This is a genomic window from Streptomyces sp. NBC_01089 (assembly GCF_045162975.1).
GTDB lineage: Bacteria > Actinomycetota > Actinomycetes > Streptomycetales > Streptomycetaceae > Streptomyces.
In genome coordinates this window covers 6,386,977-6,444,349 of record NZ_CP108660.1, presented here as the reverse complement: position 1 = coordinate 6,444,349, position 57,373 = coordinate 6,386,977, and the positions used below count along the sequence as shown (strand labels likewise).

Here is a 57,373-nt window from a genome sequence, read left to right as displayed (position 1 = left end):
GTCGACCAGCATCAGGTGCTCGGCGCGCTCCTTCGGGTCGGCGAGCAGCTCGTCGGCGAGCTCCTGGTCCTCGCGCGGGGTGGCGCCGCGGTGCCGGGTCCCGGCGATGGGGTGCACCAGGGCACGCCCGTCCTCGACCTTGACCAGCGCCTCGGGGCTGGAGCCGACGACGTCGAAGCCGTCGAAGCGGAAGAGGTACATGTACGGCGAGGGGTTGGTGGCGCGCAGCACCCGGTAGACGTCCAGGGCGCTCGCCGTGCAGGCCGTCTCGAAGCGCTGGGAGGGGACGACCTGGAAAGCCTCACCGGCCCTGATGCGTTCCTTGATGTCCTCGACCACGGCCTGGTACTCCGGGCCGCCCCAGAGCGCGGTGTACGCGGGCAGCTCGGACGCGGGCAGTACGGCGGGCGCGGTGCCCGAAGGGCGCGCGAGGTCGGCCTCCATGGCGTCGAGCCTGGCCACGGCGTCGGCGTACGCCTCGTCGACGCCGGTGTCGAGGTCGTTGTGGTTGATCGCGTTGGCGATCAGCATGACCGTGCCCGCCCAGTGGTCGAGCACGGCGAGGTCCGAGGTGAGCAGCATGGTCAGCTCGGGCAGCTTCAGGTCGTCGCGCTCGCCGGGGCCGACCTTCTCCAGGCGGCGCACGATGTCGTAGCCGAGGTAGCCGACCATGCCACCGGTGAAGGGCGGCAGACCGCCCGCCAGGTCGCGCGGGGTGTGCAGCGCCTCGACCGTGGCGCGCAGGGCCTGCAGCGGGTCGCCGTCGACCGGGACGCCGACCGGCGGTGCGCCCTCCCAGTGGGTGGCGCCGTCGCGTTCGGTGAGGGTGGCGGCGGACCGTACGCCGATGAAGGAGTAGCGGGACCAGGTGCGGCCGTTCTCGGCGGACTCCAGGAGAAAGGTGCCGGGGCGCTCGGCGGCGAGCTTGCGGTAGAGACCCACCGGGGTGTCTCCGTCGGCGAGCAGGGTGCGGCTCACGGGGATGACGCGTCGGTCGGCGGCGAGCTTGCGGAAGGTCTCCAGGTCCATGGCGGAAGTCTAGGGTCTTCCGTTTGGATCAGGCCGGGCTGTCTCGGCCCAGCAGGACGTCGGCGTCGAAGCAGGTCCGCTCGCCCGTGTGGCAGGCCGCGCCGACCTGGTCCACCTTCACCAGGACCGTGTCGGCGTCGCAGTCGAGGGCGACCGACTTGACGTGCTGCGCGTGCCCGGACGTGTCGCCCTTGACCCAGTACTCGCGGCGGCTGCGCGACCAGTAGGTGCAGCGGCCTGTGGTGAGGGTGCGGTGCAGGGCCTCGTCGTCCATCCAGCCGAGCATCAGTACCTCGCCCGTGTCGTACTGCTGGGCGATGGCCGGCACCAGGCCGTCCGCGGAGCGCTTGAGGCGGGCGGCGATCGCCGGGTCGAGACGGCTGGGCTGCGGCGTGCTGGACGTACTGGTCATGGGGTCCATTGTGCCGCTCCCCCGTGCGCCTGCGGGCCGCCGTCCACTGGGCGGAACGGCGCGGGCGGCCGTACGCTGGCGGACATGTCGACCCATGCCAAACGCGAACGACTTCTCCTCGCCGACCTGTTGGAGGCCGCGGGACCCGGCGCCCCGACCCTCTGCGAGGGCTGGAAGACCCGCGATCTCGCCGCCCATGTGGTGGTACGCGAGCGGCGGCTCGACGCGGCGGGCGGGATCATGATCGGCGCGCTCAAGGGGCGCCTCGACCGGGTGCAGGGCGAGTTCACCGCGAAGCCGTACGAGGAGCTGATCCAGCTGATCCGTACGGGGCCGCCGAAGTTCTCCCCCTACTCGCTCAAGCAGGTGGACGAGGGCGCCAACGCGGTCGAGTTCTTCGTGCACGCCGAGGACGTCCGGCGGGCGCAGCCCGACTGGTCGCCCCGTGAGGTGGACCCGGTCTTCGCCGAGTCGCTGTGGCGGCGGCTGGAGAAGGCGGCCAGGCTGATGGGGCGCAAGGCGCCGGTGGGGCTCGTGCTGCGGCGGCCGGACGGCCAGACGGTGGTGGCGCACCGCGGCACGCCGGTGGTGACGGTCACCGGGGAGCCGGGCGAGCTGACGATGTTCGCGTCGGGCCGGCAGGACGCGGCGAAGGTGGAGGTCGACGGGGACGCGGAGGCGTCGGCCAAGGCGATCGAGGCCAAGCTCGGCATGTGAGAGACACCTTCGGCCGCCCCCTGGGAGGAGGCGGCCGATCGGGTCGGGCGATGCTATCTGACCGGGTGGCCGGCCTGCCGGAGTTCGTCCTTGACCTGGGAGATCCGCAGGTCACCGAAGTGGAAGACCGACGCGGCGAGCACCGCGTCCGCGCCCGCGCCCACGGCCGGGGGGAAGTGCTCCAGGGCGCCCGCGCCCCCGCTCGCGATGACCGGCACGGTGACGTGTGCGCGTACCGCGGCGATCATCTCGGTGTCGTAGCCGTCCTTGGTGCCGTCGGCGTCCATGGAGTTGAGCAGGATCTCGCCCGCCCCCAGCTCGGCCGCCCGGTGCGCCCACTCGACGGCGTCGATGCCGGTGCCCCGGCGGCCGCCGTGCGTGGTGACCTCGAAGGTGCCCTGCTCGGTGCGGCGCGCGTCGACCGAGAGGACGAGCACCTGGCGCCCGAAGCGTTCGGCGATCTCGCTGATGAGTTCCGGGCGCGCGATGGCCGCGGTGTTGACGCCGACCTTGTCCGCGCCCGCGCGCAGCAGCTTGTCGACGTCCTCGGTGGTGCGGACGCCGCCGCCGACCGTGAGCGGGATGAAGACCTGCTCGGCGGTGCGGCGCACCACGTCGTAGGTCGTCTCGCGGTCGCCGGACGAGGCGGTGATGTCGAGGAAGGTCAGCTCGTCGGCGCCCTCGGCGTCGTACAGCCTGGCCATCTCGACGGGGTCGCCCGCGTCCCGGAGGTTCTGGAAGTTGACGCCCTTGACGACGCGGCCGTTGTCCACGTCGAGGCAGGGGATGACCCGTACGGCGAGTGTCATGCACGCTCCCTGCGGTACGCCTCCACCTCGACCTCGACGACCAGGCTGGGGTCGACGAAACCGGAGACGATGATCATCGATGCGGCGGGGCGTACCGCGCCGAACCGTTCCTTGTGGGCCCGGCCGACCTCGTCCACGTCGCGGGCGTGGGTGACGTACATCCGGGTGCGGACCACGTCCTCGGCTCCCAGGCCGAGCTCCTTGAGCGCGTCGACGGCGACGCCGAAGGCGGTGACGGCCTGTTCGTACGGGCCGCCCTCCGCGATCCGGCCGCCGGCCACCGAGGTGCAGCCGGAGACCAGGACGAGGCCGTTGGGCAGTTCCACCGCGCGGGAGTAGCCGAACGACTCCTCCCACGGGCCGCCGGACGCGATACGGCGTACGCCGTCGTCCGTGGCGTCTTCGCTCATGCCGCCACCGCTACCGCTTCGAGGGCCTCTTCCAGGGTGAACGCCTCGGCGTACAGCGCCTTGCCGACGATCGCGCCCTCCACGCCCGAGGGGACGAGCGAGGAGATGGCCCGCAGGTCGTCCAGCGACGAGACACCGCCGGATGCGACGACGGGCTTGTCGGTGGCCGCGCAGACGTTCTTCAGGAGTTCCAGGTTGGGGCCCTGGAGGGTGCCGTCCTTGGCGATGTCGGTGACCACGTACCGCCCGCAGCCCTCGGAGTCGAGACGGGCGAGCGTCTCGTAGAGGTCACCGCCGTCCCGGGTCCAGCCACGGCCGCGCAGGGTCGTTCCGCGTACGTCGAGGCCGACCGCGATCTTGTCGCCGTGCTCGGCGATGATCTTCGCGACCCACTCGGGGGTCTCCAGCGCGGCGGTGCCGAGGTTGACCCGGGTGCAGCCGGTGGCGAGGGCCGCGGCCAGCGAGGCGTCGTCGCGGATACCGCCGGAGAGTTCGACCTTGATGTCCATCGCCGACGCGACCTCGGAGATCAGCTTCCGGTTGTCGCCGGTGCCGAAGGCGGCGTCGAGGTCGACCAGATGCAGCCACTCGGCGCCCGACCGCTGCCAGGCCAGCGCGGCTTCCAGGGGGGAGCCGTAGGAGGTCTCGGAGCCGGACTCGCCGTGGACCAGGCGGACCGCCCGGCCGTCCCTGACGTCGACGGCGGGGAGGAGTTCGAGCTTCTTCTGCAAGGCGGACATCAGAGGGTTCCGATCCAGTTGGTCAGCAGCTGGGCGCCGGCGTCGCCGGACTTCTCGGGGTGGAACTGGGTGGCCGACAGGGCGCCGTTCTCGACGGCGGCGACGAAGCGTTCGCCGTGGGTGGCCCAGGTGACGCGCGGGGCGCGGATGTTGGCGTTGGTGACTTCGAGCGACCAGTCGTGCGCCGCGTAGGAGTGCACGAAGTAGAAGCGCGCCTCCGCGTCGAGCCCGGCGAACAGCTCGGTGTCCGCCGGGGCTTCGACGGTGTTCCACCCCATGTGCGGTACGACGTCGGCCTTGAGCGGGCCCACCGTGCCGGGCCATTCGTCGAGGCCCTCGGTCTCCACGCCGTGCTCGATGCCGCGCTCGAAGAGGATCTGCATCCCGACGCAGATCCCCATGACGGGGCGGCCGCCGGCCAGCCTGCGGCCGACGATCCAGTCGCCGCGTGCCTCCTTGAGCCCCCGCATACAGGCGGAGAAGGCGCCGACGCCGGGGACGAGCAGCCCGTCGGCGTTCATGGCGCGGTCGAAGTCACGGGTGATCTCGACGTCGGCGCCGGCGTGCGCGAGGGCGCGCTCGGCCGAACGGACGTTGCCGAAGCCGTAGTCGAAGACGACGACCTTCTTGCCTTCGGTCATGTCCAGATTCCCTGGATGCGCATGACACCCGCGGCCAGGCACATCACGGCTCCGATGGAGAGCAGCACGATGAGGCTCGCGGGCATCTTCTGCTTGGCGAAGGAGTAGACGCCGCCGGCCAGGAAGAGGCCGACGACGATGAGGATGGTGTTGAGGCCAGTCATGCTTACAGGGCGCCCTTGGTCGAAGGAAGAATGCCCGCTGCCCGCGGGTCGTGCTCGGACGCGTAACGCAGCGCGCGCGCCAGGGCCTTGAACTGGCACTCCACGATGTGGTGGGCGTTGCGCCCGTACGGCACGTGGACGTGCAGCGCGATCTGGGCCTGCGCGACGAAGGACTCCAGAATGTGCCGGGTCATCGTCGTGTCGTACTCGCCGATCATCGGCGCCATGTTCTCCGGCTCGGTGTGCACCAGGTAGGGGCGGCCCGAGAGGTCGACGGTGACCTGGGCGAGCGACTCGTCCAGCGGCACCGTGCAGTTGCCGAACCGGTAGATGCCGACCTTGTCACCGAGCGCCTGCTTGAAGGCGGCGCCGATCGCCAGGGCGGTGTCCTCGATGGTGTGGTGCGAGTCGATGTGCAGGTCGCCGTCCGTCTTGACCGTGAGGTCGAAGAGGCCGTGGCGGCCCAGCTGGTCGAGCATGTGGTCGTAGAAGCCGACGCCTGTCGACACGTCGACCTTGCCGGTGCCGTCGAGATCGATCTCGACCACGACCGAGGTCTCCTTGGTGGTGCGTTCCACCCGTCCGATGCGGCCCACGCGAGTCATGCGGTGATCTCCTTGTACAGTGCGCGCGCCGCTTCGAGGAACGCGTCGTTCTCGGCCGGAGTGCCCACGGAGACCCGCAGCCATCCGGGGACCCCGTTGTCCCTGATCAGGACACCGTGGTCGAGGATCGCCCGCCAGGCAGCCGGTGCGTCCTGGAAGCGGCCGAACTGGATGAAGTTGGCATCGGATTCCGTCACGTCGTATCCGATGGAGCGCAGCTCGCCGACGAGCCTGTCGCGCTCGGCCTTCAGCTGCTCGACGTACCGCAACAGCGTATCCGTGTGCTCCAGGGCGGCGAGCGCGGTGGCCTGGGTGACGGACGACAGGTGGTACGGCAGCCGTACGAGCTGGACGGCGTCGACCACCGCCGGGTCGGCCGCGAGGTAGCCGAGCCGGAGCCCGGCGGCGCCGAACGCCTTGGACATGGTCCGGGAGAGGACCAGGTGGGGGCGGCCCTCGATCAGTGGGAGCAGCGAGGGCGCGTGGCTGAACTCGCCGTACGCCTCGTCCACCACGACCATCGAGGGGCCCGCCGCCTGCGCCGCCTCGTACAGCGCGAGGACCGTCGCGGTGTCGACCGCGGTGCCCGTGGGGTTGTTGGGCGAGGTGATGAAGACGACGTCCGGCCGGTTCTCGGCGATGGAGCGCTCGGCCGCCGCGACGTCGATGGTGAAGTCCTCGTTGCGCGGTCCGGAGATCCAGCCGGTGCCGGTGCCGCGTGAGATGAGGGCGTGCATCGAGTACGAGGGCTCGAAGCCGATGGCGGTGCGGCCGGGGCCGCCGAAGGTCTGGAGCAGCTGCTGGATGACCTCGTTGGAGCCGTTCGCCGCCCAGACGTTGGCCGTGGTGACCGGGTGGCCCGCGGTCCTGGTGAGGTAGCGGGCCAGCTCGGTGCGGAGCTCGACGGCCTCCCGGTCGGGGTAGCGGTTGAGCGTGCGGGCCGCCTCGCGGACCCGCTCGGCGATCCGGTCGACCAGCGCCTCGGGCAGCGGGTAGGGGTTCTCGTTGGTGTTCAGCCGTACGGGGACGTCGAGTTGGGGCGCGCCGTAGGGGGACTGGCCGCGCAGTTCGTCCCGTACGGGCAGGTCGTCGATGCCGGTCATGCGGTGGGCACCTGCCATCCGAACCTCGCCCTGAGGGCGGCGCCGTGCGCGGGCAGGTCCTCGGCGTCGGCGAGCGCCACCACGTGGTGGGTGACCTCGGCGAGCGCGTCCCTGGTGTAGTCGACGATGTGGATGCCGCGCAGGAACGACTGGACCGAGAGGCCCGACGAGTGGCAGGCGCAGCCGCCGGTGGGCAGGACGTGGTTGGACCCGGCGCAGTAGTCGCCGAGGGAGACGGGGGCCCAGGGGCCGACGAAGACGGCTCCGGCGTTGCGGACCCGGGCGGCGACGGCCGCGGCGTCGGCGGTCTGGATCTCCAGGTGCTCGGCGCCGTACGCGTCGACGACCTTCAGGCCGTCGTCGACCGAGTCGACCAGGACGATCGCGGACTGCTCGCCCTCCAGGGCGGGGACGATCCGTTCGGTGATGTGCTTGGTGGCCGCGACCTGCGGCGCCAGCTCCTTCTCCACCGCGTCGGCAAGATCGGCCGAGTCGGTGACGAGGACGGCGGCGGCCATCGGGTCGTGCTCGGCCTGGCTGATCAGGTCGGCCGCGACGTGCACGGGGTCGGCCGTGGCGTCGGCGAGGACGGCGATCTCGGTCGGGCCGGCCTCCGCGTCGATGCCGATCCGGCCGGTGAAGTACCGCTTGGCGGCCGCGACCCAGATGTTGCCGGGGCCCGTGACCATGTTCGCCGGGGGGCAGGACTCGGTGCCGTGGGCGAACATCGCGACGGCGGTGGCGCCGCCCGCCGCGTACACCTCGTCGATGCCGAGCAGCGCGCAGGCCGCCAGGATCGTCGGGTGCGGCAGTCCGCCGAACTCCTTCTGCGCCGGGGACGCGAGGGCGATCGACTCGACGCCGGCCTCCTGCGCGGGCACCACGTTCATGATCACGGAGGAGGGGTAGACGGAGCGTCCGCCCGGCGCGTACAGCCCGACACGCTCGACCGGTACCCACTTCTCGGTCACCTTGCCGCCGGGGACGACCTGGGTGGTGTGCTCGCCGCGCCGCTGGGCGCGGTGGACCAGCCTGGCCCGCCTGACCGACTCCTCAAGGGCCGCACGGACCGCCGGGTCGAGCCCGGTCAGGGCGTCGGCCAGCGCCTGCGCGGGGACCCGCACCTGATCGAGCCGTACACCGTCGAACTTCTCCGCGTACTCGATCAGCGCCGCGTCGCCCCGATGGTGCACGTCCTCGCAGATCGGCCGCACCTTTTCCAGGGCGGCCTGTACGTCGAACTCGGCACGGGGCAGCAGGTCGCGCAGGGCGCCGCCCTCGGGGAGGGCTTCGCCGCGCAGATCGATTCGGGAGATCATGTCCCCAATTCTCGCAGACCGGCCGCGGCCACCGGACGCCCGTATCAGTGGCTGATACACAACCGGCCCCCCGGAGGTGACCGCTAGCGTTCACTTCATCACTCGTGGGCAGGGAGGGGCGGCAGTGACAGAGGCGCAGCACGACGAGCATGCGCCCGACTGGCTGACCGGCGCCGAGCTGGGCATGTGGGAGGCGTTCCGCAACGGCAGTACGTACGATCTGCGCACCCGCAATCCCGTCATGGACAATCCGCTCTCGGCCAGGACCTGGGGCCCGGAGCGCACGGTCCGCGCGCGTGTCGTGGCCCTGCTGCTGCTCAGCGGGCCGCCCGCGCTGGCCGGGCGGGTCTCCTCGCTGAAGCTGACCGGGGTGCAGATCACCGGCGCGCTGGATCTGGCGGGCGGTACGGTCACGCCGTACGTGGAGCTGACCGGCTGCCGGTTCGAGGACGAGGTGCTGCTGCCCGAGTGCCGGGTCACCACGGTCCGGATGGTGGGCTGCGCGATGCCGCGCCTGGAGGCGGCCCGGCTGCACACCGAGGGCGATCTGCATCTGCCGCGCTGCCAGGTGGCGGGCGGTATCCGGCTGACCGACGCGCAGATCGGCACGGACCTGCTGATCAACATGATGGTGGTGCATCCGGACCGCAAGGGGCGCTCGATCGCGGCCGACGGACTGTATGTGGCGCAGGATCTGCAGGCCGAGATGATCGAGTCGCACGGCGAGGTGAGTCTGCGCTCGGCGCGGATCGGGGTCTCGCTGAGCTTCAACGGCAGCCGGCTGCTGAATCCGGACGGGCGGCGGGCGCTGAACGCCCCGCAGCTCTCGGTGGAGCGCACGCTCTATCTGTCGGCGGCCGGGGTGGCGCCGGACGGCGGCGGCACCACTCCCCCGTACGGCACCGGGCCGACCCCGCCGTACGGGACGCGGCTCCAGCCTTTCGAGTGCGTCGGCGGGATACGGCTGGACGACGGGCGGTTCGGGGACGCGCTCGATCTGCGGAGCGCCAAGTTCCGTATGCATAGCGACCAGGAGCTCTCGCTGCGCCGCATCCAGACCCCCGAACTGCGCTTCCTCGGGGACCGCCCGGAGCAGGGGCGGGTGGTGCTCTCGGGGGCCAAGGTCGTCAACCTGGTCGATATGTCGACCAGTTGGCCGGGGCCCGGCGGTCTGGCGATGGGCGGCTTCAGCTACGAGAACCTCATCCCGGTCGGCCACTTCCCGCTGGAGCAGCGGCTGGAGTGGGTGACGGCGGCGACTCCGGAGTACGCGCCGGAGCCGTACGAACGGCTGGCGTCGGTGCTGCGCAACAGCGGCGAGGACGCGGACGCCCGCGAGGTGCTGCTGGCGAAGCAGCGCCGACGCCGCGAGACGCTGCCGCTGGCCGCCAAGGTGTGGGGCTATCTGCAGGACTGGACGGTGGCGTACGGCTACCGGCCGGGGCGGGCGGCGCTCTGGATGGCGGTGCTCTGGGCCGCCGGCACGGTCGCGTTCTCGCGCTACCACCCGGAGCCGATCAGCGCGGACGGACATCCGCAGTGGAACGCGGCGCTCTATGCGCTGGATCTGCTGATCCCGGTGATCAATCTCGGCCAGGACGGCTACTGGAAGCTGTACGGCGGCTGGCAGTGGGCGGCGGCGGCGCTGATCGTGCTGGGCTGGATCCTGGCCACGACGGTCGCGACGGGCGCCACCCGGCTGCTGCGCAGGAGCTGAGCCCGTGGGTCTCGGCCGGTGCCCGGGGGCCCGTAGTCCCAAGCCCTCCAGCCCGGCCCGGCGGCCCTCAGCCCGGCTCCGCGTCCGGGAAGTCCGGTCCGCGTCCGGGAAGTCCGGTCCGCCCCCGTTACCTCTTTGCCTCTCCTTGACCACCCTCCGTACAACCATCAGCCCGATACGAAAGCTTCACTTCCTGCCTCTGGCGCCGCCCTCACCTGCGGTTTTCAATGGTCCGCACCATGTCCCTCATCACTGCCCTGCCTTCCCTCCGCGCCGTCCCCCGCTCCCTGCGGTCCCTGACCGGAACGGCGCGCCGCCTGCCGCGCCGTTCCGCCGCCGCGTCGGCCGCCGACCGTGACGACGAGGTGCTGCTCGACGTCCCCGACGCCCGGCTGGCGCCCGTCCTGGTCGCGGCCGCCGACGGGGACCACGGACCGGCGGCGCGGCTGCTGGCCGCCACCCGGGCCACGGCCGCCTGGGAGGACCGCGACCGCCACCTCACCCGGCTCGCCGCCTTCGCCCTCAGCAGGGACGAGTGGCTCTCCGGCTGGCTCACGGCCGCGCCGGGCGACCCGGACGCGCTGCTCGTCGCCGCAGGCCGCGCGGTCCTCAGGGCCTGGGACTCCCCCGCCCGTGCCGAACTGCTGCACGAGGTCGGCCCGCTGGTCGACGCGGCGGCCGCCGGTGACCCCCGGGACCCGGTGCCGTGGCGCATCGCCCTGGACCACGCCCGCGGTGTGCACGCCACGCACACCGGCTTCGAGGCCCTCTGGGAGCAGGCGCTGCGCCGCTCCCGGTGGCACTACGGCTGCCATGTGGCCGCGCTGCGCTATCTGTCGGCGCAGTGGCACGGCTCGCACCGTGAGTGCTTCGACTTCGCGGAGCAGGCCGCCGACGACGCACCACCCGGATCGCTGGTGCGGGCGCTGCCGGTCCGCGCGGCCTTCGCCTGTCTCGCCGGAGGCGGGCAGCCCGCCGCCGTCCGTGCGCGGATCGATGGCGCGGCGGACCGCGCCATCGCCCTGTCGGCCGGTTACGGACCCGGTGAAGCGCTGCTCGCCGAGGTCCGGAACCTGCTGGTGTACGTGCTGATCAGCCGGGAGCGATGGGCCGAGGCGCTGGAGCAGTTCCGGCTGATCGGGCCGGATGTGACCTCGTTCCCGTGGGCCCGGCTGAGTGACGATCCACTGGGCCTGTTCCTCGAACTGCGCGGCACGGCACGCCTGCTGACCGCCCCCGGAGGTGCGCGACGCGACAGGGCGGGGCGCACCGGTGCCCGCGGCCATTACGCTTGACCGCTGTGACCACCGCGCGCCTCCCTCTCTTCCCGCTGAACTCGGTGCTGTTCCCGGGCCTCGTGCTGCCGCTGAACATCTTCGAGGAGCGTTATCGCGCCATGATGCGCGACCTGCTCAAGGTGGACGAAGAGGCCGAACCACGGCGCTTCGCCGTCGTCGCCATCCGGGACGGCTCCGAAGTGGCGCCGACGCTGCCCGGACTGCCCGGCGGCGCCGCGCTGCCCGAGCCGGGCCCGGCCGCCGGGTTCGGCGACGACCCGGCCACCGCCCTGCACGGCATCGGCTGTATCGCGGACGCCGCGACGATCCGGGAGCGCGACGACGGCAGCTTCGAGGTGCTCGCCACCGGCACGGCGCGGGTGCGGATCAGCGCGCTGGACACCACGGGCCCGTATCTGACCGCCGAGGTCGAGGAGCTGCCCGAGGACGCCGGGGACGACGCGGGCGCCCTGGCCGAGGGCGTGCTGCGCGCCTTCCGCGCCTATCAGAAGCGGCTGGCCGGTGCGCGGGAGCGCTCGCTCACCACCGGGGCCGAGCTTCCGGACGAGCCGTCGGTGGTCTCGTACCTGGTCGCCGCAGCGGCCGTGCTGGACGTACCGGCCAAGCAGAAGCTGCTCGAAGCGCCGGACATCGCGACCCGGCTGCGCGATGAGCTGAAGCTGCTGCGGTCGGAGACCGCGGTGATCCGGCATCTGCCGTCGCTGCCCGCCACGGAGCTGACCCGGGCCCCGACCCACCTCAACTGACCCCGGGCCGGCAGCCGGCCAGGACCGACCGGATCCAGGAGCGCCACGTGGCGAAGAAGGCGAAGAAGCAGCAGTCGGGCGGCACGCCCGCCACGGCGGCCCTGGCCGCGGCGGGGACGGCGTACACGCTGCACACGTACGAGCACGACCCGGCGGCCGCCTCCTACGGCGGGGAGGCCGCCGAGGCGCTCGGGGTCACCCCCGACCGGGTCTTCAAGACGCTGGTGGCGGATGTGGACGGCGAACTGACCGTGGCCGTCGTCCCGGTGGCGGGGAGCCTGGACCTCAAGGCCCTGGCCTCGGCGGTGGGCGGCAAGCGCGCCACGATGGCGGACCCGGCCGCGGCGGAGCGCACCACGGGGTACGTCCTGGGCGGCATCTCCCCGCTGGGCCAGCGCAAGCGCCTGCGCACGGTGCTCGACGCGTCGGCGTCGGCGCACGGCACGATCTGCGTGTCGGCGGGGCGCAGGGGGCTTGAGGTCGAACTGTCACCGGCGGACCTGGCCGGTCTCACCGGGGCCCTGCTCGCGCCGGTGGGGCGGGCCGCCTAGCCCGCCGCCGGCGGCGGGCTAGCGCCCCTCGCCGCCCGGCTGCTGCTGCTGCTGCTGCTGCTGCTGCTGCGAAGCGTCCCCGCCGTACGAGGGCTGGGACTGCGGCTCGGACGGGGACTGCGGAGCCCACGCCGGCTCCGGGTCCCGCGGCCCGAACACCGCGGTCGCCCCCAGGTGCACGATCATCGCCGCCACCGGCCACGCGAGCAGCGCGCCCTTCGCGGCCAGCTTGAGCGGTGCGTCGAAGGCGACGCCCTTGCCCGCGTGCTTCGCGGCCGCGACCACGTCCTGCGAAGGGCCGAGCCAGATCCCGACACGCCAGGCGAGCAGCGAGCCGAGCAGGCCGCCGACCGCGAGGGCGAGGACCAGCGGCACCCCGCCGCGCTTGCGGAAGAGGAAGACAGCGGCCGCGCTCACCACGCCGAAGGCCAGCCCGAGCAGTGCGAATGTGCCGTCCCCGCCGATCGCCTGCTCGCCCTCGGAGTCCTTGAGGTAGACGATCCTGCCGTCGGAGATCAGCGGAACGCGCGGTGCCAGCCACATCCACAGCAGCCCGAGCAGTACGCCCATGACCGCCAGCACGACCGCGACGACGGCCGCCTGCACCAGCTCGGTCCTGAGCCCGGGACCCTCGTCACCGGCCCGGTCGGGGCCCGGCCAGGGGGTGGCTCCCGAAGGACCCTTCTGCCACGGGTCGTCGTTCGGCGGCGGCTGGTGCGGGGGTGTCAGTGGCGCGGTCACTCTGCCATCGTGCCAGGCGGCCCTGTGTGCCGCCTCACCGGACCGCCGCCCGCCGGTACGCCCAGGTCGCCACGGCCAGCGAGACGACCCCGACAGCCGCGCAGACGGCGAGGTCGGCGCCGACCGCCGACCAGTCGGGGTGGTCCCCGAAGGTACGGGCGAGCGCCTCCACCCCGTAGGTGGAAGGCAGCAGGTCACGGGCGTACGCGATAGGCCCGGGCAGCCGGTCGGCCGGCAGCACGCCGAGCAGCAGCGCCGCCGACATGCCCAGCTGGCCGAGCAGGGTGGCCAGTTCCTGGCGCGGCGCGAGCAGCCCCAGCGCGGCGCCGAGCCCGGCGAGCGCCGCTCCGGCGAGCGGGACGACGGCGGCGAGCACCCACAGATGGGCCAGCGGCAGCTGGAAGAGCACGGAACCGGCGACGGCCGTGACGACCGTGCCGGGCACGGTGAAGGAGGCGTACGCCCCGGCGGTCCCCAGCACGACGGACGCGGGCGGCACCGGCAGCGTGGCGTAGTGGTCGAGTCCGCCGCTGGCGCGCAGCTGCCCGAAGTACTGGGCGAGCAGATTGAGCGCCACGAACGCCACGACCAGGACCGCCGATCCCGCGACCACGGCGCGGGCCTCGGCGCCGCCGTCGACGACCCCGCGCATCAGGATCATGATCCCGACGGACTGGAACGTCGCGACGAAGAGCAGCGGGATGCGCGCCACGCGGGCCCGCGACAGCTGCGCCCGGTAGACAGCGGCGAGCGCGGGCAGCATCCGGGCGCGCGGTGCCAGCGGTTCGGCCTCGGTGACCGCGCCTGCGTCGGCGTCCGCGTCGGCGGGGCCGGGGCCCGGACCGCCCGTGGTGCCGGATCCGGCGGGGGCACGGGACTCACCGCGCGGGACCCCCGGGTACGGCTGTGACTCTGCGGAGACCACTGCGGTCACGCCTTCACCAGCCCTTTCGTACGGCCGCCCAGCGCCATGTACACGTCCTCCAGGCTCGGTGTGGACAGCGTGAAGTCGTCGAGTGCGGTGAAGGCGGGCCCGCCGGTCACCGCCGCGACGGCGGCCCGCGCCTCGTCGGGCGCCAGCCGCAGCACCCAGCGGCGCCCGGACTCCTGTGCCGAACCGCGCAGCACGGCGACCTCGGGGATGTCGAGCGGTGCCCGCTCCCGCCAGACCAGCTCGACCCGGACCTCGCCCGCGACCTGGGCCTTCAGCCCGGCCGGGGTGTCGCAGGCGATCACCCGGCCGCGTTCGATGACGGCGACCCGGTCCAGCACGGTCTCGGCCTCGATGACGTTGTGGGTGACCAGCAGGACGGTCGCGCCGCGCTCCGCCCGCCGCCGGTCCACCGCAGCCCACACGGCGCGCCGTGCGACGGGGTCCATGCCGGTGGTGGGTTCGTCCAGGACGAGCAGCGAGCGGTCGCCGACGAGCGTCGCGGCGAAACACGCGAGCCGGCGCTGCCCGCCGGAGAGCTTGCGCAGCGGCCGCCCGGCGAGCTCGGTGATCCCCAGCTCCTCCAGTACGGCGTCCCGCTCCCGGCGCGCGTCCGGCACGGAGAGACCGCGCAGCCGGCCGGTGGTCTCGGCGGCGAGCGCGACGGTCAGTTCGTCGAGTGCGGTGGACTCCTGGCCCAGATAGCCGAGCAGCCGTGCGGCGCGTTCGGGATGGCGTACGAGGTCGTGGCCGAGCACCTCGACCCGGCCGGAGTCGGGCCGCATCAGCCCGGTGAGCTGGCGTACGAGGGTGGACTTGCCCGCGCCGTTCGGTCCGAGCAGCCCGAAGATCTCACCGCGGCGCACGGTCAGCGAGATCCCGTCGGTGGCCCGTACCTCGGGCGTGCCGGGAGCCCCCCGTCGGCCGCGCGCGGCCGGGTACGTCTTCACCAGCTCGCGCACCACGCACACATTGCCCGTACTCACGAGGGACGAGCCTACGGGGTTGAACGGCCCGCGAGGGCGCCGGGGCCGCTTCGGGCGGCGGCCGGCGGCCCGGCTGTCAGCGTCCGGGCTGCTCGGCGGCGGGCGCGTGCTCGGCGGCCCGTACATCGATCTCCCGCCAGAATCCGGCCCTGATCGCATACCGGTCGTGCTCGTCGATCTGGTCGTCCTTGTGGGCGAGCAGCCCGAACCTGGCCGCGTACCGCAGCAGCTCGCCGTCGATCCGGTGCGGGATCCGGGGGTACATCCCCGACAGCTTCTGTACGTGGCCCGGGTCAGGGAGCCGCTCCATCCACCGCCTGGCGAAGACCTGCCCGACCTCGAACGGGTCACCGCCGACGGTGGTGATGTCCTCCTCGCGGTCAGCCCACCGCTGCTCCGCTGTGGTGACCTGGGCGAGCGTCGGCAGCGACGCGGTCTCGGCCGGTTCGCCGGACTGGCCGCCGGGGCGCTCGATCCAGCCGCGCTCCGATGACCAGCGCAGCGTCGCGTTCGCCGGGTGCGGGGCGGGCTGGGCCCCGGGGCCGCGCAGTCCGGCGAGGTCCTTGGGGGTGGGGACACCGCCCTTGGCCGCGGCCGCGTGCGCCCGCTCCTCGTCGGTGGGCTGCCGGGTGGCCGGGCCCTCCGTCGGGACGTCGTGCACGGCCGCTGCCTGCGCCGCCCGCTCCGCCGAAGCGGCGAGCGCCGACTCGGGCAGCGGGGCGGAGAGGATGGCGGCGATCTCCGGGCGGGGGGCGGGCGCGGGCGCGCAGACCCCGCCGGTCTCCTTGGCCCGTACGGCCTTGGTGATCCAGGCCCGGTCGAGGACCCGGCGCTCGTCCGCCTCGGCGACCAGGTCCTCGGACTGGTTGTAGTCCCCGTCCGCCGCCTGTACCGCCCACAGGTGCACGGCCACGCCGTGTTCCTTCGCGGACATCAGACCGGGCAGCAGATCTCCGTCGCCGGTGACGAGCACGATGTCCGAACAGGCGCGATTTCTGGCCAGTTCGGTGAGCTCCGCGTGCATCGCGGCGTCCACGCCCTTCTGCGCCCAGCGACCGTCGCTCCTGGTCAGCGCGCCCAGCCGGACGGTCACCCGCGGCATCACCCGCAGCCTGCGGTGTTCGGGCTGCGGCACCCGGTCGGGGGCGCCGTCGAACCAGTAGATCCGCAGCAGTGGCTGTGCGGTGTCGTCCTCGGCGCGCTCGCGCAGGCCCTGGATGAGTGCCGCATGGTCGACAGTGATGCGTGAGCGGGCAGGTTCTCCCGCGAGGAGACTCGCGGCGGCGCCCAGCAGGTATCCGGCGTCCACCAGGACGACGCAGCGGTCCACGCGATCCACCCTCTTTCGGGTACCTCGGGAGAAGGGGAAGTGCTTCGGGTTTCCTTCGAGTCTGCCCGACCACGCGAGGGTTAACGGCCGGAACTCGATCATCGGCGTGGCGCAACGCGAAGTTGGTCCGAAGTGGCGTGGGACAAGCGCTTATTACGCACGGTAATGATCCAAAATGCGGCAGTCTGTGCGATATGTGAATCTGGTCGCGGCCCTGGCCCCTAGTCCCCCTCAAGGAGGCATCACCATGGCCAAGCACAAGAACCGTCATAAGCACGACAGTCAGCAGGACCGCTCGTCGGCCGCCGAGCGCGGCGGTCAGGACGACCGGTCCAGCTCATTCGAGTCGCAGAACCAGCCGCAGTCGATGCCGCAGGGCAGCCCGGCGGATGTTGCGCGTAAGCACCAGAAGCGTTTCGGTCACAACTGATCTTCGCGGTAATGATGTTCGAGGGGCGCGCCGTGCACGGCGCGCCCCTCAGGCCGTCCTGCTGGAAGCCGTCCTACTGGAGGCCGCCCTCCTCAGGCCGCTGTCCTCAGCCAGGCGTCCTCAGCCCGCCGCCCTCAGCCCGCCAGACAGGACGGGCCGAGCAGCACCTTCAGGTCCCCGAAGAGCGCCGGGTCGGGCTGCACCCGGTGCCGGTCGAGCCGGAGCACCGTGGTCTTGCGCGAGCCCTGGAGCTTGATCCGTACCTCGGAGTTGCCCCGGTGGTGGGAGAGGATCTCACCGAGCCTGCTGACCATCGGCGGGGTGACCCGCACGGTGGGGATGGTGATCGTCACCGGGGCGTTGGTCCCGGCGTTGGACAGGTCGGGGACCTGCATCTCCATCGCGACGAGGCGCGGGATGTCCTCGCGCTTGTCGAGGCGGCCCTTGACGAACACCACGGTGTCCTCGACCAGCTGGGTCGACACCAGCTGGTAGGTGGCCGGGAAGAACATGCACTCGATGGTGCCCGCGAGGTCCTCGACGGTCGCGATGGCCCAGGCGTTGCCCTGCTTGGTCATCTTGCGCTGCAGACCCGAGATGATGCCGCCGATGGTCACCACCGCGCCGTCCGAGTGCTCCCCGCCGGTCAGCTGGGCGATGGCGGCGTCGCTCTTGTCCGAGAGCACGTGCTCCAGACCGAAGAGCGGGTGGTCGGAGACGTAGAGACCGAGCATCTCCCGCTCCTGCGCGAGCAGATACGACTTCTCCCACTCGATGTCGGAGAACTCGACGTCGAGTCCGAAGCCCGGCTCCGAGCTGTCCTCCTCGCCCCCGCCGAAGAGGTCGAACTGCCCCTCGGCCTCCTTGCGCTTGACCGCGACCACATTGTCGATCATGGGCTCGAAGTGTGCGGTGAGGCCCTTGCGGGTGTGGCCCATCTCGTCGAAGGCGCCCGCCTTGATGAGCGATTCGGTGGTGCGCTTGTTGCAGGCCACGGCCTCGACCTTGTCGAGGTAGTCGGGGAAGGAGCTGTACTTCCCCTTGGCCTTGCGGGAGCGGATGATCGACTCCACCACGTTCGTCCCGACGTTGCGGACGGCGGAGAGGCCGAAGAGGATCACGTCGTCGCCCTGGGCGGCGAAGTTGGACTCGGACTCGTTCACATTGGGCGGCAGCACCTTGATGCCCATGCGCCGGCACTCGTTGAGATAGATCGCCGACTTGTCCTTGTCGTCGCGCACCGAGGTGAGCAGCGCCGCCATGTACTCGGCCGGGTAGTTGGCCTTGAGGTACGCGGTCCAGTAGGTGACCAGGCCGTACGCGGAGGAGTGCGCCTTGTTGAACGCGTATCCGGCGAACGGCACCAGGACGTCCCAGAGCGCCTTGATCGCCGCGTCCGAGAAGCCCTCCTTCTTGGCACCGGCCTCGAAGAGCACGAAGTTCTTCGCGAGCTCGTCGGCCTTCTTCTTGCCCATCACGCGGCGCAGGATGTCGGCCTCGCCCAGCGAGTAACCGGCGACGATCTGGGCGGCCTTCTGCACCTGCTCCTGGTACACGATCAGGCCGTAGGTGAGCCCCAGGACCTCCTTGAGCGGCTCTTCGAGCTCCGGGTGGATCGGAGTGATCTCCTGGCGGTTGTTCTTCCGCTCCGCGTAGTTGATGTGCGAGTTCATGCCCATCGGGCCCGGCCGGTACAGGGCCGAAACGGCGGAAATGTCCTCGAAGTTGTCGGGCTGCATCTGGCGCAGCAGGGAGCGCATCGGCCCGCCGTCGAACTGGAAGACCCCGAGCGTGTCACCGCGGCAGAGCAGTTCGAAGGTCTTGGGGTCGTCGAGCGGGAGGGACAGCATCTCCAGGTCGATGCCCTTGTTGGCCTTCACCATCTTGACGGCGTCGTCCATGATCGTCAGGTTGCGCAGGCCCAGGAAGTCCATCTTCAGCAGGCCGAGCGACTCGCACTGCGGGTAGTCCCACTGCGTGATGGTCACGTTGTCCGTGTGCCGCACCCAGACCGGGGCGTGGTCGACGATCGGCTCGCTGGACATGATCACGCCGGCCGCGTGCACACCCATCTGCCGGACCAGGCCCTCCACACCGGTGGCGGTGTCGATGACCTTCTTCACGTCCGGTTCGTTCTCGTACATCCCCCGGATCTCGCCCGCCTCGCTGTAGCGCGGGTGCTTCGGGTCGGTGATACCGCTGAGGTCGATCCCCTTGCCGAGGACGTCGGCGGGCATCGCCTTGGTGAGACGGTCACCCATCGCGTACGGATAGCCGAGCACGCGGGCCGAGTCCTTGATCGCGTTCTTGGCCTTGATCTTTCCGTACGTACCGATCATGGCGACCTTGTCGGCGCCGTACTTCTCGGTCACGTAGCGGATCACCTCGACGCGCCTGCGTTCGTCGAAGTCGATGTCGACATCGGGCATCGAGACACGCTCGGGGTTGAGGAACCGCTCGAAGATCAGCCCGTGCGTGATCGGGTCGAGGTCGGTGATGCCCATCGCGTACGAGACGATCGAACCGGCCGCCGAGCCACGGCCGGGGCCCACCGCGATGCCGTTGTTCTTGGCCCACATGATGAAGTCGGCGACGACGAGGAAGTACCCCGGGAACCCCATCTGGATGATGATGTCCATCTCGTACTCCGCCTGCTTCTGGCGGTCTTCGGGGACACCTCCCGGATAGCGGCGCTCCATGCCGACCCGGACCTCTTCCTGGAACCAGGTGATCTCGGTGTAGCCGTCCGGGATGTCGAACTTCGGCATCAGGTCGCGCTTCTCGAACATGCCGGTGGTGTCGATCTGCTCCGCGACCAGCAGGGTGTTGGCGCACCCCTGCTGCCAGGCGTCCGACGAGTCGATGGCGTACATCTCGTCGGTCGTCTTGAGGTAGTAACCGGTGCCGTCGAAGCGGAAGCGGTCCGGATCCGAGAGGTTCTTGCCGGTCTGGATGCAGAGCAGGGCGTCGTGGGCGCTCGCCTCGTGCGCGTACGTGTAGTGCGAGTCGTTCGTCACCAGCGGCGGGATGCCGAGCTTCTGGCCGATCTCCACCAGGCCGTCGCGCACACGGCGTTCGATCTCGATGCCGTGGTCCATCAGCTCCAGGAAGTACCGGCCCTCGCCGAAGATGTCCTTGTAGTCGGACGCCGCCTGCATGGCCTCGTCGAACTGCCCGAGCCGCAGCCGGGTCTGCACCTCGCCCGACGGGCAGCCGGTGGAGGCGATCAGCCCCTCCGACCACTGGGAGATCGTCTCCTTGTCCATGCGGGGCCACTTCTGCAGCCAGCCCTCCGCGTACGCGTCCGACGACAACTTGAAGAGATTGTGCAGCCCTGTACTGTTCGCCGCCCAGATCGTCTTATGCGTATAACCACCCGAACCCGACACATCGTCGCGCTTCTGATGCGGCTGTCCCCACTTGACCTTCCGCTTGTTCCGCCGCGACTCCGGGGCGACATACGCCTCGATGCCGATGATCGGCGTCACGCCCGCCTTCTGCGCCGAGTGGAAGAAGTCGTACGCACCGTGCAGGTTGCCGTGGTCGGACATCGCGATATGCGACATGCCCATCTCATTACAGGCGTTGAACATGTCCTTGAGCCGCGCGGCACCGTCCAGCATGGAGTACTGCGTGTGGACGTGAAGGTGCGTGAAAGGCGGCTTGGTCACGGGGATGCCTCCTGCGGGACGAGTGGGGGAACAGCGTGGAAGTCTACGTCGGCCCACCGACAGCCGCGGGGCACTCCGGGGTGGCTCCGTGCGTTGACCCCGTTGGAACAGCTGTCCCATATGTCATGCACCTGGAGGCACACGCGATGTCGGTCCCGCAGTCCAGCGCCGAGGAGCGCGGCGAGCAGATCCTCGCCGTTTTCGGCACCGCGTTCGGCGACCTCCTGGCCGCCGATCCGGCCGCCTTCCGCGTCAAGTTCCGGAAGATGGCGGCCTCGGCCTTCGCCTTCTACCGGGGCGCCGCCTGCCTCTTCTACGAGGACCTGGGCGAGAGCGCGCAGGGCGGGCCGTATCTGGACGAGCGGACCGGCCGGGTCTGGGTGCACGGCGATCTGCACGCGGAGAACTTCGGCACCTACATGGATGCCAACGGCCGGCTGATCTTCAATGTGAACGACTTCGACGAGGCGTATGTGGGCCCGTTCACCTGGGACGTCCAGCGCTTCGCGGCCTCGCTGGCGCTCCTCGGCCACGCGAAGGCGCTCAGTGACGACCAGATCACCGGTCTGGTGGAGACCTACGCGGCGGCCTACCGCGAGCGCATCCGGGTGCTGGCCGCAGGCGCCCAGGACGACGACGTACCGCCGTTCATGCTGGACACCGCGGCCGGCCCGCTGCTCGGCGCGCTCCGCGCCGCCCGGTCGCGCACCAGATTCGCCCTCCTCGACTCCATGACCGAGATCCGGGACCACGAGCGCCGCTTCACCGCCGACAGCAGTGCGGTCGAGCTGGACGCCGCGACGCGGTACAAGATCCTCGCCGCCTTCGACGGCTATCTGGAGACGCTGCCGGAGGAGAGCCTGGGCCGCCCTAACTCGTACCGGGTGAAGGACGTGGTGGGCCGCAGGGGCGTCGGGATCGGCTCGGCCGGTCTGCCCTCGTACAACATCCTCCTGGAGGGCCACAGCGACGCCCTGGAGAACGACGTGATCATCTATATGAAGCAGGGGCAGACCCCGGCGGTCGCGCGGCACATCACGGATCCGGCGGTCCGCGGTTACTTCCGGCACGAGGGCCATCGCACGGTGATCTCGCAGCGCGCCCTCCAGGCGCACGCCGACCCGTGGCTCGGCTGGACCGAGCTGGACGGGGCCGGGCAGCTGGTGGCGGAGGTCTCGCCGTACGCGGTGGATCTCGACTGGTCGGATCTGGACGACCCCGACGAGATCGCCGCGGTGGTCGCCGACCTCGGCCGGGCCACGGCCACCATGCACGCCGCGGCGGACGACGAGAGCGGTCACTCACTGGTGCCGTTCTCCACGGAGCGCGCCATCGACGCGGCGATCGCGGCCGACGAGGACGGCTTCGCCAAGATGCTGGTGGACTTCGCGCACGCGTACGGGGCGCAGACCCGGCGTGACCATGCGGTATTCGTGGAATTGTTCCGTAATGGCCGGATTCCCGGCCTCTAGACTCAGGAACCTTTAAGGGTCTCTTACCTGCGCCCATGGCACACTCGGGGCCGATGGACATATCAGGGACGCAGCTCAGGGCGGTTCGCGCGGCGCTTTTCACAGCGCTGGTCGTGACCCTCTCCGCCGCGTCCCATGTGCTCCTCTCACGGGTCCCGCTGCCGCCGGTCACCGTGGCGGCGCTCGCCGCCGCCGTCTTCACCGTCGCCTTCGCGCTGGCGGGCCGTGAGCGGGGCTTCGGGGCGATAGCGGGCGTGCTCATCCCGCTCGAACTGGCCGCCGACACGGTCTTCACGACCGGCCAGCATGTCTGTTACGGACCGTCGGGCGGCCCCGTCGCGGGCGCGCTGCGCTCGGTCGGGGTGGATGTGCTCTGCGGCGGCCAGGTCGGCACCCCGCTGGCCTCCGTGGCCGGTCCCGGCAAGGACGCGGTGGCGCTGCTCGACTCGCCGGCCCCGGCGCTGCCGTGGCTGCTGCTCGGCGCGCATGTGGCCGTCGGGCTGCTGGCTGCGCTCTGGCTGCGGCGCGGCGAGAGCGCGCTGGCCTCGCTGGCCAGGTCGGTCGGCGCCTTCGCCTTCCGGCCGCTGCTCGTCGCGGTGGCCGTCGTCCGGGCCGTGAGCGCCTCCGTACGGTGCGGGGCGCTGCCCACGCACCGGCCGCGCACCTCGCGCACCCTGCTCCTCGTGCACTCCGTGGGACTGCGCGGACCCCCGTACCCGGCTGCTGTCACCGGCTGAGTACGCACGTCCGCCCTGCCCGATCACGTCCCACACGGAGAAACCCACCATGAGTGCACGCAACAACCAGGCCAACAAGGCAGCGGCCCGCGAGCGGCTGCGCGCCGAGCGCGAGCGCCAGGCGAAGAAGGACAAGACCCGCCGGCAGATCTTCGTCGCCGGGTCCATCGTCGTCGTCCTGGCGATCGCCGCCGGCGTCGGTTACGGCGTCATGCAGCTGAACAAGCCGTCCGGCTGGGAGGCCGCGAAGAGCGAAAAGGTCGTCGCGCCGAAGAACACCACGGGCCCGGACGGCACCACCGTGGTCGTCGGCAAGGCGTCCGCCAAGAAGACGCTGCAGATGTACGAGGACCCGCGCTGCCCGATCTGCGCGACGTTCGACCAGACGGTCGGGGCGACGGTCCAGAAGGACCTCGACGCGGGCAAGTTCAAGATCCAGTACATCGGTGCGACGTTCATCGACAACAACGGCGGCGAGGGCTCCAAGAACGGCCTGAGCGCCCTGGGCGCCGCGCTCAATGTGAGCCCCACCGCCTTCGAGCACTACAAGACCGCGATGTACTCCACGAAGTGGCACCCCGAGGAGACCACGGACACCTTCAAGGACGACTCGTATCTGATCAAGATCGCGCAGACGGTGCCGGAGCTGAAGGACAACAAGGCGTTCCAGAAGGCCGTCAACGACGGCACCTACGACGCCTGGGCGATGAAGATGTCCGCGAAGTTCGACAAGAGCGGGGTCCAGGGCACACCCACCCTCAAGATGGACGGCAAGAAGCTGACCACTCCGGGCAGTGACAACGCGCCCATGACCGTCGCCGACTTCAACACCGCGCTGGACAAGGCCCTCAAGGGCTGATCCGGGCGGAGCCCGGGGCGTACAGGACCTACAGCGTTCCGAGGAAGCCGAGTGCGACCCGCCAGGTCCGCTCGGCCGCCTCGGCGTCGTAGTCGGCCAGCTCGGGGTCGGTGTAGAGGTGGCCCGCGCCCGCGTAGTGGTGCACCTCCACATCGGCCCCGATCCGCTGCATGCGCAGATACCAGGCGGTCAGCCAGTCGTGCGGCTCGAACGGGTCGGGGTCGGCGACATGCAGCTGTACGGGCAGCTCGTCCACCGACGCGTCGTCGGCGATGTCCGACGTACCGTGCAGGAGGAGCAGTCCGCGCGCCTTGTCGTCGGCGATGGCCAGATTCTGGGCCAGCGAGCCGCCGAGCGAGAATCCGGCGTAGACCAGGCCCTCGTCCGAGTGCGGAGCCGCGGCCGTCACGGCGCGCTTGAGCAGCTCGTCCGAGCCGAGTTCCTCCTTGAGGGCCATGCCTTCCTCGACGGTCTCGAAAGTCTTACCGTCGAAAAGATCGGGCACCAGCACCTGATGACCGGCTGCACGCAGCCGGTCGGCCGCCGCATGGACGGCAGGCCGCAAACCGTACGCAGAATGGAAAAGGATGATGTTCACGTGGCCATGGTGCCAGCTTCGGCCGGAAGCATGGAGACCGTCCTGCGTCCCCTGATCGTCATCGGCGGTTCGGTGCTGCTGACGCTCGCGGTGGGCTGGCTGGTCGACCGCGCGCTGAAGAGGACGGACGCGCGCCACCACGAGACCCCGCTCTGGGGGCTGCTGCGGCGCTGCCGGGTGCCGCTGCAGTCGGTGCTGATCACCGCGTTGCTGCGGGGCAGCTTCCAGGAGATCCGGCTGCGGGCGGTCGAGCACCACGCCACCGGGATCGGGCAGATCCTCACGCTGGTCCTGATCGGCTCCACGGCCTGGCTCGCCCTGCGGATCGCCACGGCGGTCGTCGACTCCTCGTACGCCCGCTACGCGGCGACCACCCGCGATCCGGCCAGGCTCCGCCGGGTCCGTACGCAGGTCACGCTGATCCAGCGGGTGGTGACGGCGATCGTCGGGACGGTGGCTGTCGCGGCGATGCTGCTGACCTTCCCCGCGATGCGGACCGCCGGTACCTCGCTGCTGGCCTCAGCTGGGCTCCTGGGCATCGTCGCCGGTGTCGCGGCCCAGTCCACGCTGGGCAACCTGTTCGCCGGGCTGCAGATCGCCTTCGGCGACATGGTCCGCATCGGGGACACGGTCGTCGTGGACGGCGAGTGGGGCACCGTCGAGGAGATCACGCTGACCTTCCTCGCGGTACGCACCTGGGACGAGCGCCGGATCACCATGCCGGTCTCGTACTTCACCGGCAAGCCGTTCGAGAACTGGTCACGCGGCGGTGCGCAGATGTCCGGCACGGTCTTCTTCGAGCTGGACCACTCGACGCCGGTCCCGCTGATGCGCGAGAAGCTGCGGGAGATCCTGCGCGAGATCCCGTCGTGGGACGGCAGGAACTGGTCGCTGGCGGTCACGGACACCTCGCCGAGCACGATCCAGGTACGGGCCGTGGTCACCGCGAAGGACGCGGACGACATCTGGACCGTGCGGTGTGCGGTACGGGAGCAGCTGATCGCCTGGCTGCGCGACGAGCACCCGTACGCGCTGCCGCGGATCTCGACCGCGCAGGCCGAGGTGTCGAAGAACGACTGGGGGCCGGATCTGTACAAGCACGACCCCACGCCCAGGACCGGCAGGGGCTGACGGACGACCGGGCCGACGGGCAACCGGGCTGACGGGCAACCGGGCCGACGGGCAGGGCTGACGGGCCGGGGCCGACGGCAAAGGCCGACCGGCAGGGGCCGAGAGGCCGGGCCCGACAGGCCGCACAGCCGGTCCGCCGCACAGCCCGGTCCGCCCCGCAGCCGCCCCGCAGCCGCCCCGCAGCCGGTCCTACCGCAGGCTGCGCACATCCAGGTGGCGCAGCACCCGGTCGACGATCTCCGGGTCCGAGCCCGCCTCGTTGCGCGCGGAGAGCACTTCGTGGCGGGCCGCCGACATCATCTCCCGCTGGATCCGCATGACGGTCTTCACCCGCTCGGCCCGCTTGAGGTACGCCGCGTGCCGCTCCTCGTCCACCATGTCGGGGCTGATCCGCACCCCGATCTCGAACGCGCCGCGGGCCAGCCGCTCCAGGACGTCCTCGGGCAGCTCCTCGACGTTCTGGATCTCCTTGAGCCGGCCCCTGGCGGCCCTGGCGGCCCGTACCGCCAGGCTCCGTTCCAGTTCGCGCTCGGCGCCTGCGTCCGCGCGGACGCCCAGCTTCTTCACCAGCCAGGGCAGCGTCAGCCCCTGGAAGACCAGGGTGACCATGACCACCGCGAAGGCGATGAAGATCATCTCGCTGCGGGCCGGGAAGGGGCTGCCGTCGTCCTTGGTCATCGGGATGGCGAGGGCCAGCGCGACCGAGGCCACGCCGCGCATCCCTGACCACCACATGACGATGGTCTCGCGCCAGCTGGTGGGGATGTCCTCGTCGACGTCCCGCAGGGTGTGCAGCTTCTTCGCCAGCCAGGTGGCGGGCAGCAGCCACACCAGGCGCAGCCCCACCACCACCCCGACGGCCGCCGCGCCCCAGCCGATCATCTCGCTCAGATGCCCGCCGGCGGTGCCGAAGACCACATGGAGTTCGAGCCCGATGAGGCCGAAGGTCACCCCGGTGACGAGGGTGTCGACGATCTCCCAGAAGGCGTTGCCCTCCAGCCGACCGCGTACGTCGTCGGCGTCGGCGGTGTGTTCCGCGAGGAACAGCGCCGAGGTGAGCACGGCCAGCACACCCGAGCCCATCAGCTCCTCGGCCAGCACATAGCTGAGGAAGGGCACCAGCAGGGTCAGGCCGATCTGCAGGGTGGTGTCGCCCAGCAGCCCCATCAGCTTGTTGGTGAGCCAGCCGAGGGCGAGGCCCACCACCACGGCCACCACGGCGGAGAGCACCAACTGCCCTGCCGCGACCGGCCAGGAGAACGTTCCGGTGACGGCGGCGGCGATCGCCACGTGGTAGAGCACGATCGCCGTCACATCGTTGAACAGCCCCTCGCCCTCCAGGATCGAGACCAGCCGCCGGGGCAGCCCGAGCGCGCCCGCGACGGCGGTCGCCGCCACCGGGTCGGGCGGCGCCACCAGCGCGCCCAGTGCGACGGCCGCGGCGATCGGCAGACCCGGCACGATCGCGCTCAGGACGGCGGCCACCCCTGCCGTGGTCACGAAGACCAGCGCCACGGCGAGCAGCAGGATCGGCCGGAAGTTGGCCGTGAACTGCCGCCAGGAGGTGCGCTGTACGGCCGCGTAGAGGAGCGGCGGCAGCACCAGCGGCAGGATGAAGCCCGAGGGGATGTTGACGTTCGGCACGAAGGGCAGCAGCGCGAGGCAGATCCCGCCGAGCGTCATCAGGACCGGGGCGGGCAGCCCGAGCCGCTCACCGATCGGTACGGAGACCACCGCCCCGATCAACAGCAGGAGCAGCAGTGCCAATTGGTCCACGGGGTGCCCTCCGGGGCTTCGGATGTTCCGTCGGCATCACTGCCGAAACCTTGACGATCAGTGGCTCAAGCGTGCCATGCAATACAGGCGTATCGACCCAATAGCCCCACCCGTCGCAGCTCCGCCATCGCCACGCCCCATCTTTCATCCGATGTCTATGGTGCGCGAGGTCTTCCGGTCCGGTGACGGCACGGGCACTATGCGGGGTGCATGGATTCAGGGACGAGAACTGTCAACACATACCTGACTGGAGCTCATATGCCCTCCGCGCCCCGACCGCCGCGCCGGCCCCCGCGTCAAGCACCCCGTCAACCACCGTCCAGGAGAGCGGTCCTGGGCACCGCGGCCGCCGGTGCGGGCGCGCTGCTCACCCTCGGCGCGGCCCCGTACGCGTACGCCTCCACCGCACCGCCCGGGACGCCCGGCCACACCGGGGGCAGGCGGCTGCCCTTCCTCATCGACATGGTCCAGGCGGACCCGGGCGAGCCGATGACCGAGTCCCGCTACAACGACCCGCGCACCCTGGCCTCGTACGGATATGACGGCCAGGTCGTCAACGAGTTCCGCCCGCCGCACACCGGAGTCACCTTCGACACCGTCGACGATCGGATCTTTCCGCCCGGGTCCGAGGCCCGCGCCTGGGTCGAGGAGAACCACCTCGGCGCACCCCGCCCACAAGCTCACCGCCCGGGAACACCCCGCCCGAAAACACCCCGCCCGGAAGCACCCCGCACCGCACCCCGCGTACGGAACAGGAGTCACCCCCGTGCATGACCTCTCCCGCAGACACTTCGCCGGTACGGCGGCGGGCGCGACCGCCGCCCTCTGGCTGGCCGGCTCCCGCACCGCCTGGGCGGCGCCGGGCGGCGGCGCGCCCGCGTCCCACGGCCCCGATGTGTACGAACGGACCGTCCGCGCGGCCGCCATGCGGTGGCGGCGGCTGCCCACCGGCTGGCAGGACGCCCCGTTCCTCGCCAACGGCTTCCTGGGCGCACAGCTCTACCGGGGCGCCACGGCGAACACCCTGAAGCTGATGATCAGCCACACCCAGGTGCAGGACCAGCGCGGCCAGTGGCGCGGCGGCACGGGCTACTCCCGGCTGCCCGTAGGACACTTCACGCTCACTCTGGCCGGGGAGATCACCGCGGTCGACTGGACGCTCGACCCCTACGACGCCGAACTGCGCGGCACCCTCACCACCACCCGCGGCTCGCTCACCTTCTCCGCACTCGTGCAGAACGGCTCGGGCGCCCTGCTGGTGTCGACCCGGCCGAGTCCGGGCGAGGAGGCCGCCGCCTGGTCCTTCCAGTGGCTGCAGGCCGCCAGTACCCGGCTCATCGACAAGCCGGCCGACTACACCCCCAACCCGGACCCGCGGGTCGGCGCGGGCTTCGTCGAGCAGCCGCTGCTCGCGGGCGGCGGCTGGACGACGGCCTGGCGGGAGCAGCGCGAGGGAACCGGCCGGCTGCTGGCCGCGCAGCTGGTGTACCGCTTCCCCGGCGACGTACGGCAGACGACCGCGGACGCCGTACGGGCGGTGGACCGCGCCCTGGCCACCGGCCCCGACCGGCTGGTCGCCCGGCACCGTGAGTGGTGGCACGCCTACTACCGGCGCAGCTTCTTCTCCGTACCGGACAAGCGGCTCCAGGCGTTCTACATCCTCCAGCTCTACAAACTGGCCTCGACCACCCGCGCCGGAGGACCGACGCTGTCCGAGTGGGGGCCCTGGTACCCGGAGGTCGGGAACAGCTGGACCGCGGTGTGGTGGAACCTCAACGTCCAGATCGGGATGCCCGCCGTCAACGGCACCAACCACCCCGAACTGGACTCGGTGACCCAGGCGTTCCGCCGCTTCGAGAAGAACCTGTCGACGTCCGTACCTGCCGCCTACCGCGACGGCCGCAGCTACGCGCTCGGCCATCCGTCCGACTGGCAGCTGCGGGCGGGCGACACCTACGACGTCGGGGTCCCCGGCTCCGACCGCGTCTCCGACAACTTCGGCAACCTCACCTGGGCGCTGCACAACGTCTGGCTGTCCTACCGGCACTCGATGGACCTCGCCACCCTGCGCGACGTGGTGTATCCGATCCTCGCGAAGGCCATCAACTTCTACGCCCGCTTCCTGCACGAGGGCGGCGACGGCAAGCTCCATCTGCTGACCACCCGCTCCCCCGAGTACGCCGACGCGGCGGACTGCACCTATGACCTCTCACTGATCCGCTGGGGCGTCCGCACGCTCATCGAATCGGCGCGGCTGCTGCGCGTCGACGACCCGAGGGCCAGGCACTGGCGGGACATCGCGGCGCGGCTCACCCCGTACGCCGAGGACCCGGCGGACGGCGTCATGATCGGCAAGGACGTGCCGCTGGCCGAATCGCACCGCCACCACTCCCATCTGCTCTGGCTCTACCCGCTGCGCGAACGGACGTGGGACCGGCCGGGCGACCGGGATGTGATGCGGCGCTCGCTGGCCCACTGGACGAGCATGCGGAGCGCCTGGCACGGCTACAGCTACGCCACCTCGTCGTCCATGTACGCGGTGATGGGCGAGCCGGAGAAGGCCCTGGACCAGCTGACCTTCTTCACCGACGGGAACACGGTGGCCGACTGCGAGCTGACGCCCAACACGATGTACCGCGAGGGCAAGAACCTCGCGCTCGAATCCCCGCTGGCGGCGGTCCAGTCGATGCTGGACATGGCCGTGCAGGGGGACGGCGGGGTGCTGAAGGTCTTCCCCTCGGTGTCGGAGCGGTGGGCGGACGCCTCGATCGCTTCGCTGCGCACCGAGGGCGCCTTCCTGGTGGACGCGGACCGCTCGGGCGGCGCCACACGCTGGATACGGATCAGGAGCGAGGCGGGCGAACCGCTCACGCTCGACCACGGGATCGCCGGAGCGGTGGACGTACGGGACGAGCACGGGCGTCCGCTGTCCTGGCACGCGGCGGGTCCCGGGCGGATCGCGGTGCGGCTGCCGCGCGGCGCGACGGCCGTGGTCACCCCGCGCGGTGCCCGCGCGTCCCTGGGCCCCAGGGACGTACCGCCGAACGGGCCGGCCGAGCCGTGGGGGCTGCCGTCCTGACCGGTACCGGCCGCTACCTGCTGTCCGCTCCGGTGCGACGGGCCACGCCGTCCCCGACAGTGCGGCGCATCGCCCGGTGCGGCATGCCCGCGTCGGGGAACTCGGGGCCGTACGCCACATAGCCGAGGCGCTCGTAGAACCCCAGCGCATGGGTCTGCGCATGCAGATCGACCGCGGTCAGCCCGCGCCGCAGGGCCTCGTCCTCGATCGCCCGGACCAGCGCGACGCCCACGCCCCTGCCCCGCGCGGCCGCGGCGACGGCGAGCCGGCCGAGCGAGCCGACGCCCGGCTCGTCCACCCCGCGCCCGGGGCCGGCGGCGGGCAGCAGCAGCCGCCCGGTGCCCAGCGGCCCGTCGGCGCCGGTGGCCAGCACATGCACCGTGGTGGCCTCGTCGGTGTCGTACGTGTCGTACTCCAGCTCGGGCGGCACGCCCTGCTCGGTCACGAAGACGTCCTTGCGGACGGCGAAGCAGGCGTCGAGGCCGGCCTTGTCGGCGACCACCCGTACGTCGTACCCGGCGGTCACCGCTGCTCGCTCTCCGCCCGGATCGCCTCCAGCGCGTTCCGCAGGTCTTCCGGGTACTCGCTGCGGAACTGCACCCACTGTCCGTCCGACGGGTGCTCGAAGCCCAGGCTCATCGCGTGCAGCCACTGCCGGGTCAGCCCGAGCCGCTTCGCCATGGTCGGGTCGGCGCCGTAGGTGATGTCGCCCACGCAGGGGTGGCGGTGGGCCGACATGTGCACCCGGATCTGGTGCGTACGCCCGGTCTCCAGCTTGATGTCGAGCAGCGAGGCCGCCCGGAACGCCTCGATCAGGTCGTAGTGCGTGACGGACGGCTTGCCCTCGGCCGTCACGGCCCACTTGTAGTCGTGGTTGGGGTGGCGGCCGATGGGGGCGTCGATCGTGCCGCTCATCGGGTCGGGGTGGCCCTGCACCAGCGCGTGGTAGCGCTTGTCGACGGTGCGCTCCCGGAACTGCTGCTTGAGCAGGGTGTACGCACGCTCCGACTTGGCCACCACCATCAGCCCTGACGTCCCCACGTCCAGCCGGTGCACGATGCCCTGCCGCTCGGCCGCCCCCGAGGTCGAGATGCGGTATCCGGCGGCGGCGAGACCGCCGATGACGGTGGTGCCGGTCCAGCCGGGGCTGGGGTGGGCGGCGACACCGACGGGCTTGAGGATCACCACGATGTCGTCGTCGTCATGGACGATCTCCATGCCGTCGACGGGCTCGGCGACGATCTGGACGGGGGCCGCGGCCGCGGGCATCTCGACCTCCAGCCAGGCGCCGCCGTGGACCCGCTCGGACTTCCCGACCACTGACCCGTCGACCTGCACCTTTCCCGAGGCGGCGAGGTCGGCCGCCTTGGTACGGGAAAACCCGAACATACGGGAGATGGCGGCGTCGACGCGCTCGCCCTCCAGGCCATCGGGAACGGGCAGGGTGCGGATCTCGGGAACGGTACTCACCCGTCGAGTATGCCTTGCCCGGAGGGCCGCCCGGGCCGTCAGTCCTTGTGAACGGTCCCGTCGGGGTCCAGGCCCCGGAACGAGAGGAGCACGATCAGGATGCCGCCGCAGACGATCGCGGAGTCGGCGAGGTTGAACACCGCGAAGTGCGCGGGCCTGATGAAGTCGACGACCTCACCCTGGAATGCGCTGGGCGAACGGAAGATCCGGTCGGTGAGATTGCCCAGCGCACCGCCGAGCAGCAGACCCAGCGCGACGGCCCACGGCGCGCTGTAGAGCTTCCTGGCCAGCCGGACGATGACCACGATCACGGACGCCGCGACAATGGTGAAGATCACGGTGTACGCCGAGCCGAGCCCGAAGGCGGCGCCCGCGTTCCTGATCGCGTCGAACTGCAGCAGATCGCCGATCACCTTGACCGGGGGGTGGTGCTCCAGCTTGGCCACCACGATGGTCTTGCTCACCAGGTCGAGCAGATAGGCGAGAACGGCCACGACGAAGAGCACGGTGAGCCTGCGCTTGCCCCGGGGCCGCTCTTCGGCGCTCTCACCGGGGCCCGCCCCGTCCGGTGCGTCCTGCGCCGGCCCGGGAGTATCCGGCCGGGCTGCGTCCGGCCCGGCAGCCTCCTGCCCGGCGCCGCCCGGCCCAGGGACGTCAGGCTCAGGGGCGTCCGGCTCGGGAACGTCCGGCGTACCGATGATGCGCTCCGCCTCTGCCACGTGATTCCCTCGTCCTAGGCCCTGTCCGGTCCGACTCAGGACGAGGGTACGACACACACCGCCCAGGAAGCTCTCAGTACCTGCGCTCCTGCTTCTGCTTGCACTCGACGCAGAGCGTGGCACGCGGGAACGCCTGCATCCGCGCCTTGCCGATCGGCTTGCCGCAGTTCTCGCAGAGCCCGTACGTCCCCGCGTCGAGCCGCTCCAGCGCCCGCTCGGTCTGCTCCAGCATCTCCCGGGCGTTGGCCGCGAGCGCCAGCTCGCTCTCCCGGGTGATGTTCTTGGTCCCGGTGTCGGCCTGGTCGTCGCCGGCGCCGTCGCCCGAGTCCCGCATCAGACCGGCGAGAGCCGTCTCGGCCGCCGCGATCTCGGCCCCCAGCCGCAGATCCTCGCTCTGCAGCTCGGCCCGGGCCTCCGCGACCTCCTCCGGGGTCCAGGGGTCCTCCCCCGGCCGTACGGGCAGCTCGTCCGGGGCCGCGGGTGCGGCGACCCCGGCCTTGGGCACGGCGGAGGCGGCGTGCCCTCCGGCCGCCGCTCCCCCTCCTGCGCTCTTCTTCGCAACCACCGTCTCGGCTCCCGTCTGTTCCGCGGCCTCCGCCGCCCCCTGGGCCGCGGTCGCGGCCGTGCTGCCCGGCGCCGGGTGGCCCGGTGACGTACTGGACGCGGCCTGCTCGCCGGCCGCCTTCCCGCCGGCCGCCTTCTTGGCCGCGGTCTTCTTCGCCGCACTCTTCTTCGCCGCGGTCCCTTTCGCTGCGGTCTTCTTGGCTGCGGTCTTCTTCGCGGGCGCCTTCTTGGCGGGCGCCCTCTTGGCTGCTGCCTTCTTCGCCGCCGCGGCCTTCTTCGCGGTGGGTCTCCCGGCGACGGTTCCGTCCGCGGCGGCCCCGTGCTCGCCTGCCGCGTCCCCGGCCGTCGCCCCAGTGGATTCTGCGGACGCCGATCCTGATCCGGCGGTCTCTCTTGCCACCATGGCCGCGGCCCCTTCACATTTTGTGATCTTGCTCGCGAGTCTGCTGGGACGATAAATCGACACCAGTCGCGCGGCAACGGGGCACGCCGCCGTTTCAGCCCTCCTCACGTCCGGGGCCGTCCTGGCCTGCATGCGTTGTGCCCAGCTCCCCGCCCGGTAATCCGCCGGCCGGGACTCCCGTACACGTCCCGGTATTCCGCGGGGCCCCGTATGGCCATTCGGGTCAGCGCAGCGCCCGGGAGCGCCCGCGGAAAAACCGGTCTGAGCCCGCACCGGCGGCCCCGTACACTGGCCCCAGCGGAAGGCATGGACGGGACGAGTAGCGGCGCAGGCGGCCACGAGCGATCCGGGGACGGTGTGAGCCCGGAGGCAGGCACGGCGTGAAGATCACCCCTGAGCCGTCGGAAGAAAACCCGTGGACGAGTGGACGCGGGCGAGTAGAGCCGGCACCGCAACCCCAATGAGGGGGCCACGGCACGACAGCCGGGGCCAAGGAGGGTGGTACCGCGGGGGCGTCAGGCTCTCGTCCCTCCGACGGAGAGAGAAACGTCCGTTGGAGGAGTTCGATGACACCGCCCCTGTACCGCCAGGTGCCCGCCCAGGTCGACCTGCCCGCCCTCGAGCACGCCGTGCTCGACTTCTGGCACGAGGCACAGGTCTTCTCGAAGAGTCTTGAGCAGTCCGAAGGACGCCCCGAGTGGGTGTTCTACGAAGGACCGCCGACCGCCAACGGCATGCCGGGCGCACACCACATCGAGGCCCGCGTCTTCAAGGACGTCTTCCCCCGCTTCCGCACGATGCAGGGCTACCACGTGCCCCGCAAGGCCGGCTGGGACTGCCACGGCCTGCCCGTCGAGCTGGCGGTCGAGAAGGAACTCGGCTTCAGCGGCAAGCAGGACATCGAGGCGTACGGGATCGCCGCCTTCAACGACAAGTGCCGGGCCTCCGTCACCCGGCACACCGACGCCTTCTCCGCGCTGACCACCCGGATGGGCTACTGGGTCGACCTGGACCACGCGTACCGGACCATGGACCCGTCCTACGTCGAGAGCGTCTGGTGGTCCCTGAAGGAGATCTTCAACAAGGACCTGCTGGTCCAGGACCACCGCGTCGCCCCCTGGTGCCCGCGGTGCGGCACCGGCCTCTCGGACCACGAGCTGGCCCAGGGGTACGAGACGGTCGTCGACCCCTCCGTCTTCGTACGCTTCCCGCTCACCTCCGGGCCCCTCGCGGGCGAAGCGGCCCTGCTGGTCTGGACGACCACCCCCTGGACGCTGGTCTCCAACACGGCCGTCGCCGCGCACCCCGGCGTCAGCTATGTCGTCGCGACCGACGGCCGGGAGAAGCTGGTCGTCGCCGAGCCGCTGCTCGAAAAGGCGCTCGGCGAGGGCTGGGAGACCACCGGCGAGCGGTTCACCGGCGCCGAGATGGAGCGCTGGACCTACCAGCGTCCGTTCACACTGGTCGACTTCCCGGCCGAGGCGCACTACGTCGTCAACGCCGAGTACGTCACCACCGAGGACGGCACCGGGCTCGTCCACCAGTCCCCCGCCTTCGGTGCGGACGACCTCCAGGTGTGCCGCGAGTACGGCCTCCCTGTCGTCAACCCGGTGCGCCCCGACGGCACCTTCGAGGAGGACGTCCCGCTGGTCGGCGGTGTCTTCTTCAAGAAGGCCGACGAGACGCTGGTCGCCGACCTCCAGGCACGCGGCGCGCTCTTCCGGCACGTCCCGTACGAGCACAGCTACCCGCACTGCTGGCGCTGCCACACCGCGCTCCTCTACTACGCGCAGCCGTCCTGGTACATCAGGACCACCGCGGTCAAGGACGCGATGCTCCGGGAGAACGAGAGGACGAACTGGTTCCCGGACTCGGTCAAGCAGGGCCGCTTCGGCGACTGGCTGAACAACAACGTCGACTGGGCGCTCTCCCGCAACCGTTACTGGGGCACCCCGCTGCCGATCTGGCGCTGCGAGGACGACCACCTCACGGTCATCGGTTCACGCGCCGAGCTGACCGACCTGACCGGCACCGACCAGTCGGAGCTCGACCCGCACCGCCCGTACATCGACGAGGTCACCTTCCCCTGCCCGCAGTGCGAGAAGACCGCGACCCGGGTCCCTGAGGTCATCGACGCCTGGTACGACTCGGGTTCGATGCCGTTCGCCCAGTACGGCTACCCGTACCGGAACAAGGAACTGTTCGAGCGGCGCTACCCGGCCCAGTTCATCTCCGAGGCCATCGACCAGACCCGCGGGTGGTTCTACACGCTCATGGCGGTCGGCACGCTGGTCTTCGACAGGTCGAGCTACGAGAACGTCGTCTGCCTGGGCCACATCCTCGCCGAGGACGGCCGGAAGATGTCCAAGCACCTGGGCAACACCCTCGACCCGATCCCGCTGATGGACCGGCACGGGGCGGACGCGGTGCGCTGGTTCATGGCGGCCGGCGGCTCCCCGTGGGCGGCCCGCCGCGTCGGCCACGGCACGATCCAGGAGGTGGTCCGCAAGACCCTCCTCACGTACTGGAACACGGTGGCCTTCCAGGCGCTGTACGCCCGTACGTCCGGCTGGGCCCCCTCGGCGTCCGACCCGGCGCCCGGCGACCGCACGGTCCTGGACCGCTGGCTGCTCAGCGAACTCAACGCGCTGGTGGACCAGGTCACCCAGTCGCTGGACGCGTACGACACCCAGCGGGCCGGCAAGCTCCTGTCCGCCTTCGTCGACGACCTGTCGAACTGGTACGTACGCCGCTCGCGCCGGCGCTTCTGGCAGGGCGACGCGGCCGCGCTGCGCACCCTGCACGAGGTGATCGAGACGGTCACCGGGCTGATGGCGCCGCTCACCCCGTTCATCACCGAGCGGGTCTGGCAGGACATGATCACCCCGGTCACTCCGGACGCCCCCGAGTCGGTGCACCTGTCCAGCTGGCCGAAGGCGGACCTGGCGGCGATCGACCCGCGGCTCTCGCAGCAGATGGCGCTGGTGCGCCGGCTGGTGGAGCTGGGCCGTGCGACGCGCGCCGAGTCGGGCGTCAAGACCCGCCAGCCGCTGTCGCGCGCGCTGGTCGCGGCGGCCGGCTTCGAGTCGCTGACGCCCGAGCTGCGTGCCCAGATCACCGAGGAGCTGAACGTCTCGTCCCTGGCCTCGCTCTCCGAGGTCGGCGGCTCGCTCGTGGACACCACGGCCAAGGCGAACTTCCGCGCGCTGGGCAAGCGTTTCGGCAAGGGAGTCCAGGCGGTGGCCAAGGCGGTGGCCGAGGCCGACGCGGCGGCGCTCTCGCTCGCACTGCGCGAGGGCACGGCGTCCGTGACGGTCGACGGCGAGACCGTCACGCTCGCCCCCGACGAGGTGATCATCACCGAAACCCCGCGCGAGGGCTGGTCGGTGGCGTCCGACTCGGGCGCGACGGTGGCCCTGGACCTGGAGATCACACCGGAGCTGCGCAGGGCGGGGCTGGCGCGTGACGCCATCCGCCTGATCCAGGAGGCCCGCAAGAACAGCGGCCTGGACGTCGCCGACCGCATCGCGGTCCGCTGGTCAAGCACCACCCCGGAGACCAGGGACGCCCTGACCGAACACGCGGCCCTGATCGCGGACGAGGTCCTGGCCCTGGACTACGCGGAGGGCGAGGGCGAAGCGACGGCGTACGGCGAGCCATTCACGGACGAGGGCCTGGCCCTGACGTTCCGCCTCCACAAAACAGAGGCATAAAGCTCCCCTCCGATGGGCCCGGCCGGACCCCCCGGCCGGGCCCATCGGCCTTCCCCCACGACGACTCCCCCGCCGGCACCCCTATCCCCCAGCCCTGCCGGCAATTCCAACCGCCCCCGGGGCCCCACCCACGCCGGCACATTTCAGCCCCTCCGGCGTTTGAGGAGCGGGGTCCGGGGCGGAGCCCCGGTTACGGGAAGGGGCGGGTAGGGGAACAGGCCCGCCGCAGGCGCCACCCACCCGCACGCACGCACGCACCCAACGACCCCACCCACGCACCCCACCCCCACCACCCCACACAAAAGGGCCGGGCCCCAGGGAAATCCCCGGGGCCCGGCCCTCAGTCAACCGACCGTCAAGCGCTCAACGCACCGACCCTCAGCTGTCATCCTCATCGATCAGAAACCCACGCATAGGCGAAGGCGCCTGCTGCATAGGCTGCGGAGCCTGCGGCCGCACCGGCGCCATCGGCTGAGTCATAGCCGGTGACATCTGCTGCTGACCACCGTACGACGGGCCACCGCCCATGGACGGCTGGCCGCCCATCGACTGGTTGCCGCCACCCATACCGTGCTGCGTGTGCCCCATCGCACCCGCGCCGGCCGGAGCCATCGAGGGCGACGGCGGCAGCGAAGCGGTGGCCGGGGTACGCGGCGGCGCCAGCGAGTCGTCCGCCTGGGTCTCCAGCTGACGCAGCTGGCTCTCCAGGTAGGACTTCAGACGGGTCCGGTACTCACGCTCGAAGCCACGCAGATCCTCGACCTTGCGCTCCAGCGTGGCGCGGGCGGACTCCAGCGAGCCCATCGCCACGCGGTGCTTCTCCTGAGCGTCCCGCTCCAGCGCGTCGGCCTTGGCACGGGCGTCCCGCTCCAGACCCTCGGCACGGCTCCGCGCCTCGCCGACGATCTTGTTGGCCTCGGAACGGGCCTCCGCGATCGCCTGGTCGGCCGTCTGCTGCGCGAGCGAGAGCACACGGGCGGCACTGTCGCCGCCGGGGCCCTGCTGCTGCATCTGCGGGGGACCGCCGTGGCCGCCCATCGGACCGCCCATGGGGCCCTGGGCAAGCTGCCCCTGACCACCCATCGGGCCCTGCTGGCCCATCGGACCCTGACCCATCGGACCCTGCTGGCCCATGGGACCCGGGCCGAGCTGACCCTGGCCGCCCATCGGGCCCTGCTGGCCCATGGGACCGGGACCGTGCTGGCCCTGCGGACCAGGACCGTGCTGGCCCTGGGGACCGGGGCCGTGCTGACCCTGCGGACCCGGGCCGTGCTGGCCCTGGGGACCGGGGCCGTGACCGCCAGGACCTGCAGGCAGCTGGGGCTGACCGCCCGGCAGTTGGGGCGGACCCATCTGCGGCTGCTGCTGGCCCTGCGGTGGACCGGATATGGCGGCGGGCACCGGAGCGTTCGGACCGCCCCGGCCGTCCTGCTGCTCCGGGGGCTTCCGCATGCCCTGCTGCTGATTCTGCGCGGCGGCACGCGTGGCGGCCGCCAGCTTGGCGCGCAGGTCCTCGTTCTCGCGGAGCAGTCGTGTCAGTTCGGCTTCGACCTCGTCGAGGAAGGCATCGACCTCGTCCTCGTCATAGCCTTCTCGGAGGCGGACGGTCGTGAACTGTTTGTTCCGCACGTCCTCGGGGGTCAGCGGCATCTCTTCTTCACCTCTACGTAGTCGTCGGCAGTCGGCAGGACCGAATCGTTCACACCCGGCTCACAATGCTGATCAGGATGTAGACGATGATCATCAGAACGAAGAAGGACAGGTCGAGTGCCACGCCCCCGAGACGCAGCGGCGGAATGAACCGCCGCAGAAGCTTGAGCGGTGGATCGGTGACAGTGTAAGTGGCCTCCAGAACGACCACCATCGCCTTGCCAGGTTGCCATGAACGGGCGAACTGGAAGACGTAGTCCATGACAAGCCGGAAGATCAACACGATGAGGAAACACATCAGCGCGATGTAGACCACATCCAATGCGATGCCCATCTAGCGCTTCCCTCTCCCCTGATGCTCTCGTTCTTCCGGCCTTCCGGCCGGGGTTGTCCCGGTGTCTCGTCTCAGCTCTGGTTGAAGAAACCGCCCTCTGCGATACGGGCCTTGTCCTCCGCCGTGACATCGACGTTAGCAGGCGACAACAGGAACACCTTCTGCGTCACCCGCTCAATGCTGCCATGCAGACCGAAGACAAGTCCTGCGGCAAAGTCGACAAGTCGCTTCGCATCGGTGTCATCCATCTCGGTCAGATTCATGATCACCGGAGTGCCTTCACGGAAGTGTTCCCCGATGGTACGGGCCTCGTTGTAGGTCCGGGGGTGCAGCGTGGTGATGCGGTAGGGCTCCCGCTCGGACACAACCTTGGGCATGATCACCGGGGCGTTCTTCTCCATACTCGGGCGTTCAGGTGTGATGGACGCCACGGGGGCGATTCGGGCGGGTCGTCCGCTTTCCGCCGGTAGCGCAACAGGCTCGCGCTGGGCGGGCGGTTGCACCATTCGCACCGGTTCGTCCTGCTGGGACTGGTGCGACTGATGCGGAGGTTGGTGTCGCCTTCGGTCCCTCTCGGGCTCGGGCTCGGGTTCGAACTCGTCATCGGGGTCGAACCCCGGGCCGTCGTACCCATCGTCCTCCACGAGGCCGAGGTAGACCGCCATCTTGCGCATCGCGCCGGCCATGCTCTGAGTCCTCCGCTCTGTGGTGGATCGCCCTTGTGCCAATTTCGCAGCGTCACCAAGTGCCCGCGATCCACTGGGTCTGCCCGCCGATCGGCGGGAATGACCATATTTTCTGCTGTGGTCCGACTTGCTTCGCGACGTTACCCGAGCGGGGGACGGACGCCGAGTACCGCAGTGCCGACGCGGACATGTGTCGCACCCGCCTTCACCGCCTCTTCGAGGTCCGCACTCATCCCTGCTGACACCATGTTGGCAGCAGGATGGGTCGCGCGCAGGCGGGATGAGATTTCCATCAGCCGCTCGAATGCCGCCTGTTGCCGTCCCGCATACGGTCCGGCCAGCGGTGCGACGGTCATCAGTCCGTCGAGCCGCAGTCCTGGTGCGGCGGCCACCGAGTCGGCCAACTCGCCGACGCCGTCGGGCGCGACGCCACCGCGCTCCCCCCGCCCGCCGGCTTCCGCGTCGAGCGCGACCTGGACCAGGCAGCCCAGTTCACGCCCGGCCCTGACAGCCGCGGTTGAGAGAGAAGTAACAAGTCTGGCCCGGTCCACGGACTGCACGACATCGGCATAACTCGCCACAGAACGGACCTTGTTCGTCTGAAGCTGACCGACAAAGTGCCAGGAAAGCGGCAGATCCGAACACTCCGCGGCCTTGGGTGCCGCGTCCTGATCGCGGTTCTCCGCCACCTGTCGCACGCCGAGTTCCGAGAGAAGTCGCACATCGCTCGCGGGATACGTCTTGGTGACCACGATCAGGGTCACGTCATCGCGCTCGCGGCCCGCGGACGCGCAGGCGGAAGCGATCCGCTCCTCCACGCGGGCCAGGTTCTCGGTGAGTTCGCGCTTACGGTCCGTCATGACGTATCAGTCCAGCCAGACATATCCGGCGAGCCGCCCAGTGGTGCGGTCGCGACGGTAGGAGAAGTGGTCGGCCGATTCCAGGGTGCAGACCGGCGAGTGCTGCCGGTCCACGACGCCGAGCGCCGACAGCTGGGCGAGCACTCCCGCGGTGACATCCACCGCGGGAGTGGACCAGCTCGTCTCCGACCAGGCTTCCGGAACGGTCCGCGCGACCTCGGCCCGCATGTCGGCGGGCACTTCGTAGCAGCGGCCGCAGACGGCGGGTCCTGTACGGGCCGTGATCCGGGCGAGGTCGGCGCCGAGCGAGACCATCGCACCGACCGCGGCCGGGACGACCCCGGCGACCAGTCCGGGACGGCCCGCGTGGGCGGCGGCCACCACGCCCGCGACCGGGTCGGCGAGCAGTACGGGGACGCAGTCGGCGGTGAGCACCGCGAGCGGCACCCCCCGGCCGGCGGTCACGACGGCGTCGGCGGCGGGGATTTCCGTCCCCTCGCCGAGAGTCTCCGCCCAGGGGCCTTCGACCACGGCGACCTCGCGCCCGTGCACCTGGTTCATCCAGACGACCCGCGCCGGGTCGATGCCCAGTGAGCGCGCGGCGAGTTCACGGTTCGTCACGACGGCGGCCGGGTCGTCACCGACCGCTCCGCCGAGATTGAGCTGATCGTACGGAACGGCGCTCACCCCGCCCCACCTGTCGGTGAAAGCGAAGTGCGCGCCGTTCGTAGACATGCCGGTGTCGCACGCGGTTATGGGACGCCGCATCACTTCAAGAAGTCCGGTACGTCCAGCTCTTCGGCCTGGCTGTCCTGGTACGGGCGGGCCGGCGGGACCTGCGGCGGGGCGACCGGCGCCGCCGGGGCCTCGTTCGCACGCTCCGTCTCGGCCGGAACCGGAGTCTCCTCGCGCTGGGTGACCGCGCCGAGACCGCCGAACGAACGGGACGTCTCGGTGGCCGTCACCGGAACGGGCTCCTCGCGCTTGGCGGAACCGGTGCCGATGGCGCTCTCCCGGCGGGTCGGCGGCTGTCCGCCGTCGAAGCCCGCCGCGATGACCGTCACCCGTACCTCGTCACCGAGGGCGTCGTCGATGACGGCGCCGAAGATGATGTTGGCCTCGGGGTGCGCGGCCTCGCTGACCAGCTGTGCGGCCTCGTTGATCTCGAAGAGACCGAGGTCCGAACCGCCGGAGATCGATAGCAGCACTCCCCGTGCGCCGTCGATGGACGCTTCGAGCAGTGGCGAGGAGATCGCCATCTCGGCCGCGGCCACCGCACGGTCGTCGCCGCGGGCCGAGCCGATCCCCATGAGCGCCGATCCGGCCTCGGACATCACGGACTTGACGTCCGCGAAGTCGAGGTTGATCAGACCCGGTGTGGTGATCAGGTCGGTGATGCCCTGGACACCCGACAACAGCACCTGGTCCGCGGACTTGAACGCGTCCAGGACGCTGACCTGGCGGTCCGAGATGGACAGCAGGCGGTCGTTGGGGATGACGATGAGGGTGTCGACCTCTTCGCGGAGTTCGGCGATGCCGTCCTCCGCCTGATTGGCGCGACGCCGGCCCTCGAAGGTGAAGGGACGGGTGACCACGCCGATGGTGAGTGCGCCCAGCGAACGGGCGATGTTGGCGACGACGGGTGCGCCGCCGGTGCCGGTGCCACCGCCTTCTCCTGCGGTGACGAAGACCATGTCGGCCCCCTTGAGGACCTCCTCGATCTCCTCACGGTGGTCCTCTGCCGCCTTGCGGCCGACTGCCGGGTTGGCCCCGGCGCCGAGGCCGCGGGTCAGTTCACGGCCGACGTCGAGCTTGACGTCGGCGTCGCTCATCAACAGGGCCTGTGCGTCGGTGTTGATCGCGATGAACTCGACGCCCTTGAGGCCGACCTCGATCATTCGGTTGATGGCATTGACACCACCGCCGCCGACACCGATGACCTTGATGACTGCGAGGTAGTTCTGCGGTGCTGCCACGTCGAAGGCCTCTCGCCTCGAGTTACGTGTCGCCGCTGCGTGCTTGACGCTTCGCGACGACGGATGCCGATGGGACGGTCCGAACGCCGACCCGAACCCTAACTGTGAAGTTGAGGGTTACCAGTGTGTCTGCTCCTTGGACTCTCCGAACAGGACACTAAGTCGACAAGCGGCGCACGTTCAATGAACACGCCGAACCTCCCGTTTTTCTTTTCACCCTATGTGATCAGCCGTTGCGCTGACCAACCAGGGTGCTGGCCAGCGACGATGCCCGTCAACTCCCTGACACCGCAGGGGCGGTGGGGGCGCTCACATCGAAGTGCGCCGCCTTCGGGGCGGCTTTCATCAGCGCGATGAGCGCGCGGGCCTTCGCCGTGCCGAACTCGCCGCTCCCCCAGGCGACTGTGCGGTGCCCGGTCAGCTCGAGCGAGATGGAGTCGTATGAACTGACCCGGACGAAAAGGGTGTCACGGGCGACCGCGGACGGAAGTTCCCGCGCCACCCGTACCGCTTCGACCCGCAGCCGGTCCGCGCCGAATCGGCGCAGGCTCGGTGACTGACCGGCAGTCAATTCGAGTACCGGCACTCTCCGGGGAGCGCTTTCCACTGTGGCGAAACGCACGCCCTTGGCGTCCACTTCTGTGAACTTACCGCCCGACTTCATGAGCAGTACCGGCTTTCGCTCGGTCACTTTCAGACTGATGCCGTGCGGCCATGAACGGGTGACAACCACCGAGTCGATTCGGGGCAATTTCTTCCGCAGCCGGTTCTCCATCGCATCCGTATCGACGGAAATCAGTGGATCGCCGATCGGAACAGCCGCGGCCGACTCCACCTGGTCCCGGGTCAGAACCTGGATACCCGTGGTCCGGATTTGCGTCACTCGCAGCCAGGAAGAACCATAGAGTGCCCAGATACCGCCGCCCGCCAGAAGCAGCAGGACGGCGAGCACCAGGATCACCAGCCTTCTGGTGCGAGGCCGCAGACGGCCGGGGGGCTTCCGCTGCCCCTGGGAGCGGCCGCGGCCGGACTCCGCCGCTGGATTGCGTTCACCGCGCTGTGCGGTCGTCGGTCCGGCCACGCTCGCTCCTTCGGGCGTCACGCCTGGTGGCGCGCCGCGATCGCCTCGTACACCATGCCGACGAGCAGGTCGTCGGCGTCCCGGCGGCCGAACTCGGCGGCGGCGCGGGACATCTCGAACAGCCGGTGCGGATCGGCGAGGACCGGCAGGACGTTGCCCTGCACCCACTCGGGGGTCAGCTGTGCGTCGTCCACCAGCAGGCCACCGCCCGCGTTGACCACCGGCTGGGCGTTGAGCCGCTGTTCGCCGTTCCCGATCGGCAACGGCACATAGGCGGCGGGCAGCCCGACGGCGGAGAGTTCGGCCACGGTCATCGCGCCCGCGCGGCAGAGCATCATGTCGGCCGCGGCGTACGCGAGGTCCATCCGGTCCACGTACGGTACCGGGAGGTAGGGCGGCATTCCGGGCATGTTGTCGACACGCGGCAGTTCGTTCTTCGGGCCGACCACGTGCAGGATCTGGATCCCGGAGCGCTGGAGCACCGGGGCGACCTGCTGGACCACCTCGTTGAGGCGGCGGGCCCCCTGCGAGCCGCCGGAGACCAGCAGCGTCGGCAGGTTGGGGTCGAGGCCGAAGGCGGCGCGCGCCTCGGGGCGGACCCTGGCGCGGTCGAGTACGGCGATGGTGCGGCGCAGCGGGATGCCGATGTAGCGGGCGCCGCGGAGCTTGCTGTCCGGGGTGGAGACGGCCACGGCGGCCGCGTACCGGGAGCCGATCTTGTTGGCGAGCCCCGGTCTGGCGTTCGCCTCGTGGACGATGATCGGCACCCCGAGCCGCTTGGCCGCGAGATAGCCGGGCAGCGCCACATAGCCGCCGAAGCCGACGACACAGTCCGCCTGGGTCCGCTCCAGGATCTGCTCGGCGGCCTTGATCGTGCCGCGCAGCCGTCCCGGGACGGTGATCAGCTCAGGGGTGGGCCTGCGGGGCAGCGGTACGGCGGGGATCAGCCCCAACTCGTAGCCCCGTTCGGGCACGAGACGGGTTTCGAGCCCACGCTCCGTGCCGAGGGCCGTGATGCCCACGGCCGGGTCCTGCCTGCGCAGGGCATCCGCAAGGGCGAGCGCCGGCTCGATGTGGCCGGCGGTCCCCCCGCCGGCGAGTACGACATGCACCGAAATTCACCGCTCTCCGGACGGACGCTTCTTGACGCGCCGTCTCATCGACTTCCATCTCACCCCGGGCCTCCGCAAGGCCAGAGCCGTTCTCGCTGCGGGGTCCGACCGCGCAAAGGCGATCAGCAGCCCGACGGCGAACATGGTCGGCAGCAGGGCGGAGCCCCCGTAGGAGAACAGCGGGAGCGGGACACCGGCGATCGGCAGCAGACCGAGCACCGCACCGATGTTGATCACGGACTGGACCGTGATCCAGGTGGTCACACCTCCCGCTGCGTACCTCACGAAGGGGTCCTCCGTGCGTCCGGCCACGCGGATACCCGCATAGCCTAGAGCCGCGAAGAGGCCGAGTACCGACAGAGTCCCCGCAAGGCCCAGTTCCTCCCCGGTGACCGCGAAGATGAAGTCCGTGTGGGGCTCGGGGAGTTGGCCCCATTTCTCCACACTCGCACCCAGTCCGGATCCGAACCAGCCGCCGGACGCCAGTGCGTAGATTCCGTGCACCGCCTGCCAGCACTGGTCCTTCGGACCCGGGTCGGTCGCGCCGATGCAGGCGAGCCTGCCCATCCGGTTCGGGCTGGTCTTGATCAGCAGGAACGTCATGAACGCCGCGATGCCGAGCACCATCGCGAACATCCGGGTGGGCGCCCCCGCCAGCCACAGCAGCCCGAAGAGGATCGCTGTGAGAATGATCGCGGTGCCCATGTCGCCGCCGAGCATGATCAGTCCGAGCAGCATGAAAGCGACCGGGACGAGCGGCACGAGCATGTGCTTCCACTGCGTGAGCAGCTTCTTCTCCTGCTTGCGGGCGAGCAGGTCGGCGCCCCAGAGGATCAGCGCGAGCTTGCCGAACTCGCTGGGCTGCAGCATGAAGGGGCCGCCCAGCGAGATCCAGTTCTGGTTGCCGTTGACCGAACGCCCTATCCCCGGCACCTGGACGAGCACCATCAGGAAGACGGTGCCCGCGAGCAGCGGGTAGGCGAAGGCCCGGTGCAGCTTCACCGGCATCCGGGTCGCGATGAACGCGAGACCGCCGCCGAGTACCGCCGCGAAGAGCTGTTTACGGAAGAAGAACGAGCCGGGCTCGGAGATCTCCAGCGCCTTGATCATCGAGGCGGAGTAGACCATCACCAGTCCGAGCACCGTGATCAGGAGGGCGGACCCCACCAGCAGGTAGTAGGCCGTCAGAGGGCGGTCCAGGGCGCTCCGTGCCTGTTCGTAGCTGCGGCGCAGCTGGCCGGTGCCCGCGCCGCGCGGTACGGAGCCGCGCCGGGCCGCGGACGGGCGGCGCGCCGTCCCCGTACCGCCACGCCCGCCTCTGTCCTTGACCGGCATGCCTGTCCCCTCCACTCGTGCCCGGCCTCCGCCGGGTCCCGGCGCGGGGCCGTACGGCGGGCGGCCGGGAGACATGTTCCCGGTGCCGCGGCCCTAGCCGATCTCGGCGGCCAACTCGCGTACGGCGTCGGCGAATGCCTCACCGCGCTTGTTGTAGTTGACGAACATGTCCATGGAGGCACAGGCCGGAGCCAGCAGAACCGTGTCCCCCGGCCGGGCGAGCCGTGCCGCCTCCCTGACCGCCGCCGACATGGCCCCAGTGTCGGTCCGGTCGAGGTCGACCACCGGTACCTCCGGGGCGTGTCGCGCCAGGGCTTCGGCGATGAGCGCCCGCTCGGCGCCGATCAGTACGACGCCCCGCAGCCGCTTCGCCGCCCCGCCGACCAGGTCGTCGAAGCTCGCTCCCTTGGCGAGACCGCCCGCGATCCAGACGATCGGGTCGTAGGCGGCCAGGGAGGCTTCGGTGGCATGGGTGTTGGTGGCCTTGGAGTCGTCGATGTACGCGACACCGGCGACGTCGGCCACCTTCTCGATACGGTGCGGATCGGGCCGGAAGGCGCGGAGTCCGTCGCGTACGGCGGCCGGGGCCACGCCGTACGCGCGTGCCAGCGCGGCCGCGGCGAGGGCGTTGGCGATGTTGTGCGGCGCCGGCGGGGTGACGTCGGCGGTCTCGGCCAGCTCCTGTGCCTGCTTCTGCCGGTCGGCGACGAAGGCCCGGTCGACCAGGATCCCGTCGACCACACCGAGCTGCGAGGGCCCGGGGGCGCCGAGGGTGAAGCCGATGGCACGGCAGCCCTCCTCCACGTCGGCCGCGCGGACCAGTTCCTCGGTGGCCGGGTCGGCGGCGTTGTAGACGCAGGCGACGGTGTTGCCCTCGTAGACCCGGCCCTTGTCGGCCGCGTACGCCGCCATCGAGCCGTGCCAGTCGAGGTGGTCGGGGGCCAGGTTGAGCACGGCGGCCGAGTGGACGCGCAGGCTGGGCGCCCAGTGCAGCTGGTAGCTGGAGAGCTCCACGGCAAGGACGTCGTACTCCTCGTCACCGAGTACGGCGTCCAGGAGGGAGACGCCGATGTTGCCGACGGCCTCGGTGCGCAGCCCGGCGGCGCGCAGGATCGAGGCGAGCATCCGTACGGTCGTGGTCTTGCCGTTGGTGCCGGTGACCGCGAGCCAGGGCGCGGCGCCCGGACGCCGCAGCCGCCAGGCGAGTTCGACGTCGCCCCAGACCGGCACCCTCGCTTCGGCCGCCGCCAGGAAGAGCGGCTTGTCGGGCCGCCAGCCCGGCGCGGTGACGATGAGTTCGGTGCCGTCCGGCAGGGTGGCCCCGTCGCCGAGGCGCACCGTGATACCCAGCGCGGTGAGTTCACCGGCCTGGGCCCGGGCGCGTTCGTCGGCGCCCTCGTTGACGACGGTGACCTCGGCTCCGAGGCCGTGCAGGGCGCGCGCCGCCGGTAGCCCGGATACGCCCATGCCCGCGACGGTGACGCGCTTGCCCTGCCAGTTCACTTCGCGGCCGCCCAGCCCGCGTAGAAGAGCCCGAGGCCGACGATCACGCACATGCCCTGGATGATCCAGAAGCGGACCACGACAAGGACTTCGGACCACCCCTTGAGTTCGAAGTGGTGCTGGAGCGGCGCCATCTTGAAGACGCGCTTGCCGGTCATCTTGAACGAGCCGACCTGGATCACGACGGACATGGTGATCAGGACGAAGAGGCCGCCGAGGATGGCCATCAGGAACTCGGTGCGGGAGCAGATGGCGAGCCCGGCGAGTGCGCCGCCCAGCGCCAGCGACCCGGTGTCACCCATGAAGATCTTGGCGGGCGACGTGTTCCACCACAGGAAGCCGAAGCAGGCGCCCATCAGGGCCGATGCGACGACTGCCAGGTCGAGTGGGTCTCTGACCTCGAAACAGGCGCTGGGGTTGGTCAGGGTCGCCGCGTTGGCGCAGGACTCCTGGAACTGCCAGACGCCGATGAAGGTGTACGCGCCGAAGACCATCACGGACGCGCCGGTGGCGAGGCCGTCGAGGCCGTCGGTGAGGTTCACCCCGTTCGACATGGCGAGGATCATGAACAGCGCCCAGACGACGAAGAGCACCGGGCCGATCGACCAGCCGAAGTCCGAGACGAAGGAGAGCTTGGTGGAGGCCGGTGTGTAGCCGCGCGAGTCCTTGAACATCAGGGCGAGGACGGCGAAGGCGATGCCGACGATCAGCTGCCCGGCCATCTTGGCCTTGGCCCGCAGCCCCAGCGAGCGCTGCTTGACGATCTTGATGTAGTCGTCGAGGAACCCGACCAGGCCCATCCCCGCCATCAGGAAGAGCACCAGCACACCCGAGAACGTCATCGGGTCGCCGGTGATCAGCTTGGTGGCGAGGTAGGCGATGATCGTGGCCAGGATGAAGGCGATACCACCCATGGTCGGGGTACCGCGCTTGCCGTGGTGGCCGCGCGGTCCGTCGTCCCGGATGAACTGCCCGTACCCCTTGCGGGCGAGCAGCTTGATCAGCAGCGGTGTGCCGACCAGGGTCAGGAAGAGTCCGATGACCCCCGAGAAGAGAATCTGCTTCATCGGGCGGCGACCTCGCCCTCGGTACCACCGTCGAGCAGGGCGCTCGCCACCTGCTCCAACCCCACCGACCTGGACGCCTTCACCAGCACGACGTCTCCCTCACGCAGTTGACTGCGCAACAGGTCGACGGCCGCCTGCGCGTCGGACACGTGCACCGACTCCTCACCCCACGAACCCTCGTTATAGGCGCCCAGTTGCAGCCAGGACGCTTCCCTGCCCCCGACTGCCACGAGCTTGCTCACGTTGAGCCGGACGGCCAGCCGTCCGACCGCGTCGTGCTCGGCGAGTGACTCGTCACCGAGCTCGGCCATCTGGCCGAGCACTGCCCACGTACGTCCCCCCCTGGCCTGTGCGGCTTTGCCCATGGCCGCCAGCGCACGCAGCGCGGCTCGCATGGATTCGGGGTTCGCGTTGTAGGCGTCGTTGACAACGGTCACACCGTCCGGACGCTCGGTGACCTCCATGCGCCAGCGGGAGAGCGAGCCAGCCTCGGAGAGCGCCGTTGCGATCTCGTCTGCGGACATGCCCAACTCATGTGCGACGGCGGCCGCGGCGAGCGCGTTCGACACGTGGTGCTCACCGTACAGGCGCAAGGTCACATCGCCGCACCCGGTGGGTGTGTGCAGCGTAAAGGCGGCCTGTCCGGTGTCGGTCAGGCGGACGTTCTCGCCACGTACGTCCGCTTCATCCGCCTCTCCGAAGAGCAGGAGGCGTGCCTTGGTGCGGGAGGACATGGCGCGTACGAGCGGGTCGTCGGCGTTGAGCACGGCGACGCCGTGCTCCGGAAGCGACTCGACCATCTCGCCCTTGGCCTGCGCGATCTGCGCACGCCCGCCGAACTCCCCGATGTGCGCGGTCCCGACGTTGAGGACGAGACCGGTCTTCGGCGGCACCAGGCCGGTGAGGTAGCGGATGTCGCCGATGTAGCGCGCACCCATTTCGAGGACCAGGTAACGGGTGTTCTCGTCGGCCCGCAGCGCGGTGAGCGGCAGGCCGATCTCGTTGTTGAGGTTGCCTTCCGGGTAGACCGTCGGGCCCTTGCGCTCCAGGAGCTGGGCGATCAGGTCCTTGGTCGATGTCTTCCCGGCGGAACCGGTGAGAGCGACGACTTCGGTGCCGAGGCGCTCCACGACGGTACGCGCGAGCGTCCCCAGCGCGGCGGTCACGTCGGGCACCACGAGGGCGGGCACGCCGACGGGACGGGTGGCCAGCACGGCCACCGCCCCCGCTTCGACGGAGCTCCGCGCGTAGTCGTGGCCGTCGACGCGCTCACCGGCGAACGCGACGAAGAGACTGCCGGGCCGCACCGCGCGGGAGTCGCTGACGACGGAACCGGTGACCAGGACGGACGGATCCGGTATGTCGTGCGGCTGCCCGCCGATGATGTCGGCGATCTCGGCGAGGGAAAGGGCGATCACTTGGTCATCCCTGACTGTTGTTCTCGATTGCTGCGCGCTCGATTGCTGCGCGGAGGACCTGGCGGTCGTCGAAGGGGCGTACCACTCCGGCGATGTCCTGGCCCTGCTCGTGGCCCTTGCCCGCGATCAGCACGGTGTCCCCGGGCCGGGCGCGGGCCACGGCCGCCGCGATGGCCGCCGCACGGTCCGAGTCGATCAGGACGTCGCCGCGCTCGTGCACCGGCACCTCGGCGGCGCCCGCGATCATCGCGGCGAGGATCGCGAGGGGGTCCTCGCCGCGCGGGTTGTCGGAGGTCAGTACGGCGGTGTCGGCGAGGCGGGCGGCCGCAGCGCCCATCGGGCCGCGTTTGGTCTGGTCGCGGTCGCCGCCGCAGCCGAGCACGATGTGCAGCCGGCCTTCGGTGACCTTGCGCAGGGCGCGCAGCACCGACTCGACGGCGTCCGTCTTGTGCGCGTAGTCGACGACGGCGAGATACGGCTGCCCGGCGTCCACCCGCTCCAGCCTGCCCGGCACCCCGGGGACGGCCGCGATGCCGTCGGCCGCGGTCTGCGGGTCGGTGCCCGCGACGGCGAGGGTGACGATCGCGGCGAGGGTGTTGGCCACGTTGAAGGGGCCGGCCAGCGGGGATGTGGCGGCGATGCGCTGCCCCTGCGGGCCTACGGCGGTGAAGGTGCTGGTGAACAGGGCCACTTCGACGTCCTCGGCACGCCAGTCGGCGTCCGGGTGCCCCTCGGCGGAGAAGGTGGTGATGGGGACGGTCGCCTCGTCGACGAGCCGGCGGCCGTACTCGTCGTCGTAGTTGACCACGCCGACCTTGCTGAGCCGCGGGGTGAACAGCTGCGCCTTGGCCTGGAAGTAGTCCTCCATCCCGGAGTGGAACTCCATGTGCTCCGGGCTGAGGTTGTTGAAGACCGCGACGTCGAAGACGCAGCCGTCGACCCGGCCCAGCACCAGTGCGTGGCTGGAGACCTCCATGGCGACCGTGTCGACGCCGCGCTCGCGCATGACCGCGAACAGCGCCTGGAGGTCGGTGGCTTCGGGCGTGGTGCGCTCGGACTTGATGCGCTCGTCGCCGATGCGCATCTCGACCGTGCCGATGAGGCCGCTGAGGTGCCCGGCCGCCCGGATGCCGCCCTCGACGAGATAGGCGGTGGTGGTCTTGCCCGATGTGCCGGTGATGCCGATCTGGAGGAGGTCGCGGCCGGGGTGGCCGTAGATCTCCGTGGCCAGCTCGCCCATCACGGCGCGCGGGTCGGGGACGGTCAGCACGGGGAGACCGGTGGCCTCGGCCCGTTCGGTGCCCTTGGGGTCCGTGAGCACCGCGGTGGCTCCCAGGCCGGCCGCCTGCTCGACGAAGTCGGCGCCGTGCAGCCGGGCGCCGGGGAGCGCGGCGTACAGGTCTCCGGGGCGGACCGCCCGTGAGTCGTGGGTGATGCCGGTGACCTCAGCGGCGCCAGGTGACGCGATGCCCAGTCGTCCTGCCAGATCCCCCAGAGGGGTCGGTCGGACCTCGGCCGGACGGGGTGCTCCCGGATAGGTCACAGAAGGGTCTTTCTGGGCGATTTGGTACTGATCAGCGTGTGGCACGGCGGTGAGCGTACCGGGCGCACCGGGCTCCCCGCGAAGTGAGGGTGCGGGGGTGTTCCGGTTCCCCGGTCCCGGGGTGATGGTCGTCACTGATGGTTCCTGAGTCACTGGTGAGGGCCGAAGGTGACCGGGATGGGGTCGGCCTTCTTGCCGGTCGGCGGGGTCTGGAGGGTCTTCAGGGCGAACTCCATGACCTTTTTGTAGACAGGGCCACAGGTGGAGCCGCCGAAGTGGCTGCCGCTGGTCGGGTTCTGGATGGCGCAGTACACGGTGATACGGGGTTTGTCGGCGGGGGCGAAGCCGGCGAAGGAGGCGGTGTAGCCGCTGTAGCGGCCGGTCTTCGGGTCCACCCGGTTGGCTGTCCCGGTCTTGCCCGCGACCCGGTAGCCGGGGATACGGGCGGAGACGCCTGTGCCTTCCACATCGCTCACGACCGACTCCAGCATCCGGGAGACCGTCTTCGCGGTCTGCTCGCTGACGACCCTGGTCCTCTTCGGGGCGGGCGACGGGGTGAACCGCCCGTCCGGTCCCTTGGTACCGCTGATCAGCGAGGGCTGCACCCGTACACCGCCGTTGGCGATCGTCGAGTACACGGATGCCGCCTGCAGGGCGTTGAGCGAGAGCCCCTGGCCGAACGGGATCGTGTACTGCTGGGACGTCGACCAGTCCTGCGGCTTGGCCAGGATCCCCGAGGTCTCGCCGGGGAAGCCGACGCCGGTGGGGCTGCCGATGCCGAACTTGTGCAGGTAGGAGTAGAGGACCTTGTTGGCCTCGGGCTGTGTCCTGCCGAGCTGGCCCGCGGCCTCGATGGTGCCGATGTTGCTGGACTTGGCCAGGACGCCGTTGAGCGTCAGCGACCAGGTGTCGTGGTCGACGTCGTCCTTGAAGAGCCGGTCCCCGCGGTGCAGCCGGTTGGGGACGGTGACGTGGGTGGTCGGTGTGGCCACCCCCTGCTGGATGATGGCGGCCATGGACATGATCTTGCTGACGGAGCCGGGCTCGTAGGCGTCCTGGACCGCGGCGTTGCCGAGCGCGTCGGGGTTGGCGTGGGTCAGGTCGTTGGGGTCGAAGCCGGGCGCGTTGGCCATGGCGAGCACCTGACCGCTCCTGGTGTCCTGCACCACCACATAGCCGCGGTCGGCCTTGGACTCCTTCACCTGCGCGGCGATCGCGCTCTGCGCGGCCCACTGGATGTCGCGGTCCAGGGTCAGTTCGACGTCCGAGCCCGGTACGGCCGGCTTCTCGCTGGCACCCGCGGTGGGCACCGTGCGGCCGCCCGACTGGGCGTACGTGATCTTGCCGTTCTTGCCGGCGAGCTCCTTGTTCAGCGACGATTCCAGGCCGCCCGCACCCTGTCCTGCCGAGTTGACCCAGCCGAGCACCCCGGCGGCGAGATCACCGTTCGGGTACACACGCCTGGTGCTCGGCTCCTGGAAGATCCCGGCGATCACATCGGCGCCCTTGCCGCCCTTGGCCTTGTCGGCGGCCGCCTTCTGCGCGAAGACGCTCTGCAGGTCCTTGATCTGGTTCCAGACCTGCGGGGTCTGCCGGCTCGCCAGCAGCACATAGCGGGTGTCGGGCGTCCTGAGCTTGCGCGCGATCGCCTCCGCGTCCTCGTCGAGGATCGGCGCGAGCAGCGCGCCCGCCTGCTCCGGGGCGTCGGTGGCGTGGCTCTGGGCGCGGCTGAACATCGTCGGGTCGGCCGTGATGTCGTACGCGTCGACGCTGGAGGCCAGGGCCACACCGCTGCGGTCGGTGATCTCCCCGCGCTCGGCGGTCAGGGTGTGGCTCAGATAGCGGTTCTTGTCCGCCTTGGCCGTGTACGCGGAGGCGTCGATGGCCTGCACCTGGAGCAGCCGTACGACGAAGACCGCCATCACGAGGGTCAGTGCGAGGGTGACGAGCCGCAGCCGGGGGCGCGGGCTGCCGAGCCGCAGCTTGCGGGCGTTCTGCCGCGCGGGGCGCGGACGGCGCTGCGCCGGGCGCGCGCCACGGGCGGCGGCGCCACGGGCGGCAGGCCGTGCCGGGCGTGCGGGGCCCGGTACACGACGGCGCGGGGGTTCCTTGGACGGCACTGCGTCACCTGCCGGATGTCGGGGTCGGCGCTGCTGTCGTGCCCGCCGACGCGGATGGCACGGCGGGGGCGCTGCCCGAAGGGGTCGCGTCCGGTGCCGAAGGGGTGGCGGACGGCTTGGGCGCGGCCGGGGACGGCGGGGGCGCGGGGAGCGCGGTGGACTCGGCGGCCTTGCCCAGGACCTTGCCGTCCGGGGAGAGGAAGGCCGGGCCGCCGCCCGGCACCATGCCGAGCTCGCGGGCCCGCTTCTCCAGCGCCCCGGGCGCCGAGCGGCCGTCCACGTCCCGCTGGAGCGCCTGTTCCTCGTCGGTCAGCTCGGTGATCTGCTTCTGGTCCTTGCTGAGCTTGAAGGAACCTTCGTTCAGCGCCGAGTTGAGCAGCAGGAGCGTGATCAGCCCGCCGCCGAGCAGGACGACGACCAGCAGCACGAAGGGCATCCGGGCCGCCCGGCCCGGCCCGGCGGGCAGCAGCGCGGCGAGGCGCGCGGCCCGGCCCTTCAGCTGTCGGGGCGGCTTGCTCACAGAGCCTCCTCGCGGATGCGCTGCGCACCCCGCAGCCGGGCGGGTGCCGCGCGCCGGTTGTCCGCGACCTCCTCCTCCGCAGGGAGTTCCGCACCGCGGGTGAGGAGCTTGAGCCGCGGCTGGTAGCGCTCGGGCACCACGGGCAGACCGGCCGGCGCCGTGTTGGCTGCGCCCGCCGCGAAGACCTGCTTGACCAGCCGGTCCTCCAGCGAGTGGTACGAGAGGACGGCGATGCGCCCGCCCACCGCGAGGGACTTCACCGCGGCCGGAACGGCCCGCTCCAGCACGGCGAGTTCGCCGTTGACCTCGATGCGCAGCGCCTGGAAGGTGCGCTTGGCGGGGTTGCCGCCGGTGCGCTTGGCGGCCTGCGGCAGTGAGTCGCGGATCAGCTCGACCAGCCGGGCGCTGTTGGTGAAGGGTTCCTTCTCCCGCTCCCGTACGACGGCGGAGACGATGCGCTTGGCCTGCTTCTCCTCGCCGTACGCCCGCAGGATCCGGACCAGTTCGCCCGGCGGGTAGGTGTTGAGCACCTCGGCCGCGCTCATCCCGGTCGTCTGGTCCATCCGCATGTCGAGCGGGGCGTCCTGGGCGTACGCGAAACCGCGGTCCGCCTCGTCCAGCTGCATCGACGAGACGCCGAGGTCGAAGAGGACGCCCTGCACGCGCGGGACCTCCAGTCGGTCCAGGACATCGGGCAGTTCGTCGTAGACCGCGTGGACCAGGGTGGCCCGGTCACCGAAGGACGCGAGCCGCTCGCCCGAGAGCCGCAGGGCCTCCTTGTCCCGGTCGAGCGCGATCAGCCGGGCCGCCGGGAAGGTCGAGAGCAGCGCCTCGCTGTGGCCGCCGAGGCCGAGGGTGCAGTCGACGACGACCGCACCGGGCTGCGCAAGGGCCGGGGCCAACAGATCCAGGCATCGCTGGAGCATCACCGGGACATGTCGGGACTGGCTCATGCGCCCTCTCAGGTAAGGCGCGGTCGGACGTACTGCCGGGTCCCCGCCCGCTCGGAAGGGGACGGTCCGCCGGCGCCGGGAAGGGCGTCGGCCGGCCGGCGAGCGGGAGAGGGCCGAGCCGTACGTACGCCGCGCATGCGCGGGTGTGCGGGATGTGTCCGTCAAGCAGGTGTGTCTGCGGTGAGTGACGGTGAGGAGTGCGCCCGTGCAGCACGTGACGACGCTCACGCCTCCCACTTCGCGCCACTTTAGTCCACTCGTCCCCCCGGTCAATCAACCGCCCAGCGCGCCGCGGGCTCCGCTTTTCATCCGGACGGAGTACGGCCACCACCGCTGTGGATTAGGTCACAGGCGCCCGTGTTGACGCGCCATTTCCGACCCCTTGGCAGGACCGCGCGATCAACGGCCGCTACCGTCATACGCATGTCGACTGCTGCGCACTCTCCCGCGGAGCCCACCGCGCCCCGCCCCGACCTCACCGTGCCCCCCGGCGGAACGGTGACCGACCGGCTCGTCGAGGCCAACCGGCAGTACGCCGGGGCGTTCCAGGACCCCGGCATGGACGCCCGCCCGGTACTCCACGTGGCTGTGGTCGCGTGCATGGACGCCCGGCTCGACCTGCACGACGCCCTCGGGCTCGAACTCGGCGACTGCCACACGATCCGCAACGCGGGCGGTGTGGTCACCGACGACGTCATCCGGTCCCTGACCATCAGCCAGCGCGCCCTGGGCACCAGGAGCGTGGTCCTGATCCACCACACCACCTGCGGTCTGGAGAGCCTCACCGAGGACTTCCGGGTCGAGCTGGAGGAAGAGGTCGGGCAGCGTCCGCCGTGGGCGGTGGAGTCCTTCCGCGACGTCGACCAGGACGTACGCCAGTCGATGCAGCGCGTACGGACCTCGCCGTTCCTGCTGCACACCGACGATGTGCGGGGTTTCGTCTTCGACGTACGGGCGGGTCTCCTGCGGGAGATCGACCCGGCCGGGGAGAGCGCTCAGGAGTGAATCCCCGGGTTGCCGTCCGTGCCTCCGGACCTCCGGAGCAGGACGAAAATACGGCAACCCGCGACATGTCACGCCCACTTGTCCACAGGCGAGTGACACGAAGCGGTAACGGCAACGACAATGCTGGGGCGGCACCTCGTCCGGATCCCTCCGGAGGGGGCGTCAGCTGTTCGGGGTCGGGCCGGGCCGTATACGAGCGCGCCGGCCCGTGAATGGGGTATCCCCTGCTTCTCAGGAGCGCGGGAGTAGGGCCGAGGAGGGCCGGGTGACGACCTATGACGATCGAGCGAGCCTCACAGATCTGACGACCACTGCGGAGCGCGTCCGCGGGTCGGTCGAGGGTGTGATCGAGGGCAAGCCCGAGGTCGTACGGCTCGCGCTGACCGTACTGCTCGCCGAGGGGCACCTCCTCATCGAGGATGTGCCGGGCGTGGGCAAGACCATGCTGGCCAAGGCGCTGGCCCGCTCCATCGACTGCTCGGTGCGGCGCATCCAGTTCACGCCCGACCTGCTGCCGTCGGACATCACCGGTGTCTCGATCTTCGACCAGCAGCGGCGCGACTTCGAGTTCAAGCCCGGGGCGATCTTCGCGCAGATCGTGATCGGCGACGAGATCAACCGTGCCTCCCCGAAGACCCAGTCGGCGCTGCTCGAATCGATGGAGGAGCGCCAGGTCACCGTCGACGGGAAGACGTACGAGCTGCCCGGCCCCTTCATGGTGGTGGCCACCCAGAACCCGGTGGAGATGGAGGGCACCTACCCGCTCCCCGAGGCGCAGCGCGACCGGTTCATGGCGCGGGTCTCCATCGGCTATCCCAGCCCCGAGGCCGAGCTCCAGATGCTCGATGTGCACGGCGGCGTCTCACCGCTCGACGACCTCCAGCCGGTGGCACACGCCCACGAGATCCTCAAGCTCATCGACGCGGTGCGCACGGTGCATGTCGCCGACGCCGTGCGGCGTTACGCGGTGCAGCTGGTGACGGCGACCCGCAGCCATCCGGACCTCAGACTCGGCGCTTCGCCGCGCGCCACCTTGCATCTGCTACGGGCGGCCAAGGCGTCGGCCGCGCTGAGCGGCCGGGAGTACGCGCTGCCCGACGACGTCCAGGCGCTGGCCGTGGCGGTGCTCGCGCACCGGCTGCTGCCCACGGCCCAGGCCCAGCTGAACCGCCACACCGCGGAGCAGGTGGTCCTGGAGATCCTCCAGCAGACGCCCGTTCCCGCGTACAACAACCGGCAGCCCGGCGCCCGGCGGCTGTGATGGCCGCCGGGGGTGCTCAGGCCGCCGACGAGGACGGGGGCGGGCTGCGGACCGCCCTGTCGGGGCTGACCACACGCG

At 70.8% G+C, this 57,373-nt stretch carries 53 protein-coding genes (2 of these 53 running past the window's edge); 16 read left to right on the top strand and 37 right to left on the bottom strand.

The genetic code is table 11. The features are described 5' to 3' along the window. Both OG510_RS28940 and hisI read right to left on the bottom strand, forming a co-directional pair. Positions 1-1,029: the 5' portion of an anthranilate synthase component I gene (locus OG510_RS28940; protein ID WP_406140674.1), read on the bottom strand. 474 nt of this gene lie to the left of the window's left edge; 1,029 of the gene's 1,503 nt are visible here — the first part of the coding sequence; it begins with the start codon at positions 1,027-1,029; the stop codon falls past the left edge of the window. A gap of 28 nt (positions 1,030-1,057) precedes the next feature. Further along, a complete protein-coding gene (gene hisI / locus OG510_RS28935; RefSeq protein ID WP_406140672.1) occupies positions 1,058-1,441 on the bottom strand; it encodes a phosphoribosyl-AMP cyclohydrolase in 384 nt (127 codons plus the stop codon). Between the two features lie 84 nt (positions 1,442-1,525). Here hisI and OG510_RS28930 point away from each other — a divergent pair, with 84 nt between their 5' ends. Next, positions 1,526-2,158 (top strand): TIGR03085 family metal-binding protein, encoded by a 633-nt coding sequence (locus tag OG510_RS28930; RefSeq protein WP_406140671.1) that lies wholly within the window; start codon positions 1,526-1,528, stop codon positions 2,156-2,158. Positions 2,159-2,211: 53 nt separating this feature from the next. On the opposite strand, the gene hisF is transcribed toward OG510_RS28930, so the two are convergent. The 8 genes from hisF to hisD are packed head-to-tail and all read right to left on the bottom strand — an operon-like array spanning position 2,212 to position 7,949. Beyond that, positions 2,212-2,967, bottom strand: coding sequence for an imidazole glycerol phosphate synthase subunit HisF (hisF, locus tag OG510_RS28925; RefSeq protein ID WP_164265427.1), 756 nt, complete (start codon positions 2,965-2,967; stop codon positions 2,212-2,214). After that, on the bottom strand, positions 2,964-3,377 hold the full coding sequence (locus OG510_RS28920; RefSeq protein ID WP_164265428.1) for a RidA family protein: 414 nt from the start codon (positions 3,375-3,377) through the stop codon (positions 2,964-2,966). Before OG510_RS28920 ends, hisF begins: the two co-directional genes overlap by 4 nt. Then, positions 3,374-4,117, bottom strand: a complete 744-nt coding sequence (gene priA / locus OG510_RS28915) for a bifunctional 1-(5-phosphoribosyl)-5-((5-phosphoribosylamino)methylideneamino)imidazole-4-carboxamide isomerase/phosphoribosylanthranilate isomerase PriA (protein ID WP_406140670.1) — start codon at positions 4,115-4,117, stop codon at positions 3,374-3,376. Before priA ends, OG510_RS28920 begins: the two co-directional genes overlap by 4 nt. Continuing rightward, positions 4,117-4,758, bottom strand: a complete 642-nt coding sequence (gene hisH, locus OG510_RS28910; protein WP_406140669.1) for an imidazole glycerol phosphate synthase subunit HisH — start codon at positions 4,756-4,758, stop codon at positions 4,117-4,119. Before hisH ends, priA begins: the two co-directional genes overlap by 1 nt. After that, the gene (locus OG510_RS28905) at positions 4,755-4,922 is read right to left on the bottom strand and encodes a hypothetical protein (RefSeq protein ID WP_203599910.1); all 168 of its coding nucleotides are present in this window, start codon (positions 4,920-4,922) and stop codon (positions 4,755-4,757) included. Before OG510_RS28905 ends, hisH begins: the two co-directional genes overlap by 4 nt. A gap of 2 nt (positions 4,923-4,924) precedes the next feature. After that, complete coding sequence (gene hisB / locus OG510_RS28900) at positions 4,925-5,518, bottom strand: imidazoleglycerol-phosphate dehydratase HisB (protein ID WP_164265436.1); 594 nt, start codon at positions 5,516-5,518, stop codon at positions 4,925-4,927. Between the two features lie 5 nt (positions 5,519-5,523). Next, on the bottom strand, positions 5,524-6,630 hold the full coding sequence (locus OG510_RS28895; protein WP_164265431.1) for a histidinol-phosphate transaminase: 1,107 nt from the start codon (positions 6,628-6,630) through the stop codon (positions 5,524-5,526). After that, complete coding sequence (hisD, locus tag OG510_RS28890) at positions 6,627-7,949, bottom strand: histidinol dehydrogenase (protein WP_164265432.1); 1,323 nt, start codon at positions 7,947-7,949, stop codon at positions 6,627-6,629. The genes OG510_RS28895 and hisD overlap by 4 nt, the downstream gene beginning before the upstream one ends. A gap of 124 nt (positions 7,950-8,073) precedes the next feature. On the opposite strand from hisD, the gene OG510_RS28885 reads away from it, so the two are divergent. The 4 genes from OG510_RS28885 (at position 8,074) to ybaK (ending at position 12,261) form a co-directional block, all read left to right on the top strand. Beyond that, positions 8,074-9,666 carry an oxidoreductase gene (locus tag OG510_RS28885; protein ID WP_406140667.1) on the top strand — a complete coding sequence of 531 codons (1,593 nt, stop codon included), beginning with the start codon at positions 8,074-8,076 and terminating at the stop codon, positions 9,664-9,666. A gap of 227 nt (positions 9,667-9,893) precedes the next feature. Then, on the top strand, positions 9,894-10,961 hold the full coding sequence (locus OG510_RS28880) for a hypothetical protein (RefSeq protein ID WP_406140666.1): 1,068 nt from the start codon (positions 9,894-9,896) through the stop codon (positions 10,959-10,961). 5 nt (positions 10,962-10,966) lie between these two features. Beyond that, complete coding sequence (locus tag OG510_RS28875) at positions 10,967-11,710, top strand: LON peptidase substrate-binding domain-containing protein (protein WP_406140665.1); 744 nt, start codon at positions 10,967-10,969, stop codon at positions 11,708-11,710. Between the two features lie 47 nt (positions 11,711-11,757). Beyond that, the gene (gene ybaK, locus OG510_RS28870) at positions 11,758-12,261 is read left to right on the top strand and encodes a Cys-tRNA(Pro) deacylase (protein WP_406140664.1); all 504 of its coding nucleotides are present in this window, start codon (positions 11,758-11,760) and stop codon (positions 12,259-12,261) included. Between the two features lie 18 nt (positions 12,262-12,279). Here ybaK and OG510_RS28865 read toward each other — a convergent pair whose 3' ends face one another. The 4 genes from OG510_RS28865 to OG510_RS28850 form a co-directional block, all read right to left on the bottom strand. Then, positions 12,280-13,002 (bottom strand): hypothetical protein, encoded by a 723-nt coding sequence (locus OG510_RS28865; RefSeq protein ID WP_406140663.1) that lies wholly within the window; start codon positions 13,000-13,002, stop codon positions 12,280-12,282. Between the two features lie 34 nt (positions 13,003-13,036). Continuing rightward, complete coding sequence (locus tag OG510_RS28860) at positions 13,037-13,936, bottom strand: ABC transporter permease (RefSeq protein ID WP_406140662.1); 900 nt, start codon at positions 13,934-13,936, stop codon at positions 13,037-13,039. After that, complete coding sequence (locus tag OG510_RS28855; RefSeq protein WP_406142605.1) at positions 13,933-14,904, bottom strand: ABC transporter ATP-binding protein; 972 nt, start codon at positions 14,902-14,904, stop codon at positions 13,933-13,935. Before OG510_RS28855 ends, OG510_RS28860 begins: the two co-directional genes overlap by 4 nt. A 91-nt stretch (positions 14,905-14,995) precedes the next feature. Next, the gene (locus OG510_RS28850; protein ID WP_406140660.1) at positions 14,996-16,258 is read right to left on the bottom strand and encodes an NYN domain-containing protein; all 1,263 of its coding nucleotides are present in this window, start codon (positions 16,256-16,258) and stop codon (positions 14,996-14,998) included. Between the two features lie 238 nt (positions 16,259-16,496). On the opposite strand from OG510_RS28850, the gene OG510_RS28845 reads away from it, so the two are divergent. Next, positions 16,497-16,679 (top strand): hypothetical protein, encoded by a 183-nt coding sequence (locus OG510_RS28845; RefSeq protein WP_406140658.1) that lies wholly within the window; start codon positions 16,497-16,499, stop codon positions 16,677-16,679. 134 nt (positions 16,680-16,813) lie between these two features. On the opposite strand, the gene dnaE is transcribed toward OG510_RS28845, so the two are convergent. Next, positions 16,814-20,350 (bottom strand): DNA polymerase III subunit alpha, encoded by a 3,537-nt coding sequence (dnaE, locus tag OG510_RS28840; protein ID WP_164266208.1) that lies wholly within the window; start codon positions 20,348-20,350, stop codon positions 16,814-16,816. Positions 20,351-20,496: 146 nt separating this feature from the next. Between dnaE and OG510_RS28835 the strand changes: the two genes are divergently transcribed. From OG510_RS28835 to OG510_RS28825, 3 genes are read left to right on the top strand one after another with little or no spacing between them, the layout of a single operon-like run. After that, on the top strand, positions 20,497-21,822 hold the full coding sequence (locus OG510_RS28835) for a DUF2252 domain-containing protein (RefSeq protein WP_406142604.1): 1,326 nt from the start codon (positions 20,497-20,499) through the stop codon (positions 21,820-21,822). A gap of 53 nt (positions 21,823-21,875) precedes the next feature. Beyond that, complete coding sequence (locus tag OG510_RS28830; RefSeq protein ID WP_406140656.1) at positions 21,876-22,559, top strand: hypothetical protein; 684 nt, start codon at positions 21,876-21,878, stop codon at positions 22,557-22,559. A 49-nt stretch (positions 22,560-22,608) separates the two neighbouring features. Continuing rightward, positions 22,609-23,418, top strand: coding sequence for a thioredoxin domain-containing protein (locus OG510_RS28825; protein ID WP_406140655.1), 810 nt, complete (start codon positions 22,609-22,611; stop codon positions 23,416-23,418). Between the two features lie 28 nt (positions 23,419-23,446). Here the strand turns inward: OG510_RS28825 and OG510_RS28820 are convergent, their stop codons facing one another. Beyond that, on the bottom strand, positions 23,447-24,016 hold the full coding sequence (locus OG510_RS28820; protein WP_406140653.1) for a dienelactone hydrolase family protein: 570 nt from the start codon (positions 24,014-24,016) through the stop codon (positions 23,447-23,449). A gap of 30 nt (positions 24,017-24,046) precedes the next feature. Between OG510_RS28820 and OG510_RS28815 the strand changes: the two genes are divergently transcribed. Continuing rightward, positions 24,047-25,147 (top strand): mechanosensitive ion channel family protein, encoded by a 1,101-nt coding sequence (locus tag OG510_RS28815; protein ID WP_406142603.1) that lies wholly within the window; start codon positions 24,047-24,049, stop codon positions 25,145-25,147. Between the two features lie 189 nt (positions 25,148-25,336). Here OG510_RS28815 and OG510_RS28810 read toward each other — a convergent pair whose 3' ends face one another. Then, positions 25,337-26,923 (bottom strand): Na+/H+ antiporter, encoded by a 1,587-nt coding sequence (locus OG510_RS28810; protein WP_406140652.1) that lies wholly within the window; start codon positions 26,921-26,923, stop codon positions 25,337-25,339. Between the two features lie 258 nt (positions 26,924-27,181). Here OG510_RS28810 and OG510_RS28805 point away from each other — a divergent pair, with 258 nt between their 5' ends. Both OG510_RS28805 and OG510_RS28800 read left to right on the top strand, forming a co-directional pair. Further along, positions 27,182-27,697 carry a hypothetical protein gene (locus tag OG510_RS28805; RefSeq protein WP_406140650.1) on the top strand — a complete coding sequence of 172 codons (516 nt, stop codon included), beginning with the start codon at positions 27,182-27,184 and terminating at the stop codon, positions 27,695-27,697. Then, complete coding sequence (locus OG510_RS28800; RefSeq protein WP_406140648.1) at positions 27,690-30,002, top strand: glycosyl hydrolase family 95 catalytic domain-containing protein; 2,313 nt, start codon at positions 27,690-27,692, stop codon at positions 30,000-30,002. The genes OG510_RS28805 and OG510_RS28800 overlap by 8 nt, the downstream gene beginning before the upstream one ends. A 13-nt stretch (positions 30,003-30,015) precedes the next feature. Here OG510_RS28800 and OG510_RS28795 read toward each other — a convergent pair whose 3' ends face one another. From OG510_RS28795 to OG510_RS28780, 4 genes are all read right to left on the bottom strand, one after another. Beyond that, positions 30,016-30,528: a GNAT family N-acetyltransferase gene (locus tag OG510_RS28795; protein ID WP_406140647.1), complete on the bottom strand. Its 513-nt coding sequence runs from the start codon at positions 30,526-30,528 to the stop codon at positions 30,016-30,018. Continuing rightward, a complete protein-coding gene (locus OG510_RS28790; protein WP_164264975.1) occupies positions 30,525-31,472 on the bottom strand; it encodes an RluA family pseudouridine synthase in 948 nt (315 codons plus the stop codon). Before OG510_RS28790 ends, OG510_RS28795 begins: the two co-directional genes overlap by 4 nt. Positions 31,473-31,510: 38 nt before the next feature. Then, positions 31,511-32,191, bottom strand: coding sequence for a signal peptidase II (gene lspA, locus OG510_RS28785; protein ID WP_406140646.1), 681 nt, complete (start codon positions 32,189-32,191; stop codon positions 31,511-31,513). 73 nt (positions 32,192-32,264) lie between these two features. Then, positions 32,265-33,158, bottom strand: a complete 894-nt coding sequence (locus tag OG510_RS28780; RefSeq protein ID WP_406140644.1) for a TraR/DksA family transcriptional regulator — start codon at positions 33,156-33,158, stop codon at positions 32,265-32,267. A 566-nt stretch (positions 33,159-33,724) separates the two neighbouring features. Between OG510_RS28780 and ileS the strand changes: the two genes are divergently transcribed. Beyond that, entirely contained in the window at positions 33,725-36,871 is a 3,147-nt protein-coding gene (gene ileS / locus OG510_RS28775) for an isoleucine--tRNA ligase (RefSeq protein WP_406140643.1), read from the top strand. A gap of 378 nt (positions 36,872-37,249) precedes the next feature. Here ileS and OG510_RS28770 read toward each other — a convergent pair whose 3' ends face one another. From OG510_RS28770 to rsmH, 16 genes are all read right to left on the bottom strand, one after another. After that, positions 37,250-38,521: a DivIVA domain-containing protein gene (locus OG510_RS28770; RefSeq protein ID WP_164264971.1), complete on the bottom strand. Its 1,272-nt coding sequence runs from the start codon at positions 38,519-38,521 to the stop codon at positions 37,250-37,252. Between the two features lie 49 nt (positions 38,522-38,570). Next, a complete protein-coding gene (locus OG510_RS28765) occupies positions 38,571-38,855 on the bottom strand; it encodes a YggT family protein (protein ID WP_250303709.1) in 285 nt (94 codons plus the stop codon). Positions 38,856-38,926: 71 nt separating this feature from the next. After that, entirely contained in the window at positions 38,927-39,541 is a 615-nt protein-coding gene (locus OG510_RS28760; protein WP_164264969.1) for a cell division protein SepF, read from the bottom strand. Between the two features lie 140 nt (positions 39,542-39,681). After that, positions 39,682-40,401 (bottom strand): YggS family pyridoxal phosphate-dependent enzyme, encoded by a 720-nt coding sequence (locus OG510_RS28755; protein WP_406140642.1) that lies wholly within the window; start codon positions 40,399-40,401, stop codon positions 39,682-39,684. A gap of 6 nt (positions 40,402-40,407) precedes the next feature. After that, positions 40,408-41,136, bottom strand: coding sequence for a peptidoglycan editing factor PgeF (pgeF, locus tag OG510_RS28750; RefSeq protein WP_406140641.1), 729 nt, complete (start codon positions 41,134-41,136; stop codon positions 40,408-40,410). Between the two features lie 32 nt (positions 41,137-41,168). Then, positions 41,169-42,377: a cell division protein FtsZ gene (gene ftsZ, locus OG510_RS28745; protein ID WP_406140640.1), complete on the bottom strand. Its 1,209-nt coding sequence runs from the start codon at positions 42,375-42,377 to the stop codon at positions 41,169-41,171. A gap of 274 nt (positions 42,378-42,651) precedes the next feature. Continuing rightward, positions 42,652-43,458 (bottom strand): cell division protein FtsQ/DivIB, encoded by an 807-nt coding sequence (locus OG510_RS28740; protein ID WP_406140639.1) that lies wholly within the window; start codon positions 43,456-43,458, stop codon positions 42,652-42,654. Between the two features lie 17 nt (positions 43,459-43,475). Continuing rightward, entirely contained in the window at positions 43,476-44,570 is a 1,095-nt protein-coding gene (murG, locus tag OG510_RS28735; protein ID WP_406140637.1) for an undecaprenyldiphospho-muramoylpentapeptide beta-N-acetylglucosaminyltransferase, read from the bottom strand. Positions 44,571-44,576: 6 nt separating this feature from the next. Then, positions 44,577-45,905, bottom strand: a complete 1,329-nt coding sequence (gene ftsW, locus OG510_RS28730; RefSeq protein ID WP_406140636.1) for a putative lipid II flippase FtsW — start codon at positions 45,903-45,905, stop codon at positions 44,577-44,579. A gap of 93 nt (positions 45,906-45,998) precedes the next feature. Continuing rightward, positions 45,999-47,372, bottom strand: coding sequence for a UDP-N-acetylmuramoyl-L-alanine--D-glutamate ligase (gene murD / locus OG510_RS28725; protein WP_406142601.1), 1,374 nt, complete (start codon positions 47,370-47,372; stop codon positions 45,999-46,001). A gap of 32 nt (positions 47,373-47,404) precedes the next feature. Beyond that, positions 47,405-48,475 (bottom strand): phospho-N-acetylmuramoyl-pentapeptide-transferase, encoded by a 1,071-nt coding sequence (gene mraY, locus OG510_RS28720; RefSeq protein ID WP_266857918.1) that lies wholly within the window; start codon positions 48,473-48,475, stop codon positions 47,405-47,407. Then, a complete protein-coding gene (gene murF / locus OG510_RS28715; RefSeq protein WP_406140634.1) occupies positions 48,472-49,893 on the bottom strand; it encodes a UDP-N-acetylmuramoyl-tripeptide--D-alanyl-D-alanine ligase in 1,422 nt (473 codons plus the stop codon). The genes mraY and murF overlap by 4 nt, the downstream gene beginning before the upstream one ends. A 4-nt stretch (positions 49,894-49,897) precedes the next feature. Further along, positions 49,898-51,571 carry a UDP-N-acetylmuramoyl-L-alanyl-D-glutamate--2,6-diaminopimelate ligase gene (locus OG510_RS28710; RefSeq protein ID WP_164264959.1) on the bottom strand — a complete coding sequence of 558 codons (1,674 nt, stop codon included), beginning with the start codon at positions 51,569-51,571 and terminating at the stop codon, positions 49,898-49,900. Positions 51,572-51,585: 14 nt separating this feature from the next. Continuing rightward, a complete protein-coding gene (locus OG510_RS28705) occupies positions 51,586-53,556 on the bottom strand; it encodes a peptidoglycan D,D-transpeptidase FtsI family protein (RefSeq protein WP_406140633.1) in 1,971 nt (656 codons plus the stop codon). Positions 53,557-53,560: 4 nt separating this feature from the next. Then, a complete protein-coding gene (locus OG510_RS28700; protein WP_406140631.1) occupies positions 53,561-54,076 on the bottom strand; it encodes a septum formation initiator family protein in 516 nt (171 codons plus the stop codon). Continuing rightward, positions 54,073-55,029 carry a 16S rRNA (cytosine(1402)-N(4))-methyltransferase RsmH gene (gene rsmH / locus OG510_RS28695; protein ID WP_406140629.1) on the bottom strand — a complete coding sequence of 319 codons (957 nt, stop codon included), beginning with the start codon at positions 55,027-55,029 and terminating at the stop codon, positions 54,073-54,075. The genes OG510_RS28700 and rsmH overlap by 4 nt, the downstream gene beginning before the upstream one ends. A gap of 423 nt (positions 55,030-55,452) precedes the next feature. On the opposite strand from rsmH, the gene OG510_RS28690 reads away from it, so the two are divergent. The 3 genes from OG510_RS28690 to OG510_RS28680 form a co-directional block, all read left to right on the top strand. Beyond that, complete coding sequence (locus OG510_RS28690; protein ID WP_406140627.1) at positions 55,453-56,034, top strand: beta-class carbonic anhydrase; 582 nt, start codon at positions 55,453-55,455, stop codon at positions 56,032-56,034. Positions 56,035-56,299: 265 nt separating this feature from the next. Beyond that, positions 56,300-57,295 carry an AAA family ATPase gene (locus tag OG510_RS28685; protein ID WP_406140626.1) on the top strand — a complete coding sequence of 332 codons (996 nt, stop codon included), beginning with the start codon at positions 56,300-56,302 and terminating at the stop codon, positions 57,293-57,295. Continuing rightward, positions 57,295-57,373 carry the 5' end (the start) of a DUF58 domain-containing protein gene (locus OG510_RS28680; RefSeq protein ID WP_406140624.1) on the top strand. The gene runs 1,496 nt beyond the window's last position, so the window shows 79 of its 1,575 coding nt (coding positions 1-79); the start codon lies at positions 57,295-57,297; its stop codon lies beyond the right edge, outside the window. Before OG510_RS28685 ends, OG510_RS28680 begins: the two co-directional genes overlap by 1 nt.

What these genes read in the sequence shown, in the direction of transcription:
- OG510_RS28835 (WP_406142604.1), top strand. Translation starts at nt 20,497, where the DNA reads ATGTCGGTCCCGCAGTCCAGCGCCGAGGAGCGCGGCGAGCAGATCCTC.
- ftsW (WP_406140636.1), bottom strand. Translation starts at nt 45,905, where the DNA reads ATGCCGGTCAAGGACAGAGGCGGGCGTGGCGGTACGGGGACGGCGCGC.
- OG510_RS28905 (WP_203599910.1), bottom strand. Translation starts at nt 4,922, where the DNA reads ATGACTGGCCTCAACACCATCCTCATCGTCGTCGGCCTCTTCCTGGCC.
- OG510_RS28825 (WP_406140655.1), top strand. Translation starts at nt 22,609, where the DNA reads ATGAGTGCACGCAACAACCAGGCCAACAAGGCAGCGGCCCGCGAGCGG.
- OG510_RS28920 (WP_164265428.1), bottom strand. Translation starts at nt 3,377, where the DNA reads ATGAGCGAAGACGCCACGGACGACGGCGTACGCCGTATCGCGTCCGGC.
- OG510_RS28845 (WP_406140658.1), top strand. Translation starts at nt 16,497, where the DNA reads ATGGCCAAGCACAAGAACCGTCATAAGCACGACAGTCAGCAGGACCGC.
- OG510_RS28895 (WP_164265431.1), bottom strand. Translation starts at nt 6,630, where the DNA reads ATGACCGGCATCGACGACCTGCCCGTACGGGACGAACTGCGCGGCCAG.
- priA (WP_406140670.1), bottom strand. Translation starts at nt 4,117, where the DNA reads ATGTCCGCCTTGCAGAAGAAGCTCGAACTCCTCCCCGCCGTCGACGTC.
- OG510_RS28805 (WP_406140650.1), top strand. Translation starts at nt 27,182, where the DNA reads ATGCCCTCCGCGCCCCGACCGCCGCGCCGGCCCCCGCGTCAAGCACCC.
- OG510_RS28815 (WP_406142603.1), top strand. Translation starts at nt 24,047, where the DNA reads ATGGAGACCGTCCTGCGTCCCCTGATCGTCATCGGCGGTTCGGTGCTG.
- OG510_RS28690 (WP_406140627.1), top strand. Translation starts at nt 55,453, where the DNA reads ATGTCGACTGCTGCGCACTCTCCCGCGGAGCCCACCGCGCCCCGCCCC.
- hisI (WP_406140672.1), bottom strand. Translation starts at nt 1,441, where the DNA reads ATGACCAGTACGTCCAGCACGCCGCAGCCCAGCCGTCTCGACCCGGCG.
- OG510_RS28930 (WP_406140671.1), top strand. Translation starts at nt 1,526, where the DNA reads ATGTCGACCCATGCCAAACGCGAACGACTTCTCCTCGCCGACCTGTTG.
- OG510_RS28880 (WP_406140666.1), top strand. Translation starts at nt 9,894, where the DNA reads ATGGTCCGCACCATGTCCCTCATCACTGCCCTGCCTTCCCTCCGCGCC.
- OG510_RS28770 (WP_164264971.1), bottom strand. Translation starts at nt 38,521, where the DNA reads ATGCCGCTGACCCCCGAGGACGTGCGGAACAAACAGTTCACGACCGTC.
- hisF (WP_164265427.1), bottom strand. Translation starts at nt 2,967, where the DNA reads ATGACACTCGCCGTACGGGTCATCCCCTGCCTCGACGTGGACAACGGC.
- OG510_RS28830 (WP_406140656.1), top strand. Translation starts at nt 21,876, where the DNA reads ATGGACATATCAGGGACGCAGCTCAGGGCGGTTCGCGCGGCGCTTTTC.
- OG510_RS28760 (WP_164264969.1), bottom strand. Translation starts at nt 39,541, where the DNA reads ATGGCCGGCGCGATGCGCAAGATGGCGGTCTACCTCGGCCTCGTGGAG.
- OG510_RS28765 (WP_250303709.1), bottom strand. Translation starts at nt 38,855, where the DNA reads ATGGGCATCGCATTGGATGTGGTCTACATCGCGCTGATGTGTTTCCTC.
- ileS (WP_406140643.1), top strand. Translation starts at nt 33,725, where the DNA reads ATGACACCGCCCCTGTACCGCCAGGTGCCCGCCCAGGTCGACCTGCCC.
- murD (WP_406142601.1), bottom strand. Translation starts at nt 47,372, where the DNA reads ATGGGCGTATCCGGGCTACCGGCGGCGCGCGCCCTGCACGGCCTCGGA.
- rsmH (WP_406140629.1), bottom strand. Translation starts at nt 55,029, where the DNA reads ATGAGCCAGTCCCGACATGTCCCGGTGATGCTCCAGCGATGCCTGGAT.
- pgeF (WP_406140641.1), bottom strand. Translation starts at nt 41,136, where the DNA reads ATGTCTACGAACGGCGCGCACTTCGCTTTCACCGACAGGTGGGGCGGG.
- OG510_RS28755 (WP_406140642.1), bottom strand. Translation starts at nt 40,401, where the DNA reads ATGACGGACCGTAAGCGCGAACTCACCGAGAACCTGGCCCGCGTGGAG.
- OG510_RS28780 (WP_406140644.1), bottom strand. Translation starts at nt 33,158, where the DNA reads ATGGTGGCAAGAGAGACCGCCGGATCAGGATCGGCGTCCGCAGAATCC.
- hisH (WP_406140669.1), bottom strand. Translation starts at nt 4,758, where the DNA reads ATGACCGAAGGCAAGAAGGTCGTCGTCTTCGACTACGGCTTCGGCAAC.
- mraY (WP_266857918.1), bottom strand. Translation starts at nt 48,475, where the DNA reads ATGAAGCAGATTCTCTTCTCGGGGGTCATCGGACTCTTCCTGACCCTG.
- hisD (WP_164265432.1), bottom strand. Translation starts at nt 7,949, where the DNA reads ATGATCTCCCGAATCGATCTGCGCGGCGAAGCCCTCCCCGAGGGCGGC.